The organism is Ensifer sp. ENS03 (assembly GCF_014852035.1).
Lineage (GTDB): Bacteria > Pseudomonadota > Alphaproteobacteria > Rhizobiales > Rhizobiaceae > Ensifer > Ensifer adhaerens.
The window spans coordinates 168,736-226,406 of sequence record NZ_JACVAV010000010.1 but is presented as its reverse complement, the minus strand read 5'-3'; the positions used below and the strand labels follow the sequence as shown (position 1 = coordinate 226,406).

The 57,671-nt window shown below is 61.6% G+C and carries 47 protein-coding genes and 2 pseudogenes (1 of these 49 running past the window's edge); 15 read left to right on the top strand and 34 right to left on the bottom strand.

Annotation, left to right across the window (positions count from 1 at the left end; all coding sequences use genetic code 11):
- Positions 1–180 precede the first annotated feature (180 nt).
- Both IB263_RS28195 and IB263_RS28190 read left to right on the top strand, forming a co-directional pair.
- Positions 181–762, top strand: coding sequence for a TetR/AcrR family transcriptional regulator (locus IB263_RS28195; protein ID WP_060521220.1), 582 nt, complete (start codon positions 181–183; stop codon positions 760–762).
- 71 nt (positions 763–833) lie between these two features.
- Positions 834–1,565 carry an SDR family NAD(P)-dependent oxidoreductase gene (locus IB263_RS28190; protein ID WP_060521221.1) on the top strand — a complete coding sequence of 244 codons (732 nt, stop codon included), beginning with the start codon at positions 834–836 and terminating at the stop codon, positions 1,563–1,565.
- A 190-nt stretch (positions 1,566–1,755) separates the two neighbouring features.
- On the opposite strand, the gene IB263_RS28185 is transcribed toward IB263_RS28190, so the two are convergent.
- The 4 genes and pseudogenes from IB263_RS28185 to IB263_RS28175 form a co-directional block, all read right to left on the bottom strand.
- Positions 1,756–2,394 carry a response regulator transcription factor gene (locus IB263_RS28185; protein WP_192439344.1) on the bottom strand — a complete coding sequence of 213 codons (639 nt, stop codon included), beginning with the start codon at positions 2,392–2,394 and terminating at the stop codon, positions 1,756–1,758.
- A gap of 105 nt (positions 2,395–2,499) precedes the next feature.
- Positions 2,500–2,856: pseudogene (locus tag IB263_RS34270) on the bottom strand (response regulator); the annotation flags it as partial.
- A 45-nt stretch (positions 2,857–2,901) separates the two neighbouring features.
- A pseudogene (locus tag IB263_RS34265) lies at positions 2,902–3,534 on the bottom strand (response regulator transcription factor); the annotation flags it as partial.
- Entirely contained in the window at positions 3,531–6,536 is a 3,006-nt protein-coding gene (locus IB263_RS28175) for a PAS domain-containing protein (protein WP_192439318.1), read from the bottom strand. The pseudogene IB263_RS34265 and the gene IB263_RS28175, both read right to left, overlap by 4 nt.
- 354 nt (positions 6,537–6,890) lie before the next feature.
- On the opposite strand from IB263_RS28175, the gene IB263_RS28170 reads away from it, so the two are divergent.
- A complete protein-coding gene (locus IB263_RS28170; protein WP_192439317.1) occupies positions 6,891–11,042 on the top strand; it encodes a PAS domain-containing protein in 4,152 nt (1,383 codons plus the stop codon).
- 254 nt (positions 11,043–11,296) lie between these two features.
- Here the strand turns inward: IB263_RS28170 and IB263_RS28165 are convergent, their stop codons facing one another.
- The 11 genes from IB263_RS28165 to IB263_RS28115 all read right to left on the bottom strand — a co-directional run bounded on the left by IB263_RS28165 (position 11,297) and on the right by IB263_RS28115 (position 24,630).
- On the bottom strand, positions 11,297–13,003 hold the full coding sequence (locus tag IB263_RS28165) for an adenylate/guanylate cyclase domain-containing protein (RefSeq protein WP_192439316.1): 1,707 nt from the start codon (positions 13,001–13,003) through the stop codon (positions 11,297–11,299).
- Between the two features lie 147 nt (positions 13,004–13,150).
- Positions 13,151–14,089: an XdhC family protein gene (locus IB263_RS28160; RefSeq protein WP_192439315.1), complete on the bottom strand. Its 939-nt coding sequence runs from the start codon at positions 14,087–14,089 to the stop codon at positions 13,151–13,153.
- A gap of 1 nt (position 14,090) precedes the next feature.
- On the bottom strand, positions 14,091–14,672 hold the full coding sequence (locus tag IB263_RS28155) for a UbiX family flavin prenyltransferase (protein WP_060521226.1): 582 nt from the start codon (positions 14,670–14,672) through the stop codon (positions 14,091–14,093).
- Positions 14,673–14,676: 4 nt separating this feature from the next.
- Positions 14,677–16,050, bottom strand: coding sequence for a UbiD family decarboxylase (locus IB263_RS28150; RefSeq protein WP_192439314.1), 1,374 nt, complete (start codon positions 16,048–16,050; stop codon positions 14,677–14,679).
- Positions 16,051–16,110: 60 nt separating this feature from the next.
- Positions 16,111–17,055, bottom strand: a complete 945-nt coding sequence (locus IB263_RS28145; RefSeq protein WP_034791749.1) for an amidohydrolase family protein — start codon at positions 17,053–17,055, stop codon at positions 16,111–16,113.
- Between the two features lie 18 nt (positions 17,056–17,073).
- On the bottom strand, positions 17,074–17,997 hold the full coding sequence (locus tag IB263_RS28140) for an amidohydrolase family protein (protein ID WP_034791747.1): 924 nt from the start codon (positions 17,995–17,997) through the stop codon (positions 17,074–17,076).
- A 401-nt stretch (positions 17,998–18,398) separates the two neighbouring features.
- Positions 18,399–19,529, bottom strand: a complete 1,131-nt coding sequence (locus IB263_RS28135) for a GTP-binding protein (RefSeq protein ID WP_060604847.1) — start codon at positions 19,527–19,529, stop codon at positions 18,399–18,401.
- 2 nt (positions 19,530–19,531) lie between these two features.
- Positions 19,532–21,838, bottom strand: coding sequence for a xanthine dehydrogenase family protein molybdopterin-binding subunit (locus IB263_RS28130; RefSeq protein WP_060529470.1), 2,307 nt, complete (start codon positions 21,836–21,838; stop codon positions 19,532–19,534).
- The gene (locus tag IB263_RS28125) at positions 21,835–22,317 is read right to left on the bottom strand and encodes a (2Fe-2S)-binding protein (RefSeq protein ID WP_192439313.1); all 483 of its coding nucleotides are present in this window, start codon (positions 22,315–22,317) and stop codon (positions 21,835–21,837) included. Before IB263_RS28125 ends, IB263_RS28130 begins: the two co-directional genes overlap by 4 nt.
- Positions 22,314–23,177, bottom strand: coding sequence for a xanthine dehydrogenase family protein subunit M (locus IB263_RS28120; protein WP_192439312.1), 864 nt, complete (start codon positions 23,175–23,177; stop codon positions 22,314–22,316). Before IB263_RS28120 ends, IB263_RS28125 begins: the two co-directional genes overlap by 4 nt.
- Positions 23,178–23,238: 61 nt before the next feature.
- On the bottom strand, positions 23,239–24,630 hold the full coding sequence (locus IB263_RS28115) for a nucleobase:cation symporter-2 family protein (protein WP_034791739.1): 1,392 nt from the start codon (positions 24,628–24,630) through the stop codon (positions 23,239–23,241).
- Positions 24,631–24,794: 164 nt separating this feature from the next.
- On the opposite strand from IB263_RS28115, the gene IB263_RS28110 reads away from it, so the two are divergent.
- The 9 genes from IB263_RS28110 (at position 24,795) to IB263_RS28070 (ending at position 35,453) form a co-directional block, all read left to right on the top strand.
- Positions 24,795–25,691, top strand: a complete 897-nt coding sequence (locus IB263_RS28110; protein WP_034791737.1) for a LysR family transcriptional regulator — start codon at positions 24,795–24,797, stop codon at positions 25,689–25,691.
- 185 nt (positions 25,692–25,876) lie between these two features.
- Complete coding sequence (locus IB263_RS28105; protein ID WP_112975067.1) at positions 25,877–26,665, top strand: aldolase; 789 nt, start codon at positions 25,877–25,879, stop codon at positions 26,663–26,665.
- Between the two features lie 223 nt (positions 26,666–26,888).
- Positions 26,889–28,184: an amidohydrolase family protein gene (locus IB263_RS28100; protein WP_034791735.1), complete on the top strand. Its 1,296-nt coding sequence runs from the start codon at positions 26,889–26,891 to the stop codon at positions 28,182–28,184.
- A gap of 54 nt (positions 28,185–28,238) precedes the next feature.
- Positions 28,239–29,228 carry a BMP family protein gene (locus tag IB263_RS28095; RefSeq protein WP_162250988.1) on the top strand — a complete coding sequence of 330 codons (990 nt, stop codon included), beginning with the start codon at positions 28,239–28,241 and terminating at the stop codon, positions 29,226–29,228.
- Positions 29,229–29,295: 67 nt separating this feature from the next.
- On the top strand, positions 29,296–30,390 hold the full coding sequence (locus IB263_RS28090) for an ABC transporter permease (RefSeq protein ID WP_192439311.1): 1,095 nt from the start codon (positions 29,296–29,298) through the stop codon (positions 30,388–30,390).
- Between the two features lie 79 nt (positions 30,391–30,469).
- The gene (locus IB263_RS28085) at positions 30,470–31,402 is read left to right on the top strand and encodes an ABC transporter permease (protein ID WP_060521234.1); all 933 of its coding nucleotides are present in this window, start codon (positions 30,470–30,472) and stop codon (positions 31,400–31,402) included.
- A 5-nt stretch (positions 31,403–31,407) separates the two neighbouring features.
- Complete coding sequence (locus tag IB263_RS28080; protein ID WP_192439310.1) at positions 31,408–32,940, top strand: ABC transporter ATP-binding protein; 1,533 nt, start codon at positions 31,408–31,410, stop codon at positions 32,938–32,940.
- A 57-nt stretch (positions 32,941–32,997) separates the two neighbouring features.
- Entirely contained in the window at positions 32,998–33,894 is an 897-nt protein-coding gene (locus IB263_RS28075; protein ID WP_034791732.1) for a LysR family transcriptional regulator, read from the top strand.
- 260 nt (positions 33,895–34,154) lie between these two features.
- The gene (locus IB263_RS28070; RefSeq protein ID WP_192439309.1) at positions 34,155–35,453 is read left to right on the top strand and encodes a DUF2325 domain-containing protein; all 1,299 of its coding nucleotides are present in this window, start codon (positions 34,155–34,157) and stop codon (positions 35,451–35,453) included.
- A gap of 42 nt (positions 35,454–35,495) precedes the next feature.
- Here the strand turns inward: IB263_RS28070 and IB263_RS28065 are convergent, their stop codons facing one another.
- Genes IB263_RS28065 through IB263_RS28055 form a run of 3 tightly spaced genes read right to left on the bottom strand, consistent with a single transcriptional unit; the run spans position 35,496 to position 38,964 of the window.
- Positions 35,496–36,203: a sulfite exporter TauE/SafE family protein gene (locus tag IB263_RS28065; protein ID WP_192439308.1), complete on the bottom strand. Its 708-nt coding sequence runs from the start codon at positions 36,201–36,203 to the stop codon at positions 35,496–35,498.
- A complete protein-coding gene (locus IB263_RS28060; protein ID WP_192439307.1) occupies positions 36,200–37,600 on the bottom strand; it encodes an amidohydrolase in 1,401 nt (466 codons plus the stop codon). The genes IB263_RS28065 and IB263_RS28060 overlap by 4 nt, the downstream gene beginning before the upstream one ends.
- Positions 37,597–38,964 (bottom strand): uracil-xanthine permease family protein, encoded by a 1,368-nt coding sequence (locus IB263_RS28055; protein ID WP_060521238.1) that lies wholly within the window; start codon positions 38,962–38,964, stop codon positions 37,597–37,599. The genes IB263_RS28060 and IB263_RS28055 overlap by 4 nt, the downstream gene beginning before the upstream one ends.
- Before the next feature lie 136 nt (positions 38,965–39,100).
- On the opposite strand from IB263_RS28055, the gene IB263_RS28050 reads away from it, so the two are divergent.
- Positions 39,101–40,111, top strand: a complete 1,011-nt coding sequence (locus IB263_RS28050) for a substrate-binding domain-containing protein (protein ID WP_060521239.1) — start codon at positions 39,101–39,103, stop codon at positions 40,109–40,111.
- Positions 40,112–40,346: 235 nt separating this feature from the next.
- Entirely contained in the window at positions 40,347–40,550 is a 204-nt protein-coding gene (locus IB263_RS28045; protein ID WP_034791723.1) for a cold-shock protein, read from the top strand.
- Positions 40,551–40,743: 193 nt separating this feature from the next.
- Here IB263_RS28045 and IB263_RS28040 read toward each other — a convergent pair whose 3' ends face one another.
- The 8 genes from IB263_RS28040 to IB263_RS28005 all read right to left on the bottom strand — a co-directional run bounded on the left by IB263_RS28040 (position 40,744) and on the right by IB263_RS28005 (position 49,233).
- Positions 40,744–41,628 carry a septal ring lytic transglycosylase RlpA family protein gene (locus tag IB263_RS28040; protein WP_192439306.1) on the bottom strand — a complete coding sequence of 295 codons (885 nt, stop codon included), beginning with the start codon at positions 41,626–41,628 and terminating at the stop codon, positions 40,744–40,746.
- 698 nt (positions 41,629–42,326) lie between these two features.
- Positions 42,327–43,766: an MFS transporter gene (locus IB263_RS28035; RefSeq protein WP_060521240.1), complete on the bottom strand. Its 1,440-nt coding sequence runs from the start codon at positions 43,764–43,766 to the stop codon at positions 42,327–42,329.
- Positions 43,767–43,820: 54 nt separating this feature from the next.
- Complete coding sequence (locus IB263_RS28030) at positions 43,821–44,846, bottom strand: aliphatic sulfonate ABC transporter substrate-binding protein (RefSeq protein WP_060521241.1); 1,026 nt, start codon at positions 44,844–44,846, stop codon at positions 43,821–43,823.
- A 48-nt stretch (positions 44,847–44,894) separates the two neighbouring features.
- On the bottom strand, positions 44,895–45,758 hold the full coding sequence (locus IB263_RS28025) for an ABC transporter permease (protein WP_060521242.1): 864 nt from the start codon (positions 45,756–45,758) through the stop codon (positions 44,895–44,897).
- A gap of 11 nt (positions 45,759–45,769) precedes the next feature.
- Complete coding sequence (locus IB263_RS28020) at positions 45,770–46,606, bottom strand: ABC transporter ATP-binding protein (RefSeq protein ID WP_060521243.1); 837 nt, start codon at positions 46,604–46,606, stop codon at positions 45,770–45,772.
- A gap of 13 nt (positions 46,607–46,619) precedes the next feature.
- Positions 46,620–46,949, bottom strand: a complete 330-nt coding sequence (locus IB263_RS28015; protein WP_034791661.1) for a ferredoxin family protein — start codon at positions 46,947–46,949, stop codon at positions 46,620–46,622.
- A 3-nt stretch (positions 46,950–46,952) separates the two neighbouring features.
- Positions 46,953–48,581 (bottom strand): FAD-binding protein, encoded by a 1,629-nt coding sequence (locus IB263_RS28010; protein ID WP_110819026.1) that lies wholly within the window; start codon positions 48,579–48,581, stop codon positions 46,953–46,955.
- 64 nt (positions 48,582–48,645) lie between these two features.
- Entirely contained in the window at positions 48,646–49,233 is a 588-nt protein-coding gene (locus tag IB263_RS28005) for a thioredoxin family protein (protein ID WP_110819025.1), read from the bottom strand.
- Between the two features lie 499 nt (positions 49,234–49,732).
- Between IB263_RS28005 and IB263_RS28000 the strand changes: the two genes are divergently transcribed.
- Entirely contained in the window at positions 49,733–50,473 is a 741-nt protein-coding gene (locus IB263_RS28000) for a Crp/Fnr family transcriptional regulator (RefSeq protein WP_192439343.1), read from the top strand.
- Between the two features lie 19 nt (positions 50,474–50,492).
- Here IB263_RS28000 and IB263_RS27995 read toward each other — a convergent pair whose 3' ends face one another.
- The 8 genes from IB263_RS27995 to IB263_RS27960 all read right to left on the bottom strand — a co-directional run.
- On the bottom strand, positions 50,493–51,449 hold the full coding sequence (locus IB263_RS27995) for a HEAT repeat domain-containing protein (protein ID WP_060604879.1): 957 nt from the start codon (positions 51,447–51,449) through the stop codon (positions 50,493–50,495).
- A gap of 1 nt (position 51,450) precedes the next feature.
- Positions 51,451–51,684 (bottom strand): ferredoxin family protein, encoded by a 234-nt coding sequence (locus IB263_RS27990; RefSeq protein ID WP_090299370.1) that lies wholly within the window; start codon positions 51,682–51,684, stop codon positions 51,451–51,453.
- Between the two features lie 12 nt (positions 51,685–51,696).
- Entirely contained in the window at positions 51,697–53,433 is a 1,737-nt protein-coding gene (locus IB263_RS27985) for a fumarate reductase/succinate dehydrogenase flavoprotein subunit (RefSeq protein WP_192439305.1), read from the bottom strand.
- A 9-nt stretch (positions 53,434–53,442) separates the two neighbouring features.
- Complete coding sequence (locus IB263_RS27980) at positions 53,443–53,730, bottom strand: DUF971 domain-containing protein (RefSeq protein ID WP_034791608.1); 288 nt, start codon at positions 53,728–53,730, stop codon at positions 53,443–53,445.
- Positions 53,731–53,949: 219 nt separating this feature from the next.
- A complete protein-coding gene (locus IB263_RS27975; RefSeq protein WP_192439304.1) occupies positions 53,950–54,693 on the bottom strand; it encodes an ABC transporter ATP-binding protein in 744 nt (247 codons plus the stop codon).
- Positions 54,690–55,526, bottom strand: a complete 837-nt coding sequence (locus tag IB263_RS27970) for an ABC transporter permease subunit (RefSeq protein WP_051659223.1) — start codon at positions 55,524–55,526, stop codon at positions 54,690–54,692. The genes IB263_RS27975 and IB263_RS27970 overlap by 4 nt, the downstream gene beginning before the upstream one ends.
- Entirely contained in the window at positions 55,526–56,479 is a 954-nt protein-coding gene (locus tag IB263_RS27965; RefSeq protein ID WP_110819022.1) for a sulfonate ABC transporter substrate-binding protein, read from the bottom strand. The genes IB263_RS27970 and IB263_RS27965 overlap by 1 nt, the downstream gene beginning before the upstream one ends.
- A 262-nt stretch (positions 56,480–56,741) precedes the next feature.
- A protein-coding gene (locus IB263_RS27960) for an IS110 family transposase (protein WP_192373398.1) crosses the window boundary here: on the bottom strand, positions 56,742–57,671 show its 3' portion. It continues 141 nt past the right edge of the window; 930 of the gene's 1,071 nt are visible here — the last part of the coding sequence; its start codon lies off the right edge, out of view — the gene reads right to left on this strand; its stop codon occupies positions 56,742–56,744.

Below are 57,671 nucleotides of genomic sequence, written 5' to 3'. Positions count from 1 at the left end.
CGTTTGCCCATGGGCAGGCGGCCTCCCTTTCCCTGGCAAGGGTCGTCACCTGCGGAATTATGTAGCAAATACCACCAACCGAAAACGATGAGGCGTTGTCAGCTTTGCGCCAGGAGCGGTCATCCGGCTTTTAGACAAGGTTATTGACAGATCAGTCAATAACAGCTACTACCCTTTCCCATGGCAAGACCAAGAGAGTTTGACCGCGACACGGCTTTAGACAAGGCCTTACGGCTGTTCTGGGCGAAGGGATTTGCAGCGACGTCAACCGACGATTTGCGCGAGGCGATGGGCATCGGCAGGCAAAGTCTATACGGCGCATTCGGCGACAAGCGTACCCTATATATCGAGGCGCTCGACACATATCAGCGGCGAACCAACTCGGGCCACCTCAAGAGGCTCGGCGAGCCGACCTCGCCACTGAAAGGCATCGAGGACCTGCTCACTGGCCTGGTGTCTGATGACGATTGCGAGCGCGCCCTTGGTTGTATGGGCGTCGGTTCCGTTGGCGAGTTCGGCATTACGGATGAAGAACTGAATTTGCGCCGAGAGAAGGCGAGCGCCCTGCTTGGTCGACGTATCGTCGAACGGATCGAGGAAGGCCAACGGTTGGGAGAGGTCGATCCCGGGCTTGACCCGGTAGAGGCGTCGGCATTCGTTCAGATGGTGATGGCGGGACTTCAAGTGGCAGCACGCAGCGGTGCTGCGGCTTCAGACCTCAAGTCGATGGGGCGCTTCGCGATCCACAGACTGAAACCGTGAGTTTGCCTCTTCAAACGAAGAGGCTTTCTTTTGCCCAATAATGGACTAATCAGTCAATAAAGGAGAATGGCATGACGATCAATCAGCGTAAAACCGCACTCGTCTTCGGTGGTTCACGTGGTATCGGCGGGGCAGCCGTCGAACAACTGGTGAAGGACGGCTTCGACACGGCCTTCACCTACGTGTCGCGTCCGGACAGTGCCAATGCACTGGTCGCGAACATTGGGTCCATCGGCGGCCGAGCTATCGCCATCCAAGCCGACAGCGGTGACCCCGAGGCTATTCGCGCGGCCGTGGCAAAGACTGTGGACCTCCTTGGACCAATTGATGCTGTGGTGGTCAATGCAGGCATATTGCGTATCAACACCGTCGATTCTGTAAGCCTGGAAGAACTAGACATGATGCTCAACATCAACGTTCGGGGTGTCTATCTGTCGATACAGGCCGCCGTGCCGTATCTTAAGGATGGCGGCCGCGTCATCACGATTGGCTCCAATGTGGCCATCAGCACTGGCTCGCCCGGAGCGAGTGTCTACCAGCTCACCAAGGCCGCCGTCGCGGCCATGGTCAAAGGCCTTGCGCTCGATCTTGCGCCTCGGCGAATCACGGTTAACAACATCCAGCCAGGCCCAACAGAAACCGACATGAATGCCGGCGCTATCGAAATGCTGTCGGCCCGGAGCCCGTTGAAGCGCGTCGCCGCTCCAGAAGAGATAGCAGGCGTGGTGTCATATCTCGCTAGCCCAGCTTCATCCTACATGACTGGATCAAGCCTGACGATCGACGGTGGAATGACGCTCTAGGTCGGCGCGAACGCATCCATGTGCGGGACCCCGACACTGTTGGCCGCGGTTCCGCACGTTGAACTCCTGTGTTCGTGGAATGCAAGCTCCAGTCTCGAGCGATTGTCGCCGGATGTCCGCTTCGGGCCTAAAAGCGGCCATTGGTGACAGTTGCTACATAACTCCGGATTCCTGCAGGCCTGTGAGTTGCTCAATTCCGTCGTAGCTGTTCAGTCTTTCGCACGAGATCTGCCAGCGAACGGCTCTGCATCTTGCGCATGAGGCTCATTCGATGGAGCTTCACGGTCATTTCGCTGATGCCGAGCTGGTAGGCGACCTGCTTGTTCATCAGGCCACTCACGACTGCAAACATCACTTCCTGCTCGCGAGGAGAAAGAGTATCTGCCAGCGCCCGGATCCGGTCGCGTTCCGCCTCGACCTTGCGGCGCTCGGCGTCGAGCCTAATGGCACGATCCACCGCCTCGAGCAGATCGTGATCGGCGAACGGCTTGGTGATGAAGTCCATGGCGCCAGCCTTCATCGCCTTTACGCTGGTCGGGACATCTGCATGCCCCGTCAGAAAGATCACCGGCAGGCGACTACCAGCAAGAGAAAGATGCTCCTGGAGGTCCAGACCCGTGCCCCCTGGCATGTTGAAATCAAGAACAAGGCAACCGGGCGCCCGGATGTCTGCCGTCTCCAAAAACTCAGGCCCGTTCGAGAACGCAGTCACCCGCTTTTGGGTCACCATGAACAAATCGAGCAGCGCTTCCCTCATGGCCTCGTCGTCGTCGACGACGTAGACGATCGGTTCCGCAGGCTCTTCCGTCTTGGTTTGAGCGTGTTGCATCAGATTGGCCTCTGTTTCGTCCCGCATGCATCGTCGACGATCACGACGGGCGGGCGTTCGCTTTGACAATGTGCCTGCGAAACGACCGTCGGCTCTAGCGGCATCTCAAGTTTCATCGTTTCCCTCCATGTGCCGGTCACCCAATGCGGCGGCCAGCGTCGCTAGCAGAACCTGCGCGTCGAAGGGTTTTCTGAAGCAGCTCGTCCGGTCGCGCGCACTCAACTGATCGGCGATCTCGTGCCGGCCAGTCATCAGGAAAACAGGAAGGCCCGGCTCTTTCGTCTTGACCAGGTCCCTCAGTTCGAACCCGTCCATTCCCGGCATCCCTATATCCGTAATGAGCGCATCCAGACCCGGGAGCCCAGCGGAAAGCAGCGATCGGCCAGACGAGAAGCTGCGAGCCGAGTAACCGGCCGACTCCAACAGATCCTCCAGGGACTCCAGCAATCTCGGATCGTCGTCAACGATCGCGACGACCTGCCGATGCGGCAAAGCCATCGACTTCACGCCTGTCTTGCGGGCATGGGTAACGGGTATCTTCAAACGTTCGGCGATGCGCACGAGGTCGGCAAAGGAGTCTGCCTTCATCTTCTGCATCACATTTCGCCGGTGGATCTGCAGGGTCACCTCGCTGATGCCAAGTTCTGCGGCCGCCTGCTTGTTGAGCAGCCCGCTTATGACCAGCGGCAGCACCTCCCGCTCGCGCGGTGTCAGGTCAAGGTAGCGTCGCCTCAGCTTTCCGAACTCTGCGCGCTCGGCCCGTCTTTTCTCATCCTCGGCTATGGCCGCATGAATGGCGGCCATCAAATCCGCGTCGGTAAACGGTTTGGTCAAGAAATCGACCGCGCCATCCTTTATGGCCCGCACCGACGAACGGATGTCTCCGTGACCGGTTATGAATACGATCGGCGGATGCTCCCCTTTGGCTATTTCGCTTTGAAGGTCGAGACCGTTGATGTCCGGCAATTCGATATCCAGAAGCAGGCAGGCAGGCGCATCCGGTTTTTCCGAATTGACATAGTCTCCGGCCGAACCGAAGGCGATCGCCTGGATACCGTGTGAGGCCAAGAGCTCGCACAGGGCCTCGCGGATCCGATTGTCGTCATCGACGATGAAAACTGTGTATTCCTCGTTCGTCATGCCGCTGCTTCCACTTCGATCGGCAAGGTAAACGTGAAGGTTGCGCCATTTGTTTCATTGTTTTGCACCCACAGCCGCCCCCCGTGCGACTCGACGATCGAACGACAAATTGCCAGGCCCATCCCCATTCCGTTCACTTTCGTCGTAAAGAAGGATTCGAATATTCGTTCCGGAAACTCGACCCCCGTGCCAATGTCGCTGACCTCCGTCGCGACGAAATCCCCCACGCGACGGACCTGGACACGAACGACGCGGTCGCGGGCCACAGCGTCCATCGCATCCATGCCGTTGCGAATGAGGTTCACCAGAACCTGTTGAATATGCACCTGATCCACCGCAACATAGGGAAGGGTTTTCTCGATATCGACGTCGACCCGAACGCGACGGCGCATGGCCTCCTCCGCGATGAGATGAACGGCTTCGGCGATTGCGCTCACGAGATCGCTATCGCTCTGAGGCTCGACACGCTGCTTGAACAGGGCGCGGATGCGGCTGACGACTTCCGCGGCGGAGTTGGCATCACGGATAATGCGTTCGGCAGTTATCTTTGCCCGCTCGAGATTGGGTGGTTCAGCCAGCAACCAACGGTGACAGGCATTGGAATTGGCCACGATCGCTGCCAATGGTTGGTTCACCTCGTGGGCGATTGACGCCGAAAGCTCGGCCAGGCTCGCCGATTGACTGGCTCTGGAAAGTCTCTCTTGCGCAAGTCGCAATTCGTCCTCAGCCTGAACCTCGCCATCAATATCAAGGCAAATTACGTTCCATTGGACGATCGCACCCTCCAGATTGCGCATGGCAGCCGCTCTGGTCTCGACCCACCGATAAACGCCGTCAAACCTCCGTAGGCGATGCTTGCGCGCATAGGGTTCGCCCGTGGCCAAGGAATGCGCATACCTCTCCTTGACGCCTGCGACATCGTCGGGATGCACCCCGGCATCTAGCGTTGCGTCCAGCCGGGACTTCGCCGTTCCGTCCAGGTCCTCAAGATTATACCCGAGAAACTCCCGCAACTGTTGGCTGCGATAGACCGGCTCGCCGTTTGGTGCGGCGCAGTCGATCATCGCCGGCAACGTCTCAACCAGTTGCCACAGTGACCGCTCCCGTTCACGCAGCGCATCTTCGACGCGCAATTGGTCGTCGATATCATGTGACAGCCCGTACCATTGCACGATCTGCCCGCTATCGTCGCGCAAGGGTTCTGCATTGCTTTCAACCCAGCGATAGACGCCATCCGACCGGCGCAGGCGAAACCGTTTTGAGAAGTTCTCGCCGGTCGCGACAGACCGGCCCAGTGCCTCCTCGAGGCCTGAAGCATCGTCCGGGTGCACGGACGCTCTGAAGGCGGACGCCAGACGGCCCGGGTCTGGCTGTTCGGAATTGGCAGCGTCGAGACCGAGAAAGCACATCAGCCGCTTGTTGAAAAACGTTGGCTCGCCCTGACGGTTCAGGCGCCAAAGCAGGCTGGGAACGATGTCGACGAGCTGTAAGAGTTCCCTTTCTCGGTCGCGCAACGCGTTCTGCGCACGCATCTCGTCATCGATGTCGATCGAGATCGCATACCAGTTTACGATCGCCCCTTCCTGGTTGATCAGCGGCACCGCGCGTCCTTCGACCCAACGATAGACGCCGTCCGAGCGGCGCAAACGATACTTCATTCCGTAGGATTCGCCTGTCGCCACGGAATGGCGGACCGCTTCCAGGAGACGCGCGGAGTCGTCCGGATGCACGAGCATTTCCATCGCCGTCGCCAGCCGGCTGCCAGCCGCTGTTTCCAACTGTGCAAGATCTTTCCACCCATAAAAATCAAGCAGGCGCTTGTTGAAAAAGGTCGGTTCGCCGTTGGGCCCCAGTCGGCGGATGTGAACTGGGACCATGTCAACAAGTTGCGAGAGTTCAAGCTCTCGGCCACGCAAAGCTTCAACGGTCTTCTTGTAAACATCGATGTCGAGCGCGATGCCGAACCAACCCAGGATGCGGCCTCGGGCGTCGCGGGCGGCCCGGGCGGCAGTTCTGGCCCAGACATAACTTCCCGATACGCGGCGGAAGCGAAACTCGACATTGAAGTCATCCCCCGTTTCAAGGCAACGATTCCATACCGCTGCGGTCCGCTCATAGTCGTCCGGATGCAGCAATTGCTTCCAGGCCGTGTGACCTTCGTCAACGGAAATGTTCAGTTGCTCAGGCGTGACGCCGAGCGAGTTCTGCGCAAATGGATGCAGGTAAATCCATCGTCCGCGCGCATCGAAGGCCCAGCCGTTGCCGAATATGCTCTCGACAGCTCTCGCAGACCGCAGTGGTTCTGGTTCGCCAGCGCTATCGGATGCCGCAACCATGCGAGGCTCGCGATCCGTCACCAACTCATCGATATCGACGCTGACGCTGTATCCGGGCTCGGCGCGTGTTTCCGTCCACCGATACTTGCCGTCGGGCTGGCGCTTCCTGTGCCTCGTCACCTGCGGAACGCCCGTCCAGAATGCACGCGCGGCTGCATGCGCCGCTGCGGTTCGGTCGTCGGGGTGAATTGCGCTCAATGAGCTTGGCAATTCCTGTACGGCCGCCTCCGCGGTATCGCCAAAACGAGCGGCGGCGGCAGACGTTTCGATGTCGATGATCGCGCCGTACCAGCCAAGGATATCATCCTCACCATCACGCAAGGGCTGAGCAGACGTTCGACTCCAACCGTAAGCGCCGCTTGCGCGCAGAGTTCGGTGTTCGATGTTGAAGTGCTGGCCAGTTTCAAGGCACCAGCGCCAGAGCGCCATAGACCGCTCGTAATCATCCGGATGGATCATTCGCCTCCAGCCCAGCGGACCACCATCCGACTGGTAGCCGAACTCCTCAAGCGTCAAGTCCAGCCGCGACAGTACCGCAGGGCTGACGCAAACGATCTCGCCGGCCGAATTCGCCGCCCAGGCGTTGCCGACCACGCTTTCGATGATCCGCACCGCCTGCATTGCTTTCAGCCCGATTTCGTCAGGTGAATCGAACGCCTTCGTCATTGCCTTCTCCTGCAGGACGAGGAAAGCCACTATCAGCGCTCTGCATAGCAGTTGTTCTCGAGAGTCGGACTGCGCAAACTATCCGCCATCCTATTCTCGCCGCGTCTCGCCTGCATCCTATGGAAATCTATGACAACTGAGCGGTCTATTCTAAGCTGTACTTGAGCATAGGCGAAGAGTAGCATCCGGACTCGCCTGGCAGCACGCCTTCTCATAGACTTCCATAGGCTGCGGTATGGCCGTGATTGCGATAGGGTTAGAGGAATGGTTGGTTCGCCCCGCCAGACTTCGTTTACAGCGCCTTGGTAGACCCCCCACGGTGCCCAGGCTTTCTCTGTCCGATCGGAGCAGCCGATGGAATCAGCTTCTAGAGCAATTAGCGACAGCCATTCAGAAACAGTCGATCATCCGGTGCAAGGGCTCGAGCGAACGTCGCCAGGGCCGGCGGGGAGCGCGTTGCCGTGGGCGCCGACCGAACGACCATCCGTCGAGCGAGCTTCCCACTGGCGGCGGTTCCGATCAAGCCGACCGCAGGTTTTGCATCTCGTTGCGTTTTTCGCCGCCTACGTGCTGGGCTGCGGATTTGCGAATGTCCTTGCTATCGTCCCGGGCATCACCGTCTCGATCTGGCCTCCCGGCGGCGTGTTCATGGCGACACTCATCCTCACGTCTCCTCACAGCTGGCCCTGGTGGATCATCAGCGGCTGCTTTGCCGAGATGTTTGCCCAGCTCGTGTGGTTTCACAGCCCGCTTCCTGCAGGTTTCTTGATCTTCGTCGGCAACGCGCTCTGTGCCTCCGCCGGAGCGATGCTGCTCAGCAGCGCCATTGGCCGTCCCGTGCGGCTGGAAACCCTTCAACAGGTCCTCGCTTTCGTCGTTTTGGGTGCGGGAGTAGCGCCCCTCGCAAGCGCGACCGTCGGGAGTGCAACCCTTGCCTGGTTCGGCGTGAAGTCCCAGACATTCGCATCGGTGTGGCCACTATTCTGGATCGGAGATGCAACGGGCATCCTGCTGGTTGCGCCACTGGTGCTGGTCCTCGTCCGCTCCTGGCGCGGTGAAACCGGCCTGTCCGTGGCACACTGGACGGAGGCCGCCGTTCTCTGTTTCATCTTCCTCGGCGTTGCTGTGCTTTCCTTGAGCGCTCACTTCTTCCCCTCGCCCTACATCATTTTGCCGCTTCTGCTTTGGGCCGCCGCACGTTTCGAATTTCGAGGCGCTGCTGTCGCCTTGACGCTCCTGACACTGATTACGATGGCGCTCACGATATCCGGAGACAGCCAGTTTATCGGTGACGCCGGATCGCAAAGGCAGCAGCAGGTCATGCTGCAGCTCTTCCTCGTGATTTCCGCATTCTCGGCGCTTGTCGTCGCAGCCATTTCCAGGCAACACCAGCTGGCGCTGCTCACCGCCCGGCAAAGTGAACTGCGGCTGCAACGCTTGGCCGACGCCGTTCCGGCTCTCATCTGGAGCGCCACGCCTGACGGAACGCCGAGCTACCTCAACAAGTGGGCCACCGACACGACCGGGTTGGCGTTGACGGATCTGATTGCGGCCAATGGCAAGCGATCCCTGACGGACATTCACCCGGATGACCGCATTGCCACCGACGAAGCGCTGAAACGCGCGTTCGAAGCGGGTACGACCTTTGCAGGAAGGTACCGTCAGCGGCGGGCAAACGGTCCCCATCGATGGGTCGAGAGCCGGGCAACCCCTTTACGTGACGAAGCCGGAACGATTCTGCAGTGGTACGGCGTTTCCGTCGACATCGAAGACGCAGTGAGCGCTCAGGCTGCACTGCGCGAACGGGAGCAGGAGCTGCTGCAGCTTGTCAACATGGTGCCAAGCCACGTCTGGCGCTTGACGCCGGATGGCGAGCCCACCTTCTTCAACAAGCGCATGGTCGACTTTCTCGGCCTGGACATCTGTGACACGGACAAGCCGGGAAAAACCCGGCTGGCAGCCATGGTCGAAGCCTCCGTGCATCCCGCCGAGGCAGGCGCGTTCGTCGATCTGCTTCGCAATTGCCTCGAAACCGGTGAGGCCTTTGCCATGCGATATCGCCTGCGCCGGGCCGACGGCGTCTTTCGCTGGATGTCGAGCCGGGCAGAGCCAATGCGGGATCACTCCGGGAAAATCGTCCAATGGTACGGCATGTGCCATGACATCGATGATCTGACGCACGCCGAGGACGCATTGCGCCGCAGTCAGAGGCAGCTACAACGGATGATCGACGCAGTGCCGGTCCGCATTTGGAGCGCGACGCCATCGACCGGCTCGGTATACTTCAACAAACAGTTCAGGGACCGCTTCCGCTCGGTTGTCGCAAGCTTCGAAGCGCACGGAGAGCAGAGTATCGAAACTCTGCTTCAGAAGCTGATCCATCCCGACGACGCCGCAGCCGTCGGAGACACACTGCAAAGATGTTTCAAGACCGGTAGCAGCGCAACGTTGCGCTTTCGTTGGCTTGAAATTGAAAGCGGATATCGCTGGGTGGAATGCCGAGTCGAACCTCGCCTCAATCAGGAAGGAGAGATCGAGGAGTGGTATGGCGTTTCGCTCGATATCGACGATCAGATGCGCGCTCAAAACGCATTGCACGATCGCGAGCGCGAGTTGTCCCTGCTCGTCGATATGGTACCGGCCTTCATAGCCCGGCAGACCTCCGGCGGTGAACTCAGCTTTCTGAACAAACGGTTGATAGACTTCCTCGGATTCGATGCCATCGACGTGGACAAGCCGGGCATGACCCGCGCGGGCGCGATGATGCGTTCTGTCGTCCATCCGGACGATATCGCATCCGTACGGGAGAACGCCACGCACGGCTTCGCCGCCGGTGAACCCTTCTCCAACAGATATCGCATGCTGCGCGCTGATGGGGCGTACCGCTGGGTCGACGGGCGCTGCGAGCCATTGCGCGATCAAAACGGGACGATCGTGCAGTGGTATGCCGTTGCCATTGATGTCGACGATGAAGTGCGTGTCCAACAACAGCTCTTCGATCGGGAGCGCGAACTCTCGCAACTGGTCGACATGGTACCCAGCCCACTCTGGCGCTTAAACACGGACGGGGAACCGGTCTTCTTCAGCAAGAGCCTGATCGAGTTCCTCGGACATGACGTGAAGGACTATCAGGAATCGGTCAGCGTTCGCGCCGCTGCAATTACAGCCGCGCTTCACCCGGACGACGCAGCGAAGATGGATGCCACGCTGAGAGAGGCCTTCGCCACCGGCGAAAACTTCTCCCTGACCTACCGGCTGCGCCGTTCCGACGGCGTCTATCGCTGGATGTCGGGCCGCGGCGCTCCCTTGCGGGACGCCAACGGTCAGATCCTGCAATGGTTCGGCATTTGTCACGACATCGACGATCAGCTCCGCGTCGAACAGGTCTTGCGCGAGCGTGAGCGTTCGCTTCAACAACTCATTGAAACCTTGCCTGCGATGGTCGAATGCACCGACCCGAACGGCGATCCTGTCTACCGCAGCGAACAGCTTCGCGAGTATCTGGGATACAAGTTGGAAGCGCCCGATGGGTGGGGAGAAGCACGACCGTCGGGCGCGCTTGGTGCTGCCGTCCATCCCGACGATATGCCTCAGGTCCATGAAAACTGCGCCCATGCCCTGGCCACCGGTACGCCCTATGCGCAGAAGCATCGGCTTCGCCGGTCGGACGGAGAGTATCGCTGGGTGGAGACCCGGGCAGCGCCCATGAGGGACGCCGATGGGCTGATCGTCCAGTGGAACGTCATTTGCATCGACATCGACAGCGAAGTTCGAGCCCAGGAGGATTTGCGGGCCGCGCGCGATGGTCTTGCGCGTGCGTCTCAGGCCGCCAGCCTCGCCGAGCTTTCCGCCTCGATCGCCCATGAGGTGAACCAGCCGTTGGCAGCGATCGTGACAAATTCGCATGCGTGTCAACGTTGGCTTTCTGTTGAGCCACCAAACCTTGCGCGAGCGCAAAGGACCGTGGAACGCATTACGCGCGATGCAAACGCCGCCGCAGACGTCGTGAGCCGCATCCGTGCGTTGTTCACGAGGTCGGTAGAACCTGGGATGAGCACAACGGTGGACAGCGTCGTTGCCGAAGTGCGCAGCCTTATGGCCGAGGAGGCTATGCGGCGCCGCGTTCGCATCCAGCTTGACCTCGAAAGCGACCTTCCTCCGGTCGCTATGGATCGCGTGCAACTTCAGCAGATTCTGGTCAACCTGATCCGAAACGGCATAGAAGCGATGACATCCACGGCAGATCGGCGCATTGTCAGCCTGCATGCGACGCGTATCGAAGACGCAATCCGCATCGCCGTGAGCGATTGCGGCACGGGGGTCAAAAACCCCGACAGGATATTCGAACCTTTCTTCACTACGAAAAACGACGGCATGGGCATGGGATTGGCGATCTGCCGTTCGATCGTCGAGTCCCACGGCGGACGCCTGTGGGCACAAAAGAACGAGCTCCAAGGATCGACGTTTGTTTTTACACTGCCGATTGAAGCCAATCTAACGGCGTGACGATTGCCGCATAGGACCACCTGCAAAACGATCTCGGTCGCGTATGGCGCTATGGTTCTTCACCACCGCCAGCCGATAGCGTTCGCATGCAACTCCTGTAGCGGTAAGGAGTCCGCTGTCCGCGCAAGGCCAATAGCTGCCAAGGCGACCGTCGTGTCCTGATTGGATACGCCGCCGTGCGCGATAGGCATCGATAACGTCGCTAGTCAAAACGATGAGGCTGCCCGCAGGCCGATTGCCCTTACTCCCCGCTGTCACATCTCCGGCAGGCCAGCCTTTCGGAAGCCGTCTGCAAAGTGGTCCCGTACAGATGCATCGCGCAGCGGCTGGGAGTTGAGCCAATGGCCGATCGTAAAATGAGGGTGGGCGATCAGGAACAATTCTGCTTCTCGCCGCGCCTCCTCAAGGTGGCCCATTTGCGCAAGCGTAGCAGCCAGGAATTTGCGTGAGTTGGTACGATACGTGTCTTTCCTGCGCAGTGTAGCCGTTGCCGCCTCATAGTCACGCGCGGCGTATTGCGCCTGCCCAAGATGACAAAGATACCAGCAGGCTGGATAGGGATTGAGCCGCAGAGCTTTTTCAATCTGTGCCAGTCCGTCGGCAACCCTGCCGTCCAGCACGGACATGTCCGACATGGCGGCCCAGGTGTCGGCGTGGTTGGGGTCTAGCTCCAGGGCCTTGCCGAAGGCGGCTTCTGATTCCTCCCATCGCCGTTCATAAGCCAAAATAGTCCCCAGAACGTAACGGCTGCCGGCATCGTTGGGGTCCAGGTCGACGGCCTTCTGCGCGAGCGTCACCGCCATCTGACGGTTAGGATCTTCGGGCTCGCCGAAGTGAGTCCAGGCCAGCCAACGATTATAGGCGAGCAGACCGAGCGCTTCGGCATATGATGGCTCAAGCTCAACCGCGCGCTGAAGCAACACATAAGCCTCACGCGCAGTTTGCGGCGACTCTTCCGTCAGCAGGCGGGCGCGCACACACAGATCGTACGCCTCAAAATTCTTCGGCCGATTGCGCTGCGTCGGGATGGTCAGTCGGCCGATGAGGGCTTCAACAATCTTGGCGTTAACTTCATCCTGTAATTCGAAAACGTCTTCCACCGTCCTGTCAAACCGGTCGGCCCACAAGTGCTGGCCGCCAAGCGCGTCGATCAATTGTGCATTGATGCGGACACGACCCATTGCGCGTCTGGCGCTCCCCTCGAGGACGTAGCGCACGCCGAGATCCTGGGCGACGAGCCGTACGTCGACCGGCTTGCCCTTGTAGCCGTACACGGAATTGCGCGCGATGACGAAGAGGCCAGCTGTACGGGAAAGGTCGGTGATCAGGTCTTCGGTCAAGCCGTCGACGAAAGGCGCGTCCGCTTCATCCCCACTCGTATTCGTGAACGGCAATACAGCGATCGAGGGACATTCGGGCAGCGGCAAAATGCTCTGCAGCGCATCCGGCCAATGCCACACGTGCACCGGGCGAGCCAGGTTTTTTAGGTAGCGTTCGCCTGCATCAAAGAAACGGTCGCCGATCTTGCCGACGATCTCGCCGTGAACTTTGGCTGAAATGCAGATACCTCCCGGTGCGGCCAGCGTCTCTAGGCGCGCCGCGACATTGACACCGTCGCCGAGAACGTCTGAACCGTCGTCTATGACATCTCCCAGATTGACCCCTACACGCAAAAGCAGGCGCCGGTCTCCGGCAGCTTCGACAGCAGTGGTGGCCCGTTGCATTTCCAACGCTGCTGCGACCGCGTCCACCGCGCTACCGAATTCGATTAAGAATCCGTCGCCCATGACCTTGAAGATGCGACCCGTGTAACGCATCACAGCCGGCTCGATAACGCCAGAACGGAGTTTCCTGAGGTCGGCCAGCGTTGCGACTTCATCAGCCTCCATCAGGCGTGAATATCCCACCACATCGGCAACGACGATGGCGGCAAGGCGACGCTGAAGAGATTGATCCGTCATGTTGAGGACAAGCCTAACGACCGAGCTCGCAAGGTATTGTTCAACCGCGAGTGAGTCAACAAGTCGCAAGAGGTAATGCCAGGCGACCTCCGCCTCCATCGAGGATTGAGCGACTTTATCGGCGCCCTTTGTCTTCGGATGGGAGACCTACATCCAGTCGAGCCGCAGGCGCGCGTGTGCGATATCGGCCACGACCGAGACTGCGAGTGAACGTGCATCCCTCGCCTTGTCGAAAAGGCCGATCGGCGCCTTGATGCGAGAAAGCAGACGCTCATCTCCCCCGCAATCACGCAGGAGCTGGCAGCGTTTCGCATGGGTCCGGCGGCTGCCAAGGGCGCCGATGTAGAACGCATTCGACGTCAGCGCCGCATCGAGCAGCGGCAACTCGCGATCAACATCGTGGAAGAGGAGCGCGACGGCGGTGTCGCCGTCTAGTTCGTCAGGCGAAGGCACTTGCCCGCGCTCGAGCACGACTGTCTCGTAGCCGGCCGCAACAGCAACGCGGGCAACCGCATCGATCTCGAGCGGAGTGCCGGCGAGGATGACCCGCGGCCTCGGCCGGTAGGCGCGCACAAAACTCTCGCCGTACCAGCCGCTTGCCTCGCTGCCGTGCTGCAGCGAAAGGGCGCGCTTGCCAGGATGATAGCGTAGCCCAACCGGCGAGCGACGTTGGAGGGTGGAAAGCGCCTGGCGCAAGACTGCCGCGTCCGCCAATACATGGATCGCAAGGGTAATGCCGCCGCCACAGGGCAGGACAATATCAAAAAACGGGGACCCTTCGCCAAGTCGAAGCGTGCGATCAAGGCCCTTTCCAAGAGCGGTGATGGTTTCGGCGGCCACGGCCGCTTCGGTGCAACCACCGGAGACGAAACCGCAATAGAGACCGTCACTGCGCACGACCATTTGCGCGCCGAGGGCGCGCGCAGCGCCGCCACGAATTTCGACGAGCGTGATGAGGGCCGTTGACTGCCCCTCTTCGAGCGATCGAGCGGCGAAAGACAGTACTTCGATTGCATCGTCCGACAGGAAGGCAGCGCGCGGTTCTGGCGAAAGCGTTTCCGGATCGGCGGCGATGCGGATCGTCATCTCACTCCACTCCCTGCGTTCCCCGCCAGCGGCGCACGATACCCGGATCGAGATCAAAGAGATCGAGCACGCGGCCGACGGTGTGGTCGACCATGTCTTCGATGCACTGAGGTTTCGCGTAAAAGGCTGGGACAGGCGGATAGATGATGCCGCCCATCTCGGTCACATGCGCCATGTTACGGATATGGCCGAGATGAAGCGGCGTTTCTCTGAGCATCAGGACGAGGCGACGACGTTCTTTCAGCACCACGTCGGCCGCACGGGAAATGAGGTTGTCCGTCGTGCCCGTGGCGATCTCGGCCAGCGTCTTGACCGAACAGGGGGCGACGATCATGCCGAGCGTCTTGTAGGAGCCAGAGGAACAGACGGCGCCGATATCCTTGTTGGAATGGGTGGTCGTCGCCAACGCTTCGAGGTCCTGTCTGGAAAACGTCGCCTCGGCCGCAAGCGTGATGCAGGCCGCACGCGACATGATCAGATGTGTCTCGATCTCGAGGTCACGCAGCAGTTCGAGGATGCGCTTGCCGTAGACCACGCCCGACGCGCCCGAAATGCCAACGATCATGCGTCTTGGATGCGTCATCGCCCTATCCCGCGCTTTTCAGGAGTGCTGCGGCGCGCGCACAGGCGTCGTCGCTGATGCGGGCGCGCACGCCATGGAAATTCGGGCCGCGCGTCGCATCGAGCCCCATCCGCGAGGTCGTGCCGATGCCGCTGGCGGAGGGGTCGAGCGCATTGCCTGGCAGGCCTTCGATGATGACGACGTCCTTGTGCGGCTGGAAATGAGTGGCAAGCGCCCAGAGCACCTCACTGTCGCGGGTAATATCGACATCCGCGTCCACCACGACCACGGTTTTCAGGTACTGGTCCCAGCCGAGAAGTCCGAGCATGACCTGCCGCGCCTCCCCCTCACGCGTCTGGTTCATGGCGATGTAGGCGTGAAAATGGGTGCCCGACGAGGGGTAGTGCACCGCGGTGATCGAGGGAAAGCGCGCCTTCAGCTTCTCCACCACCTCGGCCTCGCGCGGCACGCGGCCGAGATTGAGGTGTTCGGCCGAATTGCCGCCGGCGACGCTGACGAGGATGGCATTGCTCCGGCGCATGACGGTTTCGACGGTGAAAAGGTTGTTGGTCGAGCGGTCGGAGGAATAGCCTGTGAACTCGCCGAACGGCCCCTCCTCCACATGCGCCTCGGGATCCAGCACACCTTCGAGCACGATCTCGGCATGGGCGGGAACACGAATGCCGTACTTTGGCGTCCGCACCACCTGAAGCGGCTCGCCCATCAGGCCGCCGGCGACATCGCGTTCATCTTCACCGAAGGCAAGTCGGGCAGAGGCTGCGATCATGAAGAGCGGATGGCCGCCGATGACCATCGCGACCGGCATCGGCCTGCCCTTCTCCTTGGCCATGTTCATCAGCCGCCAGAGATGGCCACGCGAATGCAGCGAGGTGGCGAGCGAATTCTTCGAATGGATCATCGCGCGGTGGTAGCTAAGATTGCCGGCGCCAGTTTCGGGATGCTCGCCGATGATGATGCCACTGGTGATGTATTTCGCCCGGTCCGTGTCGAAGTGCTTGAGCATCGGCAACGCATTGAGATCGACGGCATCACCCGAGACGATCTCCTCGGTGATCGGACCTTCCTTCAGGACTTCCGGCGTGAACGGCCGGTTGGCGCGCGCCTGGTAGGCCTCGTGCAACCTGTCGGCGGTCGAACCGAGCAGACGGGCGACACGATCGCGTGAGGCAAAGATGTTGCAGAGGACCTCGCTGCCGACGCCGCTGACATCCTTCAGGTGCAGCATGGGATGTCGCCCCCGCTCAGCCAGGTTCCAGATCAGTGCTGTCGCATCCTGATCGTCTAAGACCGGCTGGTCGATGGTGATGACATCTTCGGGGTGCTCCGCCCTGTAGTCGGCGAGGAAGCTGCGGACATCTTGCTTGTGGTACTGGGTCATATCTTAGCCTCGACGCGACTGGGGGGTGACGGCGCCCGGAATGGGCGCCGTCGTCTTTACTCAGGCAAATTCCTTGTGCTTGCCCGTGGCCCGGTCGACACCGGCATAGCTATCCTTCAGACGCGCCTGAGCGTCCCTCAGGTCGCGCGGCGGCGGCGACGGATCGATGCCGACGAGCTTGGCGATGTTGTTGCCGAGATAGCCTTCGAGATCGTCCTCGGAGAGATTGATGCCGTGCGGCGGATCCTTGCAGAGCACTTCCAGTTCGCGCAGCCACATGCCCGGATCGTTCGGCGGGCTGTCCGTGCCGAAGACGATCTTGTTCTTCGGCAACTGCTGGGCGAACTCCACGATGCGCGACTGGAAGCACCAGCCGGACTCGCAATAGACGTTCGGGGTATCCATCGCCATCCAGAAGGACTCGAACGAATAGTTGCCGCCGGTCTGGATGCCGAAGTGACCGATGATGAAGTTCACCATCGGGAACTCGCGAATGATCGGATAAAACATCGTCGGGATGGTGTACGGGCCGTCGCCCGTGTGGATGAGCACGACGACGCCGAGTTCGGCACACTTCTTCATCGCCGGACGCAGCCAATCAAGCGCGCGGTCGGGGCGATAACCGTGCATGTTGGCGTGCAGCTTCAACATCTTGAAACCGTACTCCTTGACGTGGAATTCCAGCTCCGCAGCACCGTTTTCAGGTCCCCAGCGCGGGTTGTAGTTGAAGTTGCCGATAAAGCGGTCCGGGTACTTCTGGCAAAGCTCGGCGCAATAGGCCATGTAGTCGCGAATGCCGTCGCGACCCTTGCGGTTGCCGTCGCGGTAGCCGGTGTTGCCCGGCGGCGGCTGGATGAAGCCCATGTCGATCCGGCGCGGCTTGCCGTTGATCATGTAGGGACCGTCCATCAGCTTGAGCATGCGCTCGCCGGTGAAGGGCTCGCCCGTGTGACGCCACGCCTCGTCGACGAGGTTGGTCGGGTGAAGATGGGTATCAATGATCATTGTTCACTCCGTTCAAATTTACGCGGCAAGGGCGACGCCGTGCTGGCGCAGATACGCCTCGGCTTCCTCGACGGTGGCCGGTGGCTTCGTCGCTTCCAGCCCGATCATCCGGGCGACGTTGTTGCCGAGGTAATCTTCGAGCGTATCCTCATCGAGGTTCAGGCCCTGCGGCGGCTCGTGGCAGAGAACCTCCAGGAGGTTGATCCACATGCCCGGTTCGTTCGGCGGCGTATCCGAGCCGAAGAGGATCTTGTGCTTGGGCAGAACCTTGGCGAATTCGACGATGCGCGACTGCAGGCACCAGCCGGATTCCACGTAGACACTCGGTGTGTCGAGTGCCATCTGCATCGGCTCAAACACGTAGACGCCGCCGGTCTGAACGCCGAAATGCGCCAGGATGAAGTTGACCTCCGGAAACTCGCGGATGATCGGGTAGAACTCCGTCGGGATCGAGTACGGTCCGTCACCGGTATGCACCTTCACCATCAGGCCGAGATCCGCGCACTTCTTCAGTGCCGGTCGCAGCCAGTCGAGCGCGCGGTCCGGGCGGTAGGCGTGCATGTTCGCCTGCAGCTGCACCATCTTGAAATCGAACTCCTTGGCGTAGCGTTCGATCTCTTCGGCGCCGTTCTGGGTGCCGTAGCGCGGGTTGTAGACGAAGCAGCCGAGGAAGCGGTCGGGGTGCTCGGTCACCATCTTTTCCGTGTAGGCCATGTACTGGCGGATGGCGGCCTTGCCCTCGAGATCCATCACCTCGTGGGTGTAGATGGTGTTGCCTTGCGGCGGCTGAATGAAGGCCTTGTCAATCCGGCGCGGCTTGCCGTTCACATAGTAGGGGCCATCCATCATCTTCAGCAGCTTGTCGCCGGTGAACGGCGGTCCGTCGTGTCGCCAAGCCAGGTCCACCAGATCGGTGGGATAGCAGCTCAGGTCAATAATCATAGGTTTCTCCTGTCGTAGAGGGTCCGGTCGATGCGGGGCCGCGCGATGAACGCCATGCCGGCCAAAGCCAGGCCTGGATCCGCGATCTCAGGAAATGCCGAGGACGGAGGGAACAGGCCGGCGCATAAGCTCCCAGGGCGGGGCAACCGGGTGTTCCTTTGGTGATCAGCATCGACATCGCAGCCTCATCTTCCAACAGACGGTGAGCAATTGTCGGTGCTTCTACTCGCCTTCAAAGGAACCACTTCGCGCGATTCTTGTCAACTCAAAAAATGAGCTAACTAATTGTTTTTAAAGCTATTTTTGTCGTTGAAAGCAGCAGCAACCGCCCGCGCTGGAGGGGCGCGGGCGGCTCAGACAGAAAGGCTTACGCAAGCGCCGTCCGGCGTGGAGATTCGCTGCTAAGGCACCAGGCATGCACGCAAGTTTCTGTCGATACTTTCGCGGTCGAGATTGCGGCCGATGAACACGAACTTCGACTTCCGTTTGTCTTCGCCCCAGGCGTGGTCCGGGCGGAAATCGACGAGCTTGTGCACGGCCTGAAGCACGAAGAAGCGGTCGTCGCCGGCAACGGAAACGATGCCCTTTGTGCGGAATATGTCGTCGCCGTGCTCGCCGAGGTAGCCCTTGAGGAAACCTGCAAGCTTTTCGCCGTCGAAGGCTTCGGGATAGACGAAGGAGTGGGATTTCACCGTCGCGTCATGCTGGTGCGGCCGAAGGGGGGTCGCGTGCGCGCGTCCATGGTCATGATGATGGTGGTGCCCATGGTCGTGATGCGCATGGTCGCAACACGGCTCCTTGCAATCATGGTGATGATGGTGCTCGGCATCGCGATCGTCATCCATGTCGATGTCGAGAATTTCCGCCCGCTCTCGCACATAGGACGGCCGGAAACCCTTGACACCGAGAATGTTGGAGAGATCCACCTTGCCGTAGCTGGACCTCAGGATGGGTGCTGTCTGGTTCAGCCTGCGCAGAGATGTTTCCAGCGAACCGAGGGCATCCTCCCCGGCAAGATCTATCTTGTTGACGAGGATGCGGTCGGCCGCGACGATCTGGTTGACCGCCTGGTTGTCGCTGCCGTCGAGCACCGGATCGTAGAGATGCTGGTCGATGTGCATTGCGTCCACCAGCGTGACGACGGCGTCGAGCTCCACCTCGTCGGCCACGCTACGGTCGACGAAGAAGGCGGTGGCGACCGGCGTCGGGTCGGCAAGACCCGAGGTCTCGACGATGATGTGATCGAACTTGTCCTTGTGGCTCAGGAGCTTCTTCATCACGTCGATCAGGTCGTTGCGCACGTCGACGAAGCAGCAGATGCAGCCGTTCTGCATCTGGAAGATTTCCTCGTCCGAGGCGAGCACCAGGTCGCTGTCGACGTCCACTTCGCCGTATTCGTTCTCGATCACCGCGATACGGTGACCGTGACGCTCGGTGAGAATGTAGTTGAGCAGTGTCGTCTTTCCTGATCCGAGGAAACCGGTGAGGATCGTGATCGGGAGTTTCTGCTGGCTCGCTGGTTCGATATGCATATTCATGCGCCCTTCTCCCTCAAGGCTTTCAGGATGTCTTCCGGTGTGATCGGATAGTGGTGGAAGCGAACGCCGATGGCGTCGTGGATGGCATTGGCGATGGAAGGGCCGATGGCGATGATCGGATCTTCGCCCACACCCTTGGCGCCCCAGGGACCACCCGGGTCGGGCGCTGCCTCGAGGATGATCGTCTCGATGTCGGGCATGTCCATCGACAGCGGCATCTTGTAGTCGACCAGGCCCGCATTGAGTGAGCGCCCGGTCTTCTTGTCGATGACGTAGTCCTCGGTCAGCGTGTGGCCGATGCCCTGCTGGATGCCGCCCTCGATCTGGCCTTGCGCCGCGATCGGGTGAATGACGCGTCCAACGTCGTGCACCGGCACGACGCGCTTGACCTCGACGATGCCCGTTTCCGTGTCGACGTCCACCTCGGTGAAATGTGCGGCGAAGGAGTAGGATTTCGTCGGCTCGTAAGTGCCGTTGGCAACGATATTGGCGGCAGGAATGCCACGTGAGGGCCCCATGGCCTCCGACACCGTCATAGAGCGATCTGGCTCGGCAATGAGGAAGACCTTGCCTTCGGAAAGGTCGATCTCGTCGGGCGAGACCTGAAGTTTCATCGCTGCCCTGGCGAGCACGGCGGCGCGGACCTTGCCGGCCGCCATCTTGGCGGCCGTGCCGACCAGATAGGTCGTGTGGCTGGCAAAGGCCCCGATGTCCCATGGAACCACGTCCGTGTCGCCATGGATGACGCCGACGTCCTCGAAGCGGACCCCGAGCTCTTCGGCAACGATCTGCGCCAGCGCCGTATGGGCTCCGGTGCCAAGTCCGGCAGCGCCAGTCAGCAGCGTCACCGTGCCGTCCTCGTTGACCTTCACCGTGGCGTTGCCCTGTTCCTTGATGCCGGGATAGGCAGACGAGCCGTGCATCTCGCAGCCGATGCCCCACCCTTTGCGGATGTGCGGGCGCTTCGGATCTGGAGCCCGGTCGCGGTTCCAAAGCGCCTTCCAGTCGAGCACGTCGATGCCGTGCTTGAGGCAGATTTCAAGCCCGTGGCCGAGGATCGGATGGCCTGATGGCGCGATGTCGCCGGCGCGCACCACGTTCTTCAGCTTCAGTTCGGCCGGATCCATGCCGAGCCGTTCGGCCGCTTCGTCCATCTGGATGTCGAGCGCATAGTAGCTCTGCACCACGCCGTAGCCGCGGAAGGCGCCGTTGATCGGGGTGTTGGTGTAGACGCACCGCCCCTCCAGCCGCACGTTCTCGCAGCGATAGAGCGAGGTAGCGGCGGTGGTTCCAACGATGGTCACGCCCGGGCCATGGGACCCGTAGGCGCCGGAATCGTAGACCAGCTTCATGTCGCGGGCGACGAGCGTGCCGTCGTTCTTGAAGCCCTGCTTCAGCCAGATCCGGCAAGGGTGACGGGAACGACCGGCCACGAATGTCTCATGGCGGGTGAACTCCATCTTCACCGGCCGGCGGGTTTCCTTCGCCAAAAGCGCACAGAGAAACTCGTGCTGGAACAGGTCCTGCTTGGCCCCAAAGCCGCCGCCCATATGGTCGACGAGCACGCGCACCTTGGTGAGCGGCAGGCCGAGCACTTCTGCAAGGATGCCGCGCACCATGAAAGAGGTCTGGGTCGAGGTCCAGAAGGTCAGCTTGTTGGAACCGTCCCAGTCGGCGATGCAGACGTTCGGCTCCATGTAGGCCGGGTGTGGCCGCCCGCCGGCAAATGTGCCCTCGAGAACGAAGTCCGCCTCGGCAAAACCCTTATCGATGTCGCCGCGGTTGACGCGCACCGGGTCGAGCACAAGATTGCCGCCCGGCCCAACGTCATGGATCAGTGGTGCGCCTGGCTGCGCGGCGTCCTCCGGCTCGAAGACGGCCGGCAAAGGTTCGTATTCCACCTCGATCAGGTCGAGCGCCTCGTCGGCGATCTCTTCGCTGATGGCGGCGACGGCGGCGACGCCCTCGCCCCAGAACCGCACCTTGTCGTCGAGAATGTACTGGTCCTTGGTGCAGGAGGCCGAGCGTGGATGCGGCGACCCATAGTGCAGCACGCGTGGCACGGTCTCGTGGGTCAGCACAGCCTTGACGCCCGGATAGGCGAGCGCCTTGCTGACGTCGATCGACTTGATGCGCGCATGGGCGATCGCCGCGCGCTTGATCTTGCCGTGCAGCATTCCGGGCAGCTTGATATCGCCGGTATACTGCGCCTCGCCCGTGACCTTTTCGAGCACGTCGTCGCGCTTGACGCTCTTGCCGACGATCTTGAACTCGCGCTGTTCAATGGGGGTGGTCATGTTCATGGTCTTGCAGACTCCATCTCGCGCGCGGCCGATTTGATCGCGTCGAATATCTTGGTGTATCCCGTGCAACGGCAGATGTTGCCGGAGAGCCCGAAGCGGATGTCCTCGTCAGTCGGGTGCGGATTGTCGTCGATGAGCTTCTTCGCCATCATCAGGATGCCGGGCGTGCAGAAGCCGCATTGCGAGGCGCCGTGCCGCATGAAGGCATCCTGCAGCGGATGCAGTCGATCGACACCCGGCTGGAGCCCTTCGACCGTCTCGACCGTACGGCCTTCGGCTTCCACGGCAAGCATCAGGCAGGCGTTGACCGGCTCGCCATCGACGAGCACGGTGCAGGCGCCGCAGTCGCCGACATCGCAGCCCTTCTTGGTGCCGGTGAGGCCGACCTCGTCGCGCAGCGCATCGAGCAGGGAGCAGCAGCCATCGACGGCCATCTCGCGCGCCTCGCCATTCACGGTGAATTCGACCATCCGTTTCATGCGAAAGTCTCCAATGCCTGTTTGATGGCGCGACCGGTCAGGACGCCGACCATGTCGCGACGGTAGTCTGCGCTGGCGCGCACGTTGCTGATCGGCGTGCATTCCTCCATCGCCTTGTCGGCAGCACTCCTGACAGCCTCAGCATCGAGCCTCGTGCCACGCAGCATGGCTTCGGCTTGCGGCGCGCGCAGCACAGTGGCGCCGACCGCACCGAGCGCGATGCGGATGTCGCTGCAGACGCCATCGTCCATCGCCAGGCTGACGGCGACGCCGACGGTGGACAGCTCCATCGCCTTTCGACGGCCGTGCTTGAGATAGGCCTTGCCGGTATTGTCACCCGCCGGCGGCACGGTGATGCCGGTAACGATTTCGCCCTTGGCGAGAACGGTCCTGCCGGGATCGGTGAAGAACTCGCAGATCGGCACCACACGCATGTTGGTGCGGCTGTAGATGTGCACGAAGGCGCCGTCCGCCACCAAGGGCGGAATGGTATCGGCCGACGGTGAGGCGCGACAGATATTGCCAACGACGGTCGCGCGGTTGCGCACCTGGATGGAGCCGAGCGAGGCGAGTGCTGAACGCAGGTTCGGATATCGCTGGCGCACCAGCGACAGGTTCTCCAGCCGTCCGACGGTCACCAGCGCACCGAAGGTCAGTCCGCGCGTCTCGTCATAGGTGATGTCGGACAAACCAGGGATCTGCTTGATGTCGACGACGTTGCGCACGCGGCGCAGCCGTTCGCGGATCTCGACCAAAAGGTCCGTGCCTCCGTTGAACAGGAATGTGTCGTCGCCGAGCTCGGTGAGAAGACGGGAGGCATGCTCCAGCGTTTCCGCCCGATGATAGTCGAAGCGTCTCATGGAATCCTCTTGGGGTTGGGGCTCCGGCGGCGCGCGGCCGCCGGACTAATGGCGTTGTTCTCTAGGCAGGGTCGGCAGCCGGCGCTCCGTCCACGAGTTCGGCCTCCTCCGGCTCTTTCGCCGGAACGCCGTTGAAGAGAATGTTGAGCAGTGCCGCCGCAAAGGTGCCGACGAGCACGCCGCTGTGCAGGAACTTCTCGATCGCCGCCGGCAGCTGATCGAAGATGTTTTCGGCAACGACCGGCACCATGGCGAGGCCGACGCTGACGGCGACGATGTAGAGATTGCGGCGATTGGCCACGAAATCCACCTTCGACAGGATCTTCACCCCCGTCGCCGACACCATGCCAAACATCACGATTGCCGCACCGCCGACGACATAGCTCGGGATCGATGCGCTGACGAAGGCAACCTTCGGCAGCGAGCCGAGCAGGATCAGGATGGCGCCGCCCGCTGCCACCACGAAGCGGCTGAGCACGCCGGTGATCTGCAGCAGTCCGACGTTCTGCGCATAGGTCGTATAGGTGAAGGTGTTGAGCAGGCCGCCGATAATGTTACCGACACCGTCGGTTCTCAAACCCCGGGTCAGTTCTGCCTCGGTGATCTTGCGTCCGGCCATGTCGCCGACAGCCAGGAACTGGCCGGTCGATTCGATCATCATGACGGTCATGACCGCACAGAGCGACAGGATCGACCAGAACTCGAAGATCGGCCATCCGAAGGCGAGCGGGTGAATGATGCGCACCCAGTCGGCCTCGGCAACGCCGTGGAAATCCACCTTGCCGGCAGCGATCGCGACCACGAAGCCGATCCCGATCCCGATCAGGACCGCAAGATTGGCCATGAAGCCCTTGAGAACGCGGGTGAGAAGCAGGATCGACATGAGCACGATGGCAGCCACGGCGAGCGCGAACGGCGCGCCGTAGGCCGGGTTCGGGATCATGCCGTCCGGACCCTTGATCATCGGCTGGCCGCCTGCCGCCCAGTTTACCCCGACGCGCATCAGCGAAAGGCCGATCACCAGCATCACCGTGCCGGTGACAACAGGCGGGAAGAACCGTACCCAGCGGCCGAAGAACGGCGCGACCAGGATCGTGAACACCCCGGAGCCGATGACCGCGCCGATGACGCCCGGCATGCCGAGATCGGGATTGGTGCCCGTCGCGATAATCGAGGGTACGGCGGTGAACGAAATCCCCATCATGATCGGCAGGCGAATGCCGATGTTCCAGATGCCGAGCGCCTGGATGAGGGTGACGATGCCACAACAGAAGAGATCCGCGCTGACGAGCATCGCAATCTGTTCCTTGGGCAATTGAAGTGCGCTGCCGACAATGAGCGGCACGGCGACCGCTCCGGCATACATGACGAGAACATGCTGTAGGCCAAGGGCCATCAAACTTGGGATCGGGTAGGTTTTTTCGACAGGATCAGTCGTATCGGATTTATGCATTCGCTTTCCTCCCAGCGAACAGCTTCCGGCGCGGTGGGAGGGCAACTTCGGCCTCATGATGTGGTCACCGCACGCCGTACAAAGCGGATCATGCGGCTGGCCAAATCAGCAAACAATCGGCACAATCATATTTATTCATATAGTAATTGAATGAATGGACCGGCATGGACATCACGCTGAAACAGCTTCGAGCCTTCGTCACCGTAGCCAATCTGGGGCAGTTCACCCTCGCCGCCGACAGGCTCGGCTCCTCGCAGTCGGCGGTGAGCACGCTGGTTCGGCAGCTGGAGCAGAATTTGAAGCTGCGTCTCTTCGACAGGCATACGCGTCTTCTACGGCTTACGCAGGCCGGCATGGACATCTTGCCGGTTGCCGCACGTGCCGTCGCCGACATCGATGGCATGGTGGAGAGCTCGCGCGAGTTGAATGCGCTGAGACGTGGCAAGGTTTCGATTGCAGCGGGCACCGTGCAGGCAGCTTTGATGCTGCCGCAGCTCGTCAACGCCTTCACCCGGCTCTACCCCGATATCACCGTCGCTCTCCATGACGTGGCGGAGATCGCCGTCCTGGAACAGGTGACCAACAGTTCGGTCGACCTCGGGATCGGAACCGTGCCGGAGGACGATACCGAATTGATGGGTACCCGGCTGACGACCGACGAATTCCTCATCGTCCTTCATCCGGACGACCCGCTGGTCAGGCTGCGTGAAATTCGTTGGACCGACCTGGTTGACCGCAAGCTGATCGGTCCGCACCGCGGCAATCCGATCAGGGACCGCCTCGAAAACGAGCTGGCACGCAACGGTATCGTGCTGCCCTTCGACAAGGCAATGCAGGAGGTGGCCTTGCCGCTGACGATTATCGGCATGGTCGAAGGCGGGCTCGGCGTCGCGATCATGACATCGGCGGTCACACGGCTTGCGACCTCCATGGGCCTCGTCGTGCGCACGCCGACCGAGCCGCACATCAAGCGCGAAGTCAGCCTGATCCAGAAACGCACGCGCTCCCTCTCTCCGGCCGCCCGGCGGTTTCGCGACTTCCTGCTGAAATCGGTGCACTGACGTTTCCATGGAAAGACGTCTTGCATTCAGACGCGACCTTGCGTTTGACCACGCGCATTTTCCGGCGTTATCTGGGCGCGCTGCTGGACCGCGGAACGGCGGGCAGGCAGGGCGCAGCCTTCGCTGCGCGCGGTGGGCTTTCGGCCGGCCGCCGCTCCCAGCTCAAGCCAAACCAGGAGCAACTCATGGCTCATTCCCTGAAAAGCAGCACCGAAGCGGCACGGTCGAACCGGCCCAACCTTTCCACAGATGCCATCCGCAGCACCAAGGAAGATCTGGCGGCCTGCTTCCGCATGGCGGCGCGCAACGGCTTCGAAGAGGGCATCTGCAACCATTTTTCGGCTGTCGTACCCGGCCATGACGATCTCTTCATCGTCAATCCCTACGGCTATGCCTTTCGCGAGCTGACGGCATCAAAGCTGCTGGTGTGCGATTTCAACGGCACCGTCATCGACGGTGACGGTGAGCCGGAGGCAACCGCTTTTTACATCCATGCCGAAATCCACCGCCGGCTGCCGCGCGCAAAAGTCGCCTTCCACACGCACATGCCGTATGCGACCGCCTTATCCATGACCGAGGGCGCCCCCTTGATCTGGGCCGGCCAGACTGCGCTGAAATTCTACGGACGCACCGCTGTCGACGAAAACTACAACGGCCTTGCCCTCGACCATCGGGAAGGCGCTCGCATTGCTGCTGCAGCGGGCGACGCCGATATCGTCTTCCTGAAACACCACGGCGTGCTGGTCCTGGCGCCGACAATCGCCGATGCCTGGGACGATCTCTACTATCTGGAACGGGCGGCCGAAGTGCAGGTGCTTGCGATGTCCACCGGACGGGAAGTCCTGCCCGTCGCCCCACAGATCGCTGAGGCCGCTTACCGGCAGATGCGCGAGGGTGACCCGGAGTCGGCACGGGCCCATCTTGCCGCCATCCGCCGGCAACTCGACGCCGAGGAACCGCAATACAGGCACTGAATGCAAACCAGGGCCGAGGCCAAAAGCCGATCGCATCGGCCCGTTTCAGATTGCCGGTCAACCAGTTGATCAGGCGTCTCTTTCCATGACGTTGGCCATGCTCGATCGGTGCCTGGCGATCGACAATTAATACGATCCATTTATCAAATAATTGAAATAATGAATTTGTTTGAATTAAAAGCGCGTGCTTAGTTTCCCGCCATAACAACAAGGTGGGGACGACATGGTACGTGAAAATCCAGCTGCGTTGCTCGCAAGACTGATCCCCGGTCAGTCCTTTGCCCTCACGGGCGGTACCGTCATAAACGATGACGGCTCGCAGTCGGCAAGCGACATTATCGTCGGCGCCGACGGGCGCATCACGGTCGTCGAGCCCTTTCTCGACACCGGTTCGTGCGGCGCCTGCATAGACATTTCCGGCATGCTCGTTTCGCCGGGCTTCGTCGACGCGCACCAGCATCTCGACAAGACGGGGGTGCTGCGGTTTACGCCAAATCCCTCCGGCACGCTCCAGGGCGCCCGCGAAGCCTTTGCGAAATACGCCCGCACCGCCGGCCCCGACGACATTCACAAGCGCGCGACGCGCACAATCGGGCGATGTCTTTCGCGCGGCACGACCGCGATCCGCAGCCACATCAACGTCGACAAGGATGCCGGTTTCCATGGCATCGAGACGCTGGCCGCCATTCGCGATGCCGAAAAGCACCGCATCACGCTTCAGCTCGTCGCCTTCATGACGCCGCATCCAGGCCAAGACTTCGAGTGGCTCGGCAACAACATCGACGGCGCCGTTGCGCTCGCCGATGCCGTCGGCGGAACGCCCGCCGTTTCCGAGGACCCGCCGCGCTACCTCGACATCCTGTTTTCGGCCGCTGTGAAATCCGGCAAGCCTATCGACCTGCACCTCGACGAACACCTCAATGCCGGCGTGCATCTCATCGACGCCGCACTCGAACGCGTCGAGCGCTTCGGCATGCAGGGGCGCACCGTCTTCAGCCACGTCTCGGTGTTGAGCGCCTTGCCGCGCCGGGAGTTCCAGCGGATAGCAGAGCGCCTGGACAAACTGAATGTCGGCGTGGTGACACTGCCGGCCGCAAATCTCTATCTACAGGGCCGCGATTACGAGATGCTGCCGCCGCGCGGGTTGACGCGTGTCGCCGAACTCCATCGCGCCGGCATCACCATCGCCACCGCCTCGGACAATATCCAGGATCCGTTCGTTCCGACCGGCTCGGGCGACATGCTGGAAATCGCCCGGTGGACACTGCTTGCAGGCCATCTGCGCGGGGACGAGCTCTCAGCCGCGCACAGCATGATCACGACGGCCCCTGCCCGACTGATGGGGCTTGGCAAGGACTACGGTTTCAGACCCGGCGCGCGCGCCGACTTCGTCATTACCGACTGCATCGATACCGACACGCTGATTGCCGGCGGGCCAGATCGGGCTTTCGTCTTTTCGAACGGACGCCTGGTCTCGCAGAGCACTACTGAAAACATCCGCCTGAAGGAGAACGCATAAAAGGGAACGGCTGCTCCGGGGGGATTGGGACTGCAATCTAATGGGAGGAATGAAATGATAACTGAAATTTCACGTCGTTTGCTGCTTGCGTCCACTCTCGGAATGGCCCTGACCGGAATACTCTGGCAGGACCTCGCGCACGCCGAAGACTTCAAGATGGGCCTTCTCGTGCCCGGCAGCGTTTCCGAAGAAGGATGGAACCGGATCGGCTACAACGCGCTCAAGGGCGTTGAGCAACAGCTTGGCGCCAAGATCAGCTATGTCGAGCTGCAGCAGAATCCAGCCTCCTTCGAAAAGGCGTTTCGAGATTATGCGAGCCAGGGCTACAAGGTCATCCTTGGCCACGGTTTTGAGTTCCAGGACGCCGCGCGCGATGTCGCGCTCGATTATCCGGACACCTATTTCCTGATCTCGTCGAGCGCGATCCACGAAGGCAACGTCATCGGGCTCAATACCGATACCAGCCAGCCCTTTTACCTGATGGGTGTGATCGCTGCGAAAATGGGCGGTAAGGCCGGCCTTGTCGGCGGCATGGAAATCCCGCCGATCCAGCAGGCATTCGCCGGCTTCAAGAACGGCGCAAAAAGCATCAATCCGGACTTCCCGATCAGCGAAGCCTATATCGGCAACTTCACCGATACGACCGCCGCCAAGGAAGCGGCGCTCAGCATGATCTCGCAGGGCGCTGACTTCGTCGTACCGAACGCTTCCGGCGCCACCGTCGGCGGCTACCAGGCGATTGCCGAATCCGGCCCGGACGTGCGCTCCTTCTCGATCTTCAGCGACTTTACCGAGGTTGCGCCCAACAACATTCTCGGGCTCTACGTCGCCGACTATGCTCAAGGCGTGGTCGAAGTGGTTCGCGCGATCAAGGAAGGCCACCCGCCCACGGAGAACGTAGTTTTCGGCCTGAAGGACCCGAAGGTCATCTCGTTTACCTTCCGCGACGACGGCCCGGTCTCCGTGCCGGAGGATATCCGCGCCGAGGTCAAGGCAATCAGCGCCAAGATCGCCGCCGGCGAGATCAAGACCGGCGCAGAATAGCTGCCTCCATGCTGCGGCGGGATATCCAGCCGCAGCCACTTCCCGCATCACACCAATGGACACACCCATGGCTGAGATAAACCAGGGAGTGCGTGAGACCGTGAATTCTCAAGCAGCCCAAGCTTTCTACAGGACACTCTCGCAGGCTGCGATCAGCACCCTGACACCCATCGCGGCAGTTCTCGTCGCACTCGCCTTCGGCGCCCTGCTGCTCTGGCTCAACGGCTTCAACGGCAGCGACGTCGTCACCGTCATGGTCTTCGGCTCGTTCCAGGACATACGCTCGGTCGGAGAAATTCTCCTGAAGGCGACGCCGCTGATCCTGATCGGTGCAGGGCTGTGCGTCGCGTTTCGCTGCTCGATCTGGAACATCGGCGCCGAAGGCCAGCTCTATGTCGGAGCGATCGCCGCAACCCTTGTCGGCACCAGCATCGACGGCCTATCCGTCTGGGTGCATGCGCCGCTTGTGATGTTGGCGGGGGCGCTTGCGGGCGCCGCCTGGGCTGGCATAGCCGGCTATCTGAAGGTGCGCTTTCAGGCAAGCGAGATCGTCACCACGATCATGCTCAACTACATCGCCCTCATCCTCACGAGCTATCTCGTCACCGGTCCGATGCGCGATGCGAGTGCCGCCTATCCGCAATCGGCAAGGCTGGTGCGCGAAGCCTGGACGCCACGCCTGGTAACCGACCTTAGGCTTCACATCGGCATCCTCGTTGCGGTGGTTCTGGCGGTTGCGCTGTACATCTTCCTGCGAAGAAGCAGCCGCGGCTTTGCGCTGCGCGTCGTCGGTCTCAACCCGCATGCCGCCCGCTATGCCGGCATGAACGTCGCCAGGAACGTCATGATCGCGATGTGCATCAGCGGCGCGATGGCAGGCCTTGCCGGCGCCTTCGAGGTGGCGGGCGTCACACGTCGGCTCTACCAGAACATTTCGCCGGGTTATGGCTTCGAGGGCATCGCGGTGGCGCTCTTGGCCGGCAACAATCCGTTGGCGGCAATCCTGTCGGGCGGGCTTTTTGCGACGCTTCGCTCCGGCTCGGAAGTCCTCCAGATCACCTCACAGGTCCCGCAGGTCCTGGTGTTGGTCATTCAGGGCATCGTCATCCTCTCGGTCGTCGCCTTCGCAAAGCTGCGCGACATCCTCAGGACTGTGGCTTGAAAGCATGGAAACTCCCGCGTCGCCGTAGACCGCCCGCGGGAAAACAAAACTTTGGCGATATTCCTGGAGGGTCGAACCCATGGACGACATGATTTCTCTCACCTTTCTCGCAGCGCTTGTCGGCGCCGCCTGGAGGCTTGCCACCCCCCTGATCTTTGCCTCGATCGGCGAGGTCTTTTCCGAGCGCGCCGGCGTGCTCAACATCGGGCTCGAAGGCACGATGCTCGTCGGCGCTTTCTGTGGCTTCGCTGCGGCCGCAGCCACCGGCAACATTCCGCTCGGGCTATTGGCCGGCGTTGCCGGCGGCATGCTGTTCGGGCTCGTCTTCGCCGTCTTCACGATCACCATCAAGGCGGACCAGATCGTGGTGGGGGCGGCCCTCAACCTGCTCGGCATGGGCCTGACGGCCTTCCTCTTTCGCACCTATTACGTTTCGACCGGCAAGGGCATCGAGATCGCCCAACCGGTCCACATACCCTGGCTGAGCGATCTGCCCTTTCTCGGAGAAGCGTTCTTCCGCCAGAACCTGATCGTCTATTCCACCGTGCTGGTCGCCATACTCGCCACCCTGGTGCTTTATCGCACCTCCTTCGGCCTGACGCTTCGCGCCGTCGGCGAGCACCCGAAGGCCGTCGACGTCGCCGGTCGCAGTGTCGTTGGCTACCGCTATGCCGCCGTCCTCGTCGGTACAGGGCTTGCAGGGCTCGGTGGCGCGTTCCTCACGCTTGGCCATTCCAACCAGTTCGTCGAAGGCATCACCTCCGGCCGCGGCTTCATCGCCCTTGCCGTCGTGGTCTTTGCCCGCTGGTCGCCGATCGGCGCCTTCTTCGTCTCGCTGCTCTTCGGCCTCTTTTACGCCCTGCAGCTCATGCTCCAGGCGCAGGCATCGATCGTCGTGCCCTACCAAGTGCTGCAGGCGCTTCCCTACATCATGACGATCGTCACGCTCGTCGCCTTCCGCGGCAAGGGTGCCGCACCCAGCAAGCTTGGCCAGCCCTACGAGATGAGGTGATCGACATGTCGGCAAAACCGTTCCTGCGCATCGACAATATCCGCAAACGTTTCGGCCCTATCATCGCCAGCGACGGCGTTTCGCTCGAAATCGAGGAAGGCGAGATCCATTCGCTGCTCGGCGAAAACGGCGCCGGCAAGAGCGTGCTGATGAGCATGATCTGCGGCATGGTCCGGCCGGATGAAGGCGAGATCGTCTACAAGGGGCAATCGGTGCGCTTTGCAAGCCCACGCGACGCGATCCGCCAGCGGATCGGCATGGTGCACCAGCACTTCATGCTGGTGCCGAACCTGACCGTGGCGGAAAACTACATCCTCGGCCAGGGTTCGGCGCTCAGCGTCATATCCGATATCGACAAGGTCCACCGAAAGATCCGCGCGCTTTCCGAGCGCTACGCCCTCGACGTGCGTCCCGACGCAATCGTCGAAGACCTCTCGGTCGGCGAGCAGCAGCGGGTGGAAATCCTGAAGGTGCTATTCCACGGTATCGACCTGCTCATCCTTGACGAACCGACCGCCGTTCTCACCCCGCAAGAGACCGACCGCCTCCTTTCGCTGATGGGTGATCTGGTGAAGGATGGAAAGACCGTCGTCTTCATTTCGCACAAGCTGGACGAAGTGATGCGGGTCAGCAATCGCATCAGCGTCATGCGTGACGGCCGCGTCGTCAATACGGTCAGGGTCGGGGAGACAAATGCGCGTGAGCTTGCGCGCATGATGGTCGGTCGTGAGGTGCGCATGGAGCTCCCGCGCAGCCCCAAACCGCCAGGTCGTATCGTGCTTTCGGTGGAAAACCTCACCTGCCGCGCCGAGACCGGCCTTCCGGCCGTGCGCGGCGTGAGCCTCGATGTACGCGCCGGCGAAATCGTCGGCATTGCCGGCGTATCCGGCAACGGCCAGACGGAACTATCGCTCGCGCTCTCCGGCCTGCTGCCGGTCGGTTCCGGGCGCGTCGTTCTCAACGGAAACGATATAACCGGGCTCGACCCGGCAGAAATCAATGCCAGGCGTTTTTCCCACATTCCGGAAGACCGCCACAAGCACGGCATCGTCTTGCCGCTGTCGCTCAGCGAAAACACCATTCTGCAGCGTTACGACCAAAAACCGTTCGCGACGGGGGGCATGCTCAACCGCAAGGTCATCGGCGAGCACACCCGCGACCTGATCAAGCGGTTTCGCGTGAAGAGCCGGGACGAGAACCAGCCGATCGCAGCACTTTCAGGCGGCAACCAGCAAAAGCTCGTCGTCGCGCGGGAGCTGGCGCGCGATCCCGATTTCATCCTCGTCAATCAGCTCGCGCGCGGCATCGATATCGGCGCGATGGAGTTCGTGATGGAGGAGATGCTGCGCCAGCGCGACAGCGGCCGCGCCATTCTGCTGATCTCCACGGAACTCGAGGAGCTGTTTGCAATCTGCGACCGCATCGTCGTCATGTTCCACGGCGAAATCCTTGGCGAACTGCCGCCCGACCGCGCCCGTCTCGACGAACTCGGCCTGCTCATGGCCGGCAACAAAGAGCAAGCCGCACTTGCGGGGTAGACAAGCCGAGGTCTGGCAGGCTTTGATGGGAGCGATGTAACGGGAGGCCGCGCGTATATGAACATAACCCTGCGGCAACTCAGGGCCTTCATTGCTGTGGCCGAGCTCGGCCAGTTCAACATCGCCGCACGCAACCTCCATCTCACCCAGTCCGCGGTCAGCATCCTCATCCGGGATCTGGAACGGGAGATCGGCGTGCGCCTGTTCGACCGGCACACGCGCATGGTCTCCCTCACCCTGGTCGGCCAGGAATTCCTGCCCCAGGCGCGCAAGATCATGAAGGACCTCGAGCTTGCCGTTGGCGACGTGCGCGACAACGCTTCGCTGAAGCGTGGGCAAGTGACGATCGCCGCGGCGATCGTGCTTGCCGCAACGGTCGTACCGCCGATCATCGCCAGATTCCTGAACAAGTATCCGGAGATCTCCGTCAACATTCGCGACATGCCGGAAGAGCAGATAACCCCGGCGCTCAAGCGCCACGAGGTCGATATCGCCGTCGGCACCCTTTCGGAGGAAGACCCCGAAATCGCCGCCACCCCGCTGCTGCGCGACAAACTGATGCTCGTCTGCCGCGAGGATCACCGGTTTGCCAAGCGTAAATCCGTGCGCTGGGCCGAGCTCAAGGACGAAACGCTAATCACGCTTGCCGCCTCCAACCCTTTGCGCAACATCGTCGAGCACAACCTCATTCGCGTCGTGCCGAACTACCGGCCAAAGTACGAGGTACGCTTTTCGACAACGGCGATCAGTATGATTGCCGCCGGAATGGGCGTTTCGGTGCTACCGGAAAACTCCGGACAGCTCGCCTCGGCCGTCGGTGTAACGACAGTCGATCTCATTGACCCCATTGTCATGCGTGACGTCTCTTTGCTTCAACGGCGCCACCACAGCCTTTCGCCCGCCGCCGAGCATCTGAAAGCGGCCTTCATCGCCAGCGTTGCGAAACAGGTCTAAGGCCTGGGAAACGGCCGGTCGTCTCTCTGCCCAGCGCCGTCCGGGCACTTTTCTCCTACGCGCAAAGGCTTGAACTCACACCAATTGCTGTGCGGGAAACCCCATGGCAGCGCTCCGTTTCAGAAACGACGCAATGACGAAAACTGCGCGGGACATCTGTGGTTCCCGTTCGGGCGCGCGTTTTCCCTTATCGTTATATTTCTTGAAACATAACGATAATTGGGTTTACCTGTGATGAAAGGCCCGTTCGCGGATGTGCAATGCGGACGGCCGCGTCGCGAAGTGCCAGCAACTGCCCTAGCTCCGGAACGCCCATGCCCACGTTGCCCCGTCTCAAATCCCACGGTGTCCCCCTACCTGCCGCAGCCTTGTCCTTCGCTGCATCCCCGGATGGCCACACACCCAAGATCAGTGCCCATCGCTTGCGGACCTGGGACATTGCCTCGACATTTCATTGCTCGATCATCGGCACCTGCCTGACGGCGGGAGAATTGCGCCAGGTCCTGATCAGGACCGGACAAGACGATGTGCGCACTGCGACGGACCATACCCTGCACGGTCGAGGCGTGTGGCTTGCTGGTCAACGGGATCAGGCGGCAAAGTTGCTCAACAAGGCGCTCGACAAGCGCCACGAGAGCAGCATCAAGCGCATTCCCCGGCAGGCCGATCAAGACGAACTCCGAAACATCTGGCGCAATTCCTTCGAGCGCGGCGACATCGCCGGTCCGTATTGGGCACTGATGAGCCATCCGGGAACATCGCCAGCACTAATGCGCGAGATCTTCGGAGAAGTGCATATGCTGTCGCACCTTGTCGGCAGCGCAAGTCGGCTCGACATCGCACGGCTGACAGAGCTGGAAAGGGAACTCGAACAGGAACGCGAACGAACCGCCCGGCAGGAGACGCGTCTGAAGGCGGCCGCCGATGAGCGGATCGCCCTGCAACAGCGCCTCCGGCAATTAGAGGAGAGAGCGATCCACGCCGAAGCAATCGCCGCGTCGGTCGCACCCTTGGCGCGCATTGCAAAAAGCACGAGGGGTCTATCCGCAAGCAACGAAGCGGACGTGACGCGCAACGAGGCCTTCGCCCAGCGCCTTGCCGCGTCGGAGGAGAAATCCGATGCCCTTCAGCGGGAACTGGAGCAGATGCAGGATCTGCGTTACGCGGTCCTACGCGAAAACGAAGCCCTCGAGACGGCAATCACAGCTCAGCTCAGAGACGACGGCAGCGCGCCGCCCGCACAGCTCAGCGGCCCCGTGCTCTATGTCGGCGGCCGACGCAATCTGTTTGATCATCTTCGAGCCTACGCAAGAGTGCGCAACATCGACCTCCTCCTCCACGACGGAGGCATGGAAGACAGCACGACGCTCTTGCCCGCCCTCGTCGGGCAGGCAGCGACGATCCTCTTTCCGGTCGATCACATCAGTCACACGGCGGTGGGCCTGGTCAAACGCCTTTGCCGCGAGCAGCAAAAACAATACCTGCCGCTTCGCTCTGCCGGACTTGCCAGTTTCCTCACGGCCATCAGCGGCGCCGGCGGCGCCTATGGACGCCTCTAGCTCCGGTGGTTTGCCGACGGCCGGTTAACGAGAGAGCGTCGTTCACCGGACGATAAGGAACAACCCGCTGACGATGGCAAAGCCCAGAACGGCGATCCGAAGACCGCGGCCGCCGATGCGGCCATGCACGTGCTTTGAGACCGCGCTTCCGAGCAGAACCGCCGGCGACAGGTAGAGGGCGACGAGCAGTTGCTCTGACCCAACGCGCCCGGATATGGCCAGCACGACGAGGGACATGACCTCGCCGACGAAGAAGCAAAGGGCCACCGTTGCCCTTAGCACCGGCGCCTTGGCATGCTGGTAGAGCAGCGCAAGCGGCGGGCCGCCGATACCCGTGGCAGTTTCGGTGACGCCCGTAAACAATCCGACCCCGAGCGCACTCGGCCTGTTCGGCGTGAACGGCGGGGCTATGAGCGCGGTGACGGCTGCGACCACCGTGAACACACCGACGGCAAGATCCAGTTGTTCGATCGAAAGCGCTGCCAGCAGCCAAAGGCCAGCAAACGTTCCCGCGAAGCGTCCGATCGTAATCCAGGTCGCGCCCGACCAGTCGACATGGGCACGCTCTCGCGCCGCCACATGCAGATTGAGCGGCAGCATCAGCAAAAGCAGGGTCACCGGCAGAAGATCGGGCTTCAGCATACCGACGATCGGCGCGACGATCAGGGCGAAGCCAATGCCGAGCGCCCCTTGAATGAAGGCCGAAACGAATGTCACGGCAGCCAGAACGGCAAGAAGACCAAAACTCATCGGTATTGTCCAAGGCGGCGATGTGCTTCGGAGAGCGGATGAATGCGCTGGATCGGCGCCTCGGCAATGGCGGTCGCCGTTTCGCCTCTCACCTCTTCGAGCAGTGCCCGGGCGTCCCAATCAATCGGCCAGCCTTGCCAAAGCCGAAGCTGGCCGCTGGTAAAGACCGCGTCGATCTGATCGCGATTGCCGTAGCGGACAAGCTCCCACGTCAGATCGTGCGAGGGCGTGAACTCGGGCCGATCGAGGTCGACGAGCAGGAAATCGGCAGCAAGACCTTCGGTGATCGAGCCGGTCACATGAGACAGGCCTGCGGCGTCTGCGGCGCCGGATGTTGCCCGGTCGAGCCACAGCCAGCCGCCGCCGCAGGAAGAATCCCCCGTTGCAAGACCAAACCCCGCGCGCTGGAGGCCCTCGGCTGCGTCCATCAGACGGAACGCGTCGGCGCGGGTTCCGTCCGTTCCGAGCCCGAACCGCATGCCGAGCGCTGCCATTTGCAGGGCTGGTGCGACGGCATTCCCCTTCCACAGGGTGGCGACGGGATTGTAAGCGACAGCCGTGCCTGTCTCGCGCAAAAGATTGAGTTCATGCGGCGTGACGAGCGTCGAGTGCGCGAGGAGGACCTGAGGCCCAAGAACGCCCAGATGCGCCAGGTGCTCGATCGGTCGCAATCCTTTCGCTGCCAACGAGCGTTCGACGGCAACAAGGTGTTCGTTGACATGGGTCTGGAACACCACCCCGGACGCGGCTGCCAATTCGGAAACCGCTTTGAGCATTCCGTCAGTTGCGGCCTCCGGGATCGAAATCGCCAGCGAGGGATGGATCAGCGGGTCCTGCCTGTAGGTGGAGACGTGCTCTTCCGCCTGGCGCAGGATGATGCCGGGTTCGGCGATCTGCGCACTTCCCGAAAGATCGTTGCAGATAAAGCCGACGACGCTGCGAAGCCCCACCTCCCCTGCAGCCCGCACCAGAGCGCCGACATGACCCTTTGAGCGGGTGCCGGCATCGACGGCGGTCGTGAACCCCCCACGCAGCGCTTCCAATGCGGCAAGCTTTGCCGAGAGATAGACCATGCGCTCGTTGAGACTGCGTTCCAGCGGCACCCAGATTCGCCGGAAGATTTCCGACGGTTCTCCAAAGACGAGGGCCTTGCCGAGCGACTGGGTCAGGTGCGTATGGGTATCGACGAAACCGGGCATCAGGAGATGGTTGGGCAGGTCGATCGGAACAATCTCGGGGAAGTCCCGGGCGATCGCTTCCACGGTATCGATCCGCTGAAAGACGCCATCGCGCACGACGATGGCTTTTCCGGTGCGCGGGCCATCCGGCAGAAGAACTTGTCCTGGGCGCAGCATGAGGTCGCCGGCGGTCGATAGTTGTTGGCGGATTGCGCTCACTCGCTTGCTCCTTGAGTGGTGGATTGCAGGGGCGCCGCCGCAATTTCGGATCGTCCGGCTTGGCCCCAATGTGAAAAGATGGCGTTGACGACGACGGCGGTGATCGTGCCTGCGGCAAGTCCGTTGCCGAGGATCATCTGCGTCCATTGCGGAAACTGGCTGTAGACACCGGGCACCAGGATCGGCAGCAGACCCATCGAGAGGGCGGCCGCGAGGGTGAACATGGGGCCATGTTCGCGCAGATCGACGCGACGCAGGAGGTCGATCCCGATGACGCCAATAATCGAAAAGACGATGACTGCCGTGCCGCCGACGACGGCCTCAGGCAAAGCCGTGGCCATCCGGCCAATCGGGGCGAAGAGCGCGATGAGAACGAGGATGGCGCCCGCCATCGCGGTCACATAGCGAGACTTGACGCCGGTCGCGCGCACGATACCGACGTTCTCGCCGCTGGTGATGATCAGCGATGTGCCGAACAGGCCACCGACGAGCGACATCAGTGCATCGCCGCGGATGGTCGAAGGCACGATCGCATGGGCATCTCCCCGGCGGCCGACGATTTCAGCCGTCGCGATCGTCTGACCGGTCGCCTCCGCCATGGAAATGATCGAGAACACGATCAGCGGGATGGCTGCGACGAGGTCGAACTTCGGCATGCCGAAGGGAAATAATTGCGGAACGGCGATGACCGGCCCGGTGAACACACCCGACAGATCCATGTGGCCGATGGCGAGCGCGACGAGCGCACCACCGACCAGTCCGAGCATGACGGCGAGCCGCTGGAGCGTTCCAGAAAAGACCCGCGCGGCAGCGACTGTAAGGATCATGGTGATCAGTGCCAGTCCGACCTCGACGGGCGCTGCGAAGCCCTCGCTGCCAGGCTTTCCGGTGATGGTCACGCCATAGATGCGCACAAGATTGACGGAGACCAGCAACAGCATCGTTCCAACGACGATCGGCGGAAAGTAACGCAGCAGCCTGCGGAAGACCGGCAGCGCCAGAAAGTAAAAGAGAGCCGTTACGATGACGGCACCGACGGCTGTCTGGATGTCCGTCTGCTGGGCGATCGCCAGAAAGATGGCAATTGGCGCGCCTCCCGGCACCATCACGAAGGGCAGGCGTGCACCAAACCCCTTTGGCCCGAAACTCTGGAGCATCGAGCCAAGGCCACAGACGAAAAAGGTTGCGCTGATGAGCGAGACTGTCACCGCGTCCGAAAACCCAAGGGCCTTGCTGACAAGAAAGACGGCGGTGATGGGAGACGCGGCCATCACCAGCACGTGTTGAAGGCCAAACAGGAACAGGCTGCGAAGCGGCAGCCCCTCATCGACCGGCTCGACCACTCCATTCAATTCACTCTGCATGTTTTCCTCCTCCCGGCCTCCTCAAGCCGTTATGCAAATCGTTTTGCATGCGCATCCACTAACACACAATCGCGCCTTTGCAAATCGTTTTGCTTCGGTGCGATCGGCGTGATAGAAGACGTTCATCGGAGGGCTGATGGGAAAACCTACTATCGCCGACCTTGCCAAGGCGGCTGGAGTCTCGGTCACAACTGTTTCGCACGCGTTCAGCGGCCGACGTTACGTCGAGCCGGAAACGCGCAAGCGCATCGAAACGCTGGCGCAGGAAATGGGCTATCGTCCCAATCACCGTGCGCAGCGTTTGCGCACCGGCAGAGCCGGATCTATCGCACTGGTTTCATCGATGCCCTTTGCGGTGGCCGCCGGACCGTCGAGGCTGGGCTTCCTCATGGAAATTGCTGCTGCCGCCGCCGTGACGGCTTTTGCCAGGGGTATTTCCCTTTGCCTCGTTCCTCCACTCGGGCCCCGCGACCGCCTCGACGCGCTTGAGGTGGACGGCGCCATCGTCGTGGAGCCGGAACGAGACGACCCGGTGCTGGATTTCTTTTCGTCCCGCGGGACCGAGGTCGTGTGCATCGGGCGTGCGCCCGGCCGGGACGATCTTCCGTTCGTGGATTTGCAGAGCGCCGCAACGGCGCATCTGCTGCTCGATCACCTGCTTGCGGGCGACGGTCAGGTCGGCTTGATAACGGGTGAACAAAGGCGCAATTCCTATATCGAGATGGAGGCTGTGTATGCGCAGCGCATGGCCGGAAGCGGCTTTACGCCACGCGCCATCCGCATCGACGAACAGGGGGGCGAAGAAGCGGCAGCAATCGCTGCTGAAAGCTTGCTGCGCGCCAATCCCTCCATCTCGGCCCTTTGCGTGCCGGTCGACGCCTTTGCGACAGGCGTTTTCAACGCGGCCCGCGCCACCGGTCGCCAGATCCCGCACGACCTTCGGATCGCGACCCGCTATGACGGCATGCGCGCCAAACTCGCCACCCCTCCGCTGACCGCAGTTGATCTGCACCTTGGTGAGGTGGCAGGAGCCGCAGTCAACCTGCTCTTGGCGCGATTGGAGCAGGTGAACGTCGAACCAAGTGATCTCCCGCCACCAGGTCTGATCCTGCGCCCCTCTTCGATGATTTCGTGCGATTCCATCTGAGGAAGGCTCAAGCCGAGAGCGCGATGGCCGGACATCCGCGCGGCCGCGTTTAACGTCGTGACTGTCGCGCCGTCGCCATTGCCGCCTTTATCCAGGGTCTAAACGGCCCCTGGTATGAAGGAAGAAGGTCCGGCTCAGCAAATTAAGTTTTGCCAACATGCGCGATTGCCGCTAAGGCAGGCGCTGGATATGGTGCTCCGGCAAAACGCAGAGCACTCAGCTGACGAGGATGACTATGGCAACCGGTACCGTAAAGTTTTTCAACCAGGACAAGGGTTTTGGCTTCATCACGCCTGACAATGGCGGACCGGACGTTTTTGTCCATGTGTCGGCGCTTGAGGGCGCAACGTCACTGCGCGACGGTCAAAAGGTCAGCTATGAACTTGGCCAGGACCGCAAGACCGGAAAATCGAAGGCCGAAAACGTCAGGTCAGCCTGAACTTCGGATACCAAGCTTCGGGAATTCGCTTGATTGCATTCCCTCACTTTCCCGGCCGCGCCAGCGGCCGGGAAATATTATGATGTCGTCTCGCGAGGCCGTCGGGTCCTCCTTTTTTGCAGGCGATCCCAACGCACAAAACGGAAACTGAGCGCATAATTCTGGTCCGGCTAACTTCTCTGAAGCTTCCGGCTCACCCTCGACACGCACGCCACGCGCTCTGGCAACGTTCACACCACCGGATATGGCCGGTTTCCGGGTCTCCCCGTCGTCGCCTTGCTGGCGATCGTCGGCCAGTCATTCCAGTCCGGTGGCTTTTGCGATCGAAAGCTGCCGGGAGAAACGCCTGCAACACAGATTTCTCGCCCACCCGCTCCTTGTTCAAACAGCATTCGGCAAAAATCGCGGTTTCCCTTGCAATACTTGCCTTGCCGAGGGGTGCCAAGTGGTGTGCCTGGGAAGCCCAGAGTACATACGACGCCGCCCGTCCCCGCAAACCAGAGGCAGCCAGAAAGTTACCGGCAGATTTCGAGCCGACGAACAGGGTGCTGCGCTCACCGTAGCTGGTAAGCGGTTTGCCGGCGACCTGCGCGCCGATTGGCCGATTGACGCCAAGGGGACCTTGGCGCTTCCTTTGTGACGCCATGAGAAACGCCATATCATCTCCGTTTAGAGCGGCGCGCCCCACATATTGTACCCGGACGGACGCTGTCCCGCGGCGCGTCATATCCAGCATCTCTGCTGCCTTGCTGGAAATATCGATCAAACGCCCTTTGTGGTAAGGGCCACGATCATTGACGCGCACAATGACCGACGAGCCGTTTGTGAGATTTGTCACCCGCACGTAGCTGGGCAAGGGAAGTGTCGGATGCGCGGCGGAGAGGCGGCCCGGATCGTAAGTCTCGCCATTTGCGGTCCGCCGCCCTTGAAACCCCCGAGCGTACCAGGAGGCAATGCCGCTTCGATCGTAGCCCGGTTCCTCCTTCGGATAGTAACGCTTGCCTTTGACCGCGTAAGGCTTGCCGACAGTATAATGGCCGACACGCTGCGAGGTTCTTTTACCGGAAGCATCTGGCATTTGACATAGACACGGTGCAGCGTGGCGGGAGAATGCGCCTTCAGGCTGGTCATGTCGGGCGTAGATGTCGTGGTGCAGGCTCCACCGAACGCACAGAACATCGTAATTGCCAACCAGCGCATGACTTTAACGGTCGCTGCTACTCCATCTCCCATCCCGTCCACCATCGACTGCAACTCGACACGCGACCGCAATGCGCAGTGGAGACGCGAGACAGGCGACGCAGCCGTGAGGGGCTGGTCGACACTAGGCGCAATCTGGGGCGGGCCGTTGGTCCGCTCCATCTCTGATACCTCGGTAAAATGAGGCTACGAGCGAATGGTTCCGCCCTCCCGACCTAGGGCATATCTGCCCGTTCTTCGCGATCAGAGGCGGAAATAAAAAGTCGAGTTCGTCGACTGTGTCGCACCGATGAAAGAGCACCGTCTATTTGGGTGTCAGCGGCGGAAGCGAAACGATGGCTGAATCGCATCGAAGGCGAACTCACCCTCGCAGGCGAACCAAAGCCGGCGCTTCGCCCCGGCCGCCGATTTATGTCGTACCCTGCTTACGAACCGCAGACCGGGAGGTCAGGCGAAACTTCTAGCCTTGAAAATGGGAAGGAAGTTTTCGCCCGGCGCCTCCGCCGGTCTTTCCTCGGCTCTTCGGCGATCTCCGCTCAAAAGTCGCCAGTGGCTCGCGGTTTCTGTTACGCCGCCTTATCCGACGACAGGGCGACCACGGTGGCCGGAAACCTCAGCACCCGCGTCGGACGACAGTGCGAGAAAGCGAAGCGCCGACACGAAGCCTATGGCGGCGATAAAGAGGAAGGCGGCGCGAATATCCGGAAGCATATTATGATCGCCTCCTCCCCCGCCCAGATAGGATGCGAAGCGAATGACGGCTGCGGCAACGGCGATGCCAAGCAGTTGGGAGAGTTGCTGCAGCATCGCCGAAATCGTCGTCGCCGCGCTTCGCTGAGCAGGCGGTACATCCGCGAAGGCGATTGTCGTCAGCGCCGTAAACTGCATCGAGCGGGAAAGGCCGCAGGCAATCAGCAGCACCCACATGACAATGCGCGGCGTTTCTCCGTCGACGAATGCGAAGGCACCGATCGTCGTGGCGGCGATCATGCCATTTACGACAAGAAGGCTGCGGAAGCCGAAAAGACGCAGAGCCGGTGTGGTGACGCTCTTCATCAAAAGGTTGCCGAGAAAGTAGACGAAGACCAGCGAGCCCGTCTCCACCGCATTGAAACCCAAACCAACCTGGAAGAGCAGCGGCAGCAGAAATGGCGTCGCATTGACGGCAAGCCGCCCGGCGGTGCCCGCCGAAAGCGTTGCGAAGGCGAAAGTCGGGATCTTCAGCACTGTCATGTCGAGCAGGGGATGCGCAGCGCGCCGCAGATGGCGGACTGCAAAAAAGCCGGCGAAAAGACCGGCGACCAGAAGGCCAAGTGAAGCGGTCCCACCCGAGGATGAACTGGAAAGCTCCAAACCGCCAAGGGTGAGTGCGAGCGCGCCTCCAGTCAGCAAGACGCCGGTCACATCAAAGGGTCGCGCTCCCTCCGCAGGCACGCGCGGCACGAAAAAGGCAACGATCACGACACCGAATATGCCGAGAGGCAGATTGATGAAGAAGTTCCACTCCCAGCCGGCGTGGGTTGTAATCCAGGCACCGATCAGAGGGCCGATAACGGGGGCAATCAGAGCCGGCCAGGTGATGGTGGCGATCGCCCGCACCAATTCCGCCTTCGGTGCATCGCGCAGTACGAGCTGACGCCCAACTGGCGTCATCAGCGCTGCGGACGCACCTTGGAAGAGCCGAGCCACGGTGAATTGACCAAGCGACGCCGAGAAGCCGCAAGCAACGGAGGCGAGCGTGAACAGCGCGATAGCGGCAAGAAAGACCTCTCGCGCGCCAAAACGCTCGGCGAGCCATCCGGCCGGCGGAATAAACACGGCCATCGCAAGAAGATAGGCGGTGAAGCCAATGTTGAGCGTCACCACATCCGTCGCGAAGGCCTTGGACATGGCCGGCAGCGAGGTTGCGATGATCGTGCTGTCGAGCATCTGCATGAAAAAGGCCACCGCCACGACGGCCGGGACGATGCGGGTGCGGTGAAACGGAAGTGGAGAAGAGGAAATGGAGGACATCATTCAAGAAGAAGAGAGGGCGGAGACGCAGGTGCGCCGCCGCCCGAACCTACAGGATCAGTTGCTGGCAGCAACTCTTTTTAGAGCTGCGTCGTAGAAGGAGCGGTCAATCCAGCTCTCATAATTGACTTTACCCTTCAGCAGCCCGGCTTCGGCCATGAAGGCCTCCTCCCCCTGAAGCGCTTTCACTGCCGCATCCGTGATTTCCGGGTCCTGGAAGAACTTTCCATCCGGGTAGGTGGCGCGGACTGCCTTGTCACTGCTGCCTGTCTCCTTGACAAAGATCGTAGTCGTCTCTTCCGGATTGGCGTCGGCCCAGCGGGCAGTCGCAATATCGACAGCCAGCAGACGTGTCACGATTTCAGGATACTTGCGGGCGAATTCACCGTTGACGCTGAGGAGATGTGGAACCGCCCAATCGGGGCTGCCCGACACGCCGGCGTCGAAGATCACCCGCGCTCCGCCCTTTTCAACAAGCGTCTGCACCGGGCCGGTGCTTTCCACGATGGCATCGACGTCACCACGGGCCAGCGCCGGGCCGGAACTGTCGATACCGAGGTTCAGGCTTTCCACGTCCGCGAGGGAAAGACCTGCGGCCTGCAGGGCCTTGGCGAAGGTCGAGTGACGCACCGTGCCTGAGAGATAGGCGACCTTCTTGCCCTTCAGGTCCTCAATCTTCTGGATCGCAGACTCCGGCTTGACGACGATCTGCGTCTCGTTCGAACGGTTCCAGCTCGAAAGGCCGATGAGCTTCACATCGGCCCCGGTCGCCGCCAGACGAAGCGACGGGTTGTTGCCGATATAGGTGAAGTCGATCGCTCCCGAACCGAGCGCAACCGTGGCAGCGGAACCGCCATCGAATGTCGTCAGCTCGATCTTGATGCCGTCCTTGGCGAACTCGTCTTCCAGCAGTTTCTTGTTGCGATAAAGGATGAATTTCAGGTGGCCCGGCGCGGTCGAGCCGATGCGGATGACCTCGGGCTTCGCGTCGTCGGCAAAGGCCGGCGCGGCACCCGCCACCGGCAGGACCGATAGCGCCAAGGCGAGCTTCAACAATGTGCGGCGGAGTGGATTGGCTGTCATGGATGGATCCTTTCGAAATCGCGTGTTCGTTGGAAGAGAGGCTGGGGCTCAGTTCGGGCCGCTTTCGCCGTCGCCGCGCCAGCGGGTGGCGCGTCGTTCCCCAGCGACGAGCAAGTAGTTCAGCAGGAGGCCGATGATCGTCAGCGTCAGGATGCCGGCATACATCCGGTCTGTTTCCAGCATCAGCGACGAATTCTGGATGAGGTAGCCGATGCCGGATTGGGCCGCGAGCATCTCCGCGGCGATGACCGAAAAGAGCGAGGTCTTCACACCAAGCCGAGCGCCCGCGACAATCGAGGGAACGGCCGAGGGCAGAATGACCTTCTTGAAGAGATCCCAGTCGGACGTTCCCATGGAACGCGCTGCCTTCACCAGCAGTGGATCGACCGACTTCACACCGACGATGGTGTTGATCAGCAGGAAGAAGACGGCCGCGTAGAATGTGATGGCGATCTTTGACGCCTCGCCGATGCCGAGCAAAAGGATGAAGACCGGCAGCAGCGCGAACTGCGAGGTATTGCGCAGGGTCTGGACGAGAAAGTCCGAGGCCTTTTCGAAGAGCGGATAGCGCCCCATCAAAAGACCAAGCGGTACGGCGACAACAACGGCAAGCGAAAAGCCGATCGCGGCGCGCTGCAGGCTGATGCCGATGTGGTCAGCAAGCTGACCCGAGGCGATCATCTCCCACAGGACAGAGAGCACCTGGCTGAGTGGCGGGAAGAACAGCGCGTTGATCCAGCCGGCGCGTGGCGCGATCTCCCAGAGAAGCGCGAAGGCGACGAGCGCCGGCAGGCCCAGCGTAATGGTTGAGAAGGCTTCACCGAGAACCGTCGGCGGTTTCTCCGCGGCACGCTTTCGGCGCGATGATAATGTCCGGCGGAGCGGCAGGTTGCGGTCGGCGATCAGACTCATCGGATCCTCCCTTAGTTGGTATAGTTGGATGCGAGCGCCCAATCGCGCTGGGCCTTGACGACCTCGTCACGCAAGCTTTCCCAGACGCGGCCCCGATAGGCATTGAAGGCCGCGTTGTTGCGGATATCGAGGTCGCGCGGGCGCGGCAGGTCAATCTCGACGATTTCCTTGACGCTCGCCGGGCGCGCTGTCATCACGACCACGCGGTCGGCGAGGTAGATCGCCTCGTCGATCGAATGGGTGACAAAGACGACGGTCGTCTTGATCTGTTCCCAAATGCGCAACAGTTCGCTTTGCAGGATGTCGCGCGTCTGGGCGTCAAGAGCCGCGAAGGGCTCGTCCATCAGCAGCACCTGCGGATCGGTGGAGAGCGCCCGGGCGATTGCCACGCGCTGCTGCATGCCGCCGGAAAGCTGCGAGGGGAAGCGGTCTTCGAAGCCCTTGAGGCCGAAGAGATGCAGGAAATGACGTGCCTTCTCGCGACGCTCCGCCGCCGGCACACCACGCACCTCCAGGGCATATTCGATGTTCTGCAGCGCTGTTCGCCAGGGAAAAAGCGCATATTGCTGGAAGACATAGGCGGTGCGGGCATGCGGTTTGGAGACCTCGATGCCGTCGATGCGAGCGACGCCCGAGGTCGCTTCGGTCAATCCGGCAATGACATCGAGCAGCACCGACTTGCCGCTGCCGGACGGCCCGACCAGCGTGATGAATTCGCCGCGTTTGATGGTCAGGTCGACGCCATCCAGCACCGCAATGCGGCTCGAGGCGACACCGTCCACCGTTACGGTCTGGCCCTGTTTGAGCGTAAAGGTCTTGCGCAGCGCGCTGACGGCTATGCGTTCCATGGTCGAACTCCCTTCAAACCTGCGCCACGCGGATGTGACGGGTCGGATCATCTTGCGCGCCGCCGGCGCGGCCGCGGTTCCACCCGAGCGAGCGGGCGTAGGCGCCAAAAAGGTCGCGTTCCAGCACCTCGGCCTCCGCGATGCCTGTTGGTCCGTGCGCCGCCTCGGCGACATAGAGCGCATCCGTCGGACAATAGATTTCGCAGAGAAAACAGGTTTGGCAGTCGTCTTGCCGGGCAATGATCGGCAGACCCGTTTCGTCGCGATCGAAGACGAAGGCGGGACAGATCCGTTCGCAGATATCGCAGCGGATGCAGCGGTCGACGGAGATAACCTCGATCATCGCTCAGCCCTCCCGAACCGTCTCGAAAGCGAGGTCTTCACGCACGGCGCTCACCTGATCGAGCCCGGAGACGACGATGCGGCTCGCCTGCCCGTCGTCCTCGGTCGGAAAGTCACTCCGGCGGTGCACGCCCCGGCTTTCCGTGCGCAAGAGCGCAGCCGCGACCGTCCAGCGGGCGCTCGCCGTAACCGACGCCACCTCTCGTGCGCGAAGTCGGTCGATGCCGACCGCGGGCTTTGCCTGGTTGAGGCCGGCCCACACGCCTTCCAGAATGCGGTGACTTGTCTCCAGGGCGCTGGCCTTGCGCCAATAACTCCTGTCGAGCGGCACGATCTCCTCGTGCACCGCGCGGGCGGCGGCCGCGAGATTGACGTCTTCACGTTCGCCGGCGCCGCGCAAACCCGTCGCGCCGAGCGGCCGCAAGCGCGCCGCATCACGGGACTTTCTGCTGCTCGCATGCCGGGCGGCGCCGTGACCGGCCCACCAGCCGCTGGCAATCGCCCAGGAGGCATTGATGGCCCCGCCACCGGAAACCCCACCCGTCACGTTTTCACGGCTCGCCGCGTCGCCGGCGGCGTAAAGCCCGGTAATGCCGGTGCCACAGTCGGACGAGACGATACGGATACCGCCGGTGCCGCGCACGGTGCCCTCGTATTTGAGGTCGACCCGGAACAGGTGCTCGAAGGGATTGATCCCCATCCGGTCGTAAGGCTGAAAACAGTTCGGCTGGCCACGACGCAGCCAGTCCTGCATCGCGGGTTCGGCAAGATCGAGCCGGGCATAGACCGGGCCGGACAGCAGGGCCTCGGCCACTTGCCGCTCGCCGCCGCCGATACCGTTCGTCACCGGCTCACCGCGGGCGTCGCGCAGCACCTCGCCGTTCTCTCGGTAGAAGGTCGCCCAGCGAAAAGGCAAGCCCTTGTTCAGCGAGGAACCGTGCGGGGCGAGCGTGTATTTGCCGGTGAATTCCATGCCGGAAAGGGACGCGCCGGCCTCTGCGGCGAAGAGATAGCCATCACCGGTGAGCCCCGTGCCACCGAGGATGCGTTCGAAGAAGGCGCAGCCGCCGGTGGCAAGCACGACGGCACCGGCCGATACGGAGAAGCTTGCGCCATTGCGGCGAGAAAGCCCCGCTGCCCCGCCGACATGATGATCGTCGCCAAGCAGTTCCAGGATAGGATGGTGGTCAAGGATCGTGACACCGGCCTTGTGCACACGCTGGCGCATGAAGCGCATGTAGTCAGGACCGCGCAGGTTGGCGATATAGAGGTTGCCATCCTCTTCGCTCGGAAAGGGATAGCCCCATTCGACGAGCTTCAGGAGGTTTTCGTAGGCGCGGTCAGCCGCGCGCAACATCCAGCGACGATCGGCAAGGCCGGCAGTGCGCTTGAAACGCTGCTCGACCGAGGCTGCGCGCCCTTCTCCCGGCGGCACACACCACGTTCCCGTGTTGGACGGAGCCGTGGCACCGCTCGTGCCGTGGTAGCCCTTGTCAGCCAAGACGACGCGCGCGCCGGTCTCGGCAGCGGAAAGCGCCGCCCAGGCGGCGGCGGGGCCCCCACCGACAACCAGCACGTCCGTTTCGATGTGGCGCCCGTCTTCGGTGGGCTGTTCCTTGCGACGCGATGCCATGATGTCCCGGTACAGAAAAGGAAGCGTTGGCCGGCTGTACGGCCGGCCGTTTCACGATTGCGGATCAGGCTGCGGTGGAGAACCAGGACGGTTCGTTGCCAGCCGACCACTTGATGTTGCAGCCGATCGAGGGCACCTGGCCGGCGCCGACAGCTTCGCCCTTCAGGACCGCGTCGACCGCAGCGCGCAGATCCGCACCCGTCACATCCTTGCCGTTGCCGGGCCGGGCTTCGTCGAACTGGCCGTGATAGGCAAGCTTGCGATCTCGGTCATAGAGAAAGAAGTCCGGAGTGCAGGCCGCACCAAAGGCCTTGGCGACACTTTGCGACGCGTCCTTCAGATAGGGGAAGCCATAGCCGTGAGTCTTTGCCTCTACACCAATCCGCTCCAGCGTTTCTTCCGGATGCGCCTTGGCGTCGTTGCTGTTGATCGCGACGACGGCAAGCCCCTGCGTGGCATAGTCGCGCGCAAATTTCGCCAGTTCCTCGCGGATCAACACCACGAAGGGGCAGCGGTTGGAGATGAAGGTGACGAGCAGCGCCGGGCTATCCTTGAACTCGGCCAACGTGAACAGGTTGCCATCGGCATCGGGCAACGTGAAGTCCGCCGCGCGGGTTCCAAGTGTAATGGGATTGGATTCGGTTTTGGGCATGGTATCCTCCTAGCAAGCCAATAGAAATATTACCTCATAAAACACATAGCTTTTATAGATATTAATTTTCTCCGGATTGCAGGCCGCGGAGATAATCTTGCTGCGCAAGGACACAAGGCTCGGATTCTCGTTTCGGAGTGGCGGTCTTTTGGCAGCGCGCGCGTCGGTCGATCTCGCGAAGTTCTACGGCGCATGAGCGGACAACAATCGCTCCAGGCGCGAACCACGCCCCCGGCCAGGCTCATCTCGCAAAACGAGCAGACGCGTGGCGGGGAGCGTGCGGCGCCCCAGGAAGGCCTCCTGACTCTGGCGCTTCAAACATCGATTCGACGAAAATCTTCCAAGTCCAGTTCTGAAGTCGCGATTATTTTTCTTCTTAATTGGTAGATTTTCTATAATTTAAAGGCGATCCACGCTGTGGAAGGAGAGCGATGTGAGCCTCGACGTCCGCGTGACCGCCAATCAGGATGCACGCCCGAAACACACCCCCTCGGTTGATCTGCCGGCCCCGGCCATTCTTCCCGGTGATCAGGCCCTCTTCTTGAGTGAAACTATCGGCGGGCTCGACGAAGGAGCGCATTTTCTCGATGCCCTCGCCCCCGACGAATGGACGAGGCTGAGAGCGCAGGGCCGCCAGCTCTCGTTTCGAACGGGTGAAGCAATCTTCAACCAGGGCGACGGGCACGGCGGTATCTTCATCATCGAAGCCGGCGACGTCAGGGTCTTTTACACCGCACCGTCGGGGCGCGAGATCACATTGGCCTACTGGACGAAGGGCCATTTTATCGGCGGTCCGGAAATGACGGGCGGCGGGGTGCACATCTGGTCGGGAGAAGCTCTTAGCGACTGTCGTATCCTCTTCCTTCCCGCGCCAGCGCTGAAGAAGCTGGTCGTCGAGATGCCAAATTTCGCGCTCTGTCTCCTGCAGGGGCTGGCCGCCAAGGGACGGTGCTATTCGGCTATGGCGCAGATGCTGGGCACCCGCTCCGTCATCGAACGCCTTGCCCAGTTCCTGATCAATCTCGGCGATCTGCACGGGGTGCGGGACGGGCGAGCCATCATCATCAACGCGAAGGTCACCCATGACCAGATCGCCGCCATGGTCGGTTCGACCCGCCAATGGGTGACGATGATGATGAAGCGGTTCCAGAAGGACGGACTTGTATCCGTGTCGCCGCGCCACATTCGCATCGAGCGCCCGCATGCCTTGATGGAGATGGTGTCGAAGCGCGGCGCGTGAGATTGCGCTTCGATCGCAATCAACCAATCCGGGTCAGCGCCCAGCGCACCGTTTTTCGCACATCCGGATCCGTGTCGGAGGCATGGGCCACCAGCGGCTCGCGCGCCGATGGATCGGCAATCTCGCCGAGCGCTGCCGCGGCCTCCTTGCGGAGCGACGGCAGGTCGCTCGCAAGCTGCGCCGCTATATCGGCCACGGCCGATTGCGCCTTCAGGCTCCCGAGCGCGCCAAGACACTTCTGGCGGACCTGCCAGTAGTCGTCCGCCAATCCCGCAACGAGACCGCCGACGGCAAATGCCTGGCCGATCCTCCCGAGCGATTGCGCCGCGGCCGCCCTCACCTGCCAGACATCGTCCCGTAGCGCCGCAGCAACTGCGGTGGCCGCTGCGACCTGTTTTGTGAACGACAGGGCGTTGACCGCCTCCGCACGGACAGAAGCGTCGGCGTCGCGCGTGGCTGCGATCAATGATGGCAGCGTTTCCTCGAGCTTGAGATAGGCGATCACTCCCAGCGCCTCGGCCCGCACCTGAGCGCTTTCGTCCGACATTGCTTTAAGTGCGGGACCAAGCGCTGCGCGTGAGCGCAGTCCCTTCATTCCGCGAAAACCGGATGCGCGCACAAAAGGGTCCGGATGTGTAGGCAACGAAAGGAGCGCGGGAACCGCAGACGGATCCTTCAACTCGGCAAGGCTGTCCGCCGCAGCAGAACCCACCGATCTATCCAGATCAATCAGGAGTTTCGCCAGCCCGCTGGCGGCATCGATCGTGTCGAAATCGCCGAGTGCCATCGCCACCTGAAGGCGCACGGTCGCATCGTTGTCTCCAACCATCGCCAGCAGATGCAGGAGACTGTCCGGCATCGCCGTCTCGGCAAGATCGATGACGGCGAGGCGGCGAACGGCGGGATCCGCATCAGCGAGACGGCCGACAATTTCATCGGCATTGCCGAAATCCTCGAATGGATCGAACGTCGCCATGTCAGCGCAACAGGTAGGGGATGTTGACGGTAACGGCGCCCGTCGGGCAATCCGTCTCACACGGCATGCAATACCAGCATTCGTCGAACTTCATGTAGGCCTTGCCGGTGAGGTCGCTGATACGCAAGACATCGAGCGGGCAAACCTCGACGCAGACGGTGCAGCCCTTGTCGGCGATGCATTTCGCTTCGTCGACGACGACGGGAACTGTGGTGGGGGAAAGTGCAAACGGCATGGCTCTCCTCGATCAGGCTTGGTTCGAAACGCGCAGACGCTCGTAGGCCGTCCGCTCTTCGGTCTCGATAGGAACGATGTAGGGCTCAATGGCGCGCTTCTCGGAGCTCATGCGGCCATTCACCTTGCGAAGCAGCGTGTGGCAGAACCAGTTCTCGTCGTCCTTTTCGGGATAATCGATCCGGTTGTGATAAAGGCCCCAGCGGCTTTCGGTCCGATAGAGCGATGCATGGGCGGCCATGTCCGCGCAATCGAGGATGGACGACACCTCCAATGACCGCATCAGCTCATGCGCGTTGCGCGCGACGAGGGCTGTCTCCAGGTCGTCCCTGGCCTCGGCCAATCGTTGCTGGCCGATCTGCATCCGAGCCGTTACCTTGGGCGGCTGCAGGTAGTCGTTGACGAGGCGCCGCACCTTGTATTCGAGCTGGTTGGGGGGAATTCCGTCGTCACGACGCGTCGGCGCCAGAACGCGCTCGCGCTCGAGCCGCACGAAGTCGGGATCGTAGTCCGGAAGGTCGGTTTCCAATGCCACCTCTGCCGCATGCTCTCCAGCCACCGCCCCGTTTGTGAAGGCTCCGAGCATGTAGTTGTGCGGCACGCTTGCCATGTCGCCGGCAGCATAAAGGCCAGGCACGGTCGTGCGCGCATATTCGTCGACGAAGACGCCTGATGCGCTGTGGCCGGAGCAGAAACCGATCTCGGAAATGTGCATCTCGATCATCTTGTCGCGATAGTCGGTGCCACGCGCCGCATGAAACCGCCCACGGGAGGGGCGCTCGACCCGATGCAGGATGTCTTCGATCTCGCCGACCGTGTCGGGATGGAGATGGTTGAGCTTCAGGAAGACAGGGCCTTTTCCCGATTGCAGCTCATTGTAAAACTCCTGCATCATCTGCCCGGACCAATAGTCACTTTCGATGAACCGCTTGCCCTCGCTGTTGGCGGTGTAGGCGCCGAACGGACCGGCGACGTAAGCGCAGGCGGGACCGTTATAGTCCTTGATCAGCGGATTGATCTGGTAGCATTCGAGGTTCGCGAGCGCCGCCCCGGCATGATAGGCCATGGCATAGCCATCCCCGGAGTTCGTGGGATTCTCGTAGGTGCCGAACAGATAGCCCGAATGCGGCAGGCCGAGCCTACCGGCCGCTCCCATGCACAGGATCACCGCCTTGGCCCGAAGCACGAGAAATTCCGCAGTGCGGGTGTTGACGGCAACGGCACCGGCGATGCGACCATCCTTCGCCGTCAGCAACCGCGTGGCCATGAAGCGGTTGGAAATCAGGATGCGCTCGCGTTTCAGCTGGCGATAGAGCGCCTTCTTGACCGTTTCGCCATTCGGCATCGGCAACACATAAGTGCCGAGGTGATGGACCTTCTTCAGGTCGTAGTCGCCGTTGGCATTCCTCTGGAAGCGGATGCCGAAGCGATCCAGTTCCTGGATGATGTCGTAGCAGCGTGATGCGTAGTTGAAGACCGGCGCCTGATCGACGATGCCATCGTTGGCGATCGTGATTTCCTTCGTGTACTGCTCCGGTGTCGCATAGCCCGGCACGACGGCGTTGTTCAGCCCGTCCATGCCCATCGAGATTGCGCCGGATCGTTTCACGTTGGCTTTTTCCAGCAACACGACGGTCAGCGCAGGGTTCTTCTGCTTCGCCTTCAAGGCCGCCATCGGACCGGCGGTTCCGCCGCCGATCACCAGGACATCGCAGGCAACTTCCGACAGGCCGTCAATAAAATCGTCCATGCTTCTTCCTCAAAACGTAGAGTCGGCGATCGCGCGCAGGTAGGGCCAGGGGTAGATGCCGCGATCATGGCCATCGGAAAAAACCAGCCGGATCGCGTAGGTGCCGATTGGCTCTGCACCGCTGAGTGTGACGGCATCATAGGAACCAGCGCGCCCTTCGATATCCGCGCGCACCTGGCTGGCAGCGCGGCTGCGCGCCCGCAGCACGGTCGCCGGGATATGAGAAACCGCCCCATCGTCCCACGTGACAGCGAGACTGCTGCGTGCAGCATTGACCTTGAGACTGATAGCGATCATGGGCGCTCCTTGATGGTTCGACCATTTTAGGAAGGTGGGGGCCCCGCACACGCAATAAATTGCCTTGGCATTTCGATGGGGACCCTGTCGCAGCCGAACGAGGTCCCCACGAACGCGCGCCAACGCCCGTAAGGCCGGGCGACGAAGCGCACGTCCGCACCCGGCGCCCACGATCGTGGTCGCAAACCCCAACGCTCTCGCCGGCAGTCAAATCGAACGCTACACGGCCTCAAGTATCTGACGCTGCAAATCGACCGCACGGGGGTCAGCCAGCTCCCGCCGCGGACGCTCGAGATCGATGTCGATATCGAGCGCGATTGCCCCTTCCCGCAGCACCACCACACGGTCGGCCAGCGCCACCGCCTCTGCGACGTCGTGGGTGATCAGCACGGTGGTAAAACCTCGACCCGTCCAGATCTCCTCGAGCAGGCGATGCATTTCAATGCGCGTGAGCGCATCGAGCGCGCCGAAAGGTTCATCGAGCAACAGGATCTGCGGCGCACTGACGAGGGCGCGGGCGAGAGCCACGCGCTGACGCTGGCCGCCGGAAAGTACACTCGGCCAATCGTTTTCACGTCCCCCCAACCCCACGTCCGCGAGCGCTCGACGGGCAGTTTCCTGCCAGTTCTGGCCGCGGGCGATGCCGACGTTCTCGATAACCCGCTGCCAGGGAACAAGGCGCGCCTCCTGGAAAAGCAGGCGCACGGACGCAAGGGTGCGGTCAACCTTTTGCCCGGCGATACTGACGCGGCCCGCCGTTGCCGCATCAAGACCGGCGATCAGCCGCAACAAGGTTGATTTGCCGCCACCCGACCTTCCGACGACGGCAAGAAACTGGCCCGCGGGAACTTCCAGGTTGAAACTGTCGAGGACGTTGAGCTGGCCGAAAGACTTTTCGACCCGCGACAGCGAAATCGGGAGACCGCCGTCGCTATCCCTCACATGGGCCTGCAGGGCACTCATTGTCGGCCCCCCTGCTTCAACTGATAGGCCGGATGCCATACGAGAACGCGCTTCTCAATCGAACGGGTCACAACATCAGCGAATTTTCCGAGAAGCGCATAGACGATAATGCCGAGCAGGACGACGTCCGTCTGCAGGAACTCCCGCGCGTTCATCGTCATGTATCCAATGCCGTTCGTCGATGAAATCGTTTCAGCGACGATCAGCGTCAGCCACATGAAACCGAGAGCATAGCGCAGGCCGACCAGGATGGAGGGCAGCGCGCCGGGAAGAATGATGCGGCGGATCAGCGCCCTGCGGTCGAGCCCGTAGACGGACGCCATTTCAACGATCTGAGGGTCGATGGTTCGCACGCCATAGAAGGTGTTGATGTAGATCGGGAAAAAGACGCCGATCGAAACCAGAAAGATCTTGGCGGTTTCATCGATACCGAACCAGAGGATCACGAGCGGGATCAAGGCAAGATGCGGGATGTTGCGCACCATCTGGACGGTGCTGTCGAGGAGGGTTTCGGCCGGTTTCCACAGACCGGTAACGACGCCGGCGACGAAGCCGAGCCCGCCGCCGATCGCAAGGCCTATGAAGGCCCGACGGGTGGAGGCGAGCGTATGGAAAAGAAGCGAGCCATCAAGCAACGACCGCCAGAAGGCCGCAGCAATCGTCGTCGGCGCCGGCATGAGGCGGGCGGTGACGAGACCCGTGCGCGCCGCAATTTCCCAAACGACGAGAAGCGCAAGCGGAAGAGCCCATGGAGCCAGCCCGCTCCACAGGTTCTTCAGATTGGGCCTGCGGGCTTCGCCGGTAGCAATACCGGCTACCGACACGTCCACCATCAGGCACCGCCTTTGCGCACGACGTCCGCGATCGAGATCTTGTTCGGGATCAGGCCGAGTTCGAAGAAGGTATCGGCGATCGTCTGTTGCTGTTTGACGATGCCCTCATCAAGAGCCTTCACGCCGTACGATTGTCGCTGCAGCGCGACGGCCAGCACGTCCGCGGGAATGCCAACGGAAGGCGAAAGTTCGGCGGCCGCGGCGGCCGGATTGGCCTTCGCCCATTCGTCGATCTCTGCAACGGCCTCGATCACCGTATCGACGGCCTCGGGATGGCCGTCCACGAATGGCTTTGCGCCCAGGTAGAACTGGTGGTTGGGTACGATCCCTTCGCCGTTTCGAAGTTCGCGTGCCTCGATCGCGAGCTCGGCTGAGGCCTGGAACGGGTCCCAGATCACCCAGGCATCGACGGCGCCCTGTTCAAAGGCAGCGCGGGCGTCGGCGGGCGGAAGGAAGGAGGTCTTGATGTCGCTATAGTTGAGACCAGCCTCCTCCAGCGCCTTCACCAGGAGGAAGTGCACGTTCGAACCCTTGTTAAGGGCGACGGTCTTACCCTTGAGATCCGAAACCTTCTGGATGGGGCTACCCTTCGGCACGAGGATCGCCTCGCCGCGCGGCGCCGGCGGTTCATGGGCGATATAGACCAGCGGCGCGCCGGCCGCCTGCGCGAAGATCGGCGGCGTTTCTCCCGTCGTACCGAAATCGACTGCGCCGACATTCAAGGCTTCGAGAAGTTGCGGGCCCGCCGGGAATTCTGCCCATGTGACCGTGTAGCCGATCTTCTCCAGCTTCTTCTCCAGAAGACCCTTTCCCTTGAGCAGCACAAGCGTGCCGTATTTCTGGTAGCCAATGCGGATCACTTTGTCGGAGGCTGCTGCGGGAGCGACCTCAAGAAGCGGCACCGTAAACAGGGCCGCAAGCGCTATCGAGAAAAGGCGTCTGGAAATCATCATGACGTTCTCCAATGAAAGAACGCAAGGGGCAGAACGCCTTGAGTTGGCGGCTTTCCTTGGGTTCGGTTTTGTTCTGACCGGCCTTTTTGCCGATCGGCTCAATAGTCTTCGTTCCGCTGGACAGGGCCGTCCTTCGGTTCTGAACCATTCTCCAATGCGTGACCTGATGCCTTGGCTTCGGTCACAGAGTGGCGTTCGGCTCCCGGCTTCCCATTCTCCTTGAGGAGCGCAGCCCGGCACTGCTAGGCTCGCTAGAAAGTCATCAGGACAGTCGGGATTTCATTGACGCGCCTTCCGTGATGATGCTTTCGCCGCGCGGCTCGTAAGCGCGCTGGTCGCGCAGGATCTGGAAGGCGATCGTCAAAAGCTTGCGCGCCATCGCCACACGCGCCTTGTTGGTTCCTCTGATCTTCAGGTGCTCATATTGGGCGCGAAGCTGTGGATCGCTGGCGATCGCCGGGGTGACCGCTTCGACAAAAGCCCAGCGCAGCCACTTGTTGCCCTGCTTGATGATCTTGCCGTGATAGGTCTTGCCGCCGCTCGAATAGGTCGAGGGCACCAGCCCGGCATAGGCGGCCAGCTTCTTCGGGTTGCGGAACCGCGCTATGTCATCGATCTCCGCGTCGATCAGACGGGCGAAGAACTCGCCGATGCCGGGGATCGTCTTCAACAGCCTCACGTTGGGATTGGCCTTGGTCATCGCCCGGATCGTCGCTTCCGACTGCTTGATCCGCTCATCGATGTCGCCAATGAAAGCGAGGCCACGGTCGATCTGGATGCGGTCGATCTCAGAGACGTTGACCTGCGAAAGCTGAATGCGGCCGGCCTTACCAAACAGATCGCCGAGCGTCTTCAGTTGCGCCGTCTGCTCCGGATAGCGATCAAACACCGTGACGATGCGGTTCTTCGTCATCGTGCGCAGCCGCACGTAGAACATCCGCTCCCGCAGGGCGACACGCAGGTCCCGCGACCGCTCGCTTGGCGCCCAGGCTTCCGGCACCAGGTCGGCGCGCAGCAAATGCGCCAGCACGGTCGCATCGATCTTGTCGGTCTTGATCTTGGCGTCGGCGATCGCCTTGACCTTCAACGGGTGGGCGAGAACGACATCATCACAAATGTCGTCGAGCCAGTCGTAGATAACCATCCAGTTGCGCGTCGCCTCGACAACCGCATGGCTGTTTTCGCGGTACCG

Coding starts and splice junctions, on each gene's coding strand:
- IB263_RS28120 (WP_192439312.1), bottom strand. CDS start 23,177: ATGAGACGCTTCGACTATCATCGGGCGGAAACGCTGGAGCATGCCTCC.
- IB263_RS28145 (WP_034791749.1), bottom strand. CDS start 17,055: ATGATCATTGATACCCATCTTCACCCGACCAACCTCGTCGACGAGGCG.
- IB263_RS28100 (WP_034791735.1), top strand. CDS start 26,889: ATGGTACGTGAAAATCCAGCTGCGTTGCTCGCAAGACTGATCCCCGGT.
- IB263_RS28055 (WP_060521238.1), bottom strand. CDS start 38,964: ATGCAGAGTGAATTGAATGGAGTGGTCGAGCCGGTCGATGAGGGGCTG.
- IB263_RS28010 (WP_110819026.1), bottom strand. CDS start 48,581: ATGGCATCGCGTCGCAAGGAACAGCCCACCGAAGACGGGCGCCACATC.
- IB263_RS28175 (WP_192439318.1), bottom strand. CDS start 6,536: ATGACGAAGGCGTTCGATTCACCTGACGAAATCGGGCTGAAAGCAATG.
- IB263_RS28105 (WP_112975067.1), top strand. CDS start 25,877: ATGGCTCATTCCCTGAAAAGCAGCACCGAAGCGGCACGGTCGAACCGG.
- IB263_RS28095 (WP_162250988.1), top strand. CDS start 28,239: ATGATAACTGAAATTTCACGTCGTTTGCTGCTTGCGTCCACTCTCGGA.
- IB263_RS28115 (WP_034791739.1), bottom strand. CDS start 24,630: ATGCATAAATCCGATACGACTGATCCTGTCGAAAAAACCTACCCGATC.
- IB263_RS28155 (WP_060521226.1), bottom strand. CDS start 14,672: ATGACGCATCCAAGACGCATGATCGTTGGCATTTCGGGCGCGTCGGGC.
- IB263_RS28020 (WP_060521243.1), bottom strand. CDS start 46,606: ATGGAACGCATAGCCGTCAGCGCGCTGCGCAAGACCTTTACGCTCAAA.
- IB263_RS28135 (WP_060604847.1), bottom strand. CDS start 19,529: ATGCATATCGAACCAGCGAGCCAGCAGAAACTCCCGATCACGATCCTC.
- IB263_RS28080 (WP_192439310.1), top strand. CDS start 31,408: ATGTCGGCAAAACCGTTCCTGCGCATCGACAATATCCGCAAACGTTTC.
- IB263_RS28185 (WP_192439344.1), bottom strand. CDS start 2,394: ATGCAACACGCTCAAACCAAGACGGAAGAGCCTGCGGAACCGATCGTC.
- IB263_RS28045 (WP_034791723.1), top strand. CDS start 40,347: ATGGCAACCGGTACCGTAAAGTTTTTCAACCAGGACAAGGGTTTTGGC.
- IB263_RS27970 (WP_051659223.1), bottom strand. CDS start 55,526: ATGGTGGACGTGTCGGTAGCCGGTATTGCTACCGGCGAAGCCCGCAGG.
- IB263_RS28065 (WP_192439308.1), bottom strand. CDS start 36,203: ATGAGTTTTGGTCTTCTTGCCGTTCTGGCTGCCGTGACATTCGTTTCG.
- IB263_RS27985 (WP_192439305.1), bottom strand. CDS start 53,433: ATGGACGATTTTATTGACGGCCTGTCGGAAGTTGCCTGCGATGTCCTG.
- IB263_RS28140 (WP_034791747.1), bottom strand. CDS start 17,997: ATGATTATTGACCTGAGCTGCTATCCCACCGATCTGGTGGACCTGGCT.
- IB263_RS28040 (WP_192439306.1), bottom strand. CDS start 41,628: ATGCCAGATGCTTCCGGTAAAAGAACCTCGCAGCGTGTCGGCCATTAT.
- IB263_RS28125 (WP_192439313.1), bottom strand. CDS start 22,317: ATGAAACGGATGGTCGAATTCACCGTGAATGGCGAGGCGCGCGAGATG.
- IB263_RS28160 (WP_192439315.1), bottom strand. CDS start 14,089: ATGACGATCCGCATCGCCGCCGATCCGGAAACGCTTTCGCCAGAACCG.
- IB263_RS28025 (WP_060521242.1), bottom strand. CDS start 45,758: ATGAGTCTGATCGCCGACCGCAACCTGCCGCTCCGCCGGACATTATCA.
- IB263_RS28050 (WP_060521239.1), top strand. CDS start 39,101: ATGGGAAAACCTACTATCGCCGACCTTGCCAAGGCGGCTGGAGTCTCG.
- IB263_RS28165 (WP_192439316.1), bottom strand. CDS start 13,003: ATGACGGATCAATCTCTTCAGCGTCGCCTTGCCGCCATCGTCGTTGCC.
- IB263_RS28005 (WP_110819025.1), bottom strand. CDS start 49,233: ATGCCCAAAACCGAATCCAATCCCATTACACTTGGAACCCGCGCGGCG.
- IB263_RS27975 (WP_192439304.1), bottom strand. CDS start 54,693: ATGAGTGCCCTGCAGGCCCATGTGAGGGATAGCGACGGCGGTCTCCCG.
- IB263_RS28150 (WP_192439314.1), bottom strand. CDS start 16,050: ATGACCCAGTACCACAAGCAAGATGTCCGCAGCTTCCTCGCCGACTAC.
- IB263_RS28130 (WP_060529470.1), bottom strand. CDS start 21,838: ATGAACATGACCACCCCCATTGAACAGCGCGAGTTCAAGATCGTCGGC.
- IB263_RS28170 (WP_192439317.1), top strand. CDS start 6,891: ATGGAATCAGCTTCTAGAGCAATTAGCGACAGCCATTCAGAAACAGTC.
- IB263_RS27990 (WP_090299370.1), bottom strand. CDS start 51,684: ATGCCGTTTGCACTTTCCCCCACCACAGTTCCCGTCGTCGTCGACGAA.
- IB263_RS28090 (WP_192439311.1), top strand. CDS start 29,296: ATGGCTGAGATAAACCAGGGAGTGCGTGAGACCGTGAATTCTCAAGCA.
- IB263_RS28035 (WP_060521240.1), bottom strand. CDS start 43,766: ATGATGTCCTCCATTTCCTCTTCTCCACTTCCGTTTCACCGCACCCGC.
- IB263_RS28070 (WP_192439309.1), top strand. CDS start 34,155: ATGCGGACGGCCGCGTCGCGAAGTGCCAGCAACTGCCCTAGCTCCGGA.
- IB263_RS28085 (WP_060521234.1), top strand. CDS start 30,470: ATGGACGACATGATTTCTCTCACCTTTCTCGCAGCGCTTGTCGGCGCC.
- IB263_RS28190 (WP_060521221.1), top strand. CDS start 834: ATGACGATCAATCAGCGTAAAACCGCACTCGTCTTCGGTGGTTCACGT.
- IB263_RS28075 (WP_034791732.1), top strand. CDS start 32,998: ATGAACATAACCCTGCGGCAACTCAGGGCCTTCATTGCTGTGGCCGAG.
- IB263_RS28015 (WP_034791661.1), bottom strand. CDS start 46,949: ATGATCGAGGTTATCTCCGTCGACCGCTGCATCCGCTGCGATATCTGC.
- IB263_RS28030 (WP_060521241.1), bottom strand. CDS start 44,846: ATGACAGCCAATCCACTCCGCCGCACATTGTTGAAGCTCGCCTTGGCG.
- IB263_RS27980 (WP_034791608.1), bottom strand. CDS start 53,730: ATGATCGCTATCAGTCTCAAGGTCAATGCTGCACGCAGCAGTCTCGCT.
- IB263_RS27995 (WP_060604879.1), bottom strand. CDS start 51,449: ATGGCGACGTTCGATCCATTCGAGGATTTCGGCAATGCCGATGAAATT.
- IB263_RS27965 (WP_110819022.1), bottom strand. CDS start 56,479: ATGATGATTTCCAGACGCCTTTTCTCGATAGCGCTTGCGGCCCTGTTT.
- IB263_RS28110 (WP_034791737.1), top strand. CDS start 24,795: ATGGACATCACGCTGAAACAGCTTCGAGCCTTCGTCACCGTAGCCAAT.
- IB263_RS28195 (WP_060521220.1), top strand. CDS start 181: ATGGCAAGACCAAGAGAGTTTGACCGCGACACGGCTTTAGACAAGGCC.